The 56,926-nt window shown below is 62.6% G+C and carries 51 protein-coding genes and 2 tRNA genes (1 of these 53 cut by a window edge); 36 read left to right on the plus strand and 17 right to left on the minus strand.

Going from position 1 to position 56,926, the window contains the following annotated elements; all coding sequences use genetic code 11:
• Positions 1–369: 369 nt before the first annotated feature.
• The gene (locus tag J8I87_RS24210) at positions 370–1,188 is read right to left on the minus strand and encodes an AraC family transcriptional regulator (RefSeq protein WP_313065674.1); all 819 of its coding nucleotides are present in this window, start codon (positions 1,186–1,188) and stop codon (positions 370–372) included.
• A 336-nt stretch (positions 1,189–1,524) separates the two neighbouring features.
• Here J8I87_RS24210 and eat point away from each other — a divergent pair, with 336 nt between their 5' ends.
• The 3 genes from eat (at position 1,525) to eutC (ending at position 5,190) form a co-directional block, all read left to right on the plus strand.
• Entirely contained in the window at positions 1,525–2,928 is a 1,404-nt protein-coding gene (gene eat, locus J8I87_RS24215) for an ethanolamine permease (protein ID WP_209934516.1), read from the plus strand.
• A gap of 79 nt (positions 2,929–3,007) precedes the next feature.
• Positions 3,008–4,402: an ethanolamine ammonia-lyase subunit EutB gene (locus J8I87_RS24220; RefSeq protein WP_209934517.1), complete on the plus strand. Its 1,395-nt coding sequence runs from the start codon at positions 3,008–3,010 to the stop codon at positions 4,400–4,402.
• Positions 4,399–5,190 (plus strand): ethanolamine ammonia-lyase subunit EutC, encoded by a 792-nt coding sequence (gene eutC, locus J8I87_RS24225; protein WP_209934518.1) that lies wholly within the window; start codon positions 4,399–4,401, stop codon positions 5,188–5,190. Before J8I87_RS24220 ends, eutC begins: the two co-directional genes overlap by 4 nt.
• A gap of 57 nt (positions 5,191–5,247) precedes the next feature.
• On the opposite strand, the gene J8I87_RS24230 is transcribed toward eutC, so the two are convergent.
• A complete protein-coding gene (locus J8I87_RS24230) occupies positions 5,248–5,643 on the minus strand; it encodes a DUF779 domain-containing protein (protein ID WP_209934519.1) in 396 nt (131 codons plus the stop codon).
• A gap of 74 nt (positions 5,644–5,717) precedes the next feature.
• Complete coding sequence (gene adh, locus J8I87_RS24235; RefSeq protein WP_209934520.1) at positions 5,718–7,238, minus strand: aldehyde dehydrogenase; 1,521 nt, start codon at positions 7,236–7,238, stop codon at positions 5,718–5,720.
• Positions 7,239–7,583: 345 nt separating this feature from the next.
• Here adh and J8I87_RS24240 point away from each other — a divergent pair, with 345 nt between their 5' ends.
• From J8I87_RS24240 to J8I87_RS24285, 10 genes are all read left to right on the plus strand, one after another.
• The gene (locus J8I87_RS24240; RefSeq protein ID WP_209934522.1) at positions 7,584–8,591 is read left to right on the plus strand and encodes a helix-turn-helix domain-containing protein; all 1,008 of its coding nucleotides are present in this window, start codon (positions 7,584–7,586) and stop codon (positions 8,589–8,591) included.
• Between the two features lie 210 nt (positions 8,592–8,801).
• Positions 8,802–8,987 carry a hypothetical protein gene (locus tag J8I87_RS24245; protein ID WP_087732256.1) on the plus strand — a complete coding sequence of 62 codons (186 nt, stop codon included), beginning with the start codon at positions 8,802–8,804 and terminating at the stop codon, positions 8,985–8,987.
• Between the two features lie 14 nt (positions 8,988–9,001).
• Positions 9,002–10,393: an ATP-dependent RNA helicase DbpA gene (dbpA, locus tag J8I87_RS24250; protein WP_209934523.1), complete on the plus strand. Its 1,392-nt coding sequence runs from the start codon at positions 9,002–9,004 to the stop codon at positions 10,391–10,393.
• Positions 10,394–10,721: 328 nt separating this feature from the next.
• Complete coding sequence (locus J8I87_RS24255) at positions 10,722–11,876, plus strand: pyridoxal phosphate-dependent aminotransferase (RefSeq protein WP_209934524.1); 1,155 nt, start codon at positions 10,722–10,724, stop codon at positions 11,874–11,876.
• A gap of 10 nt (positions 11,877–11,886) precedes the next feature.
• A complete protein-coding gene (locus J8I87_RS24260; RefSeq protein WP_209934525.1) occupies positions 11,887–12,729 on the plus strand; it encodes a carbon-nitrogen hydrolase family protein in 843 nt (280 codons plus the stop codon).
• A gap of 21 nt (positions 12,730–12,750) precedes the next feature.
• Entirely contained in the window at positions 12,751–13,542 is a 792-nt protein-coding gene (locus tag J8I87_RS24265) for an ABC transporter substrate-binding protein (protein WP_209934527.1), read from the plus strand.
• A gap of 208 nt (positions 13,543–13,750) precedes the next feature.
• The gene (locus J8I87_RS24270; protein ID WP_245254126.1) at positions 13,751–14,443 is read left to right on the plus strand and encodes an anti-sigma factor family protein; all 693 of its coding nucleotides are present in this window, start codon (positions 13,751–13,753) and stop codon (positions 14,441–14,443) included.
• Between the two features lie 143 nt (positions 14,444–14,586).
• On the plus strand, positions 14,587–15,105 hold the full coding sequence (locus J8I87_RS24275; protein ID WP_209934530.1) for an RNA polymerase sigma factor: 519 nt from the start codon (positions 14,587–14,589) through the stop codon (positions 15,103–15,105).
• Entirely contained in the window at positions 15,102–15,947 is an 846-nt protein-coding gene (locus J8I87_RS24280; protein ID WP_209934531.1) for an anti-sigma factor family protein, read from the plus strand. Before J8I87_RS24275 ends, J8I87_RS24280 begins: the two co-directional genes overlap by 4 nt.
• A 194-nt stretch (positions 15,948–16,141) precedes the next feature.
• A complete protein-coding gene (locus tag J8I87_RS24285; RefSeq protein WP_209934532.1) occupies positions 16,142–16,411 on the plus strand; it encodes a DUF4148 domain-containing protein in 270 nt (89 codons plus the stop codon).
• Between the two features lie 68 nt (positions 16,412–16,479).
• Here the strand turns inward: J8I87_RS24285 and J8I87_RS24290 are convergent.
• Positions 16,480–16,555 (minus strand) — tRNA-Lys (locus tag J8I87_RS24290).
• A gap of 215 nt (positions 16,556–16,770) precedes the next feature.
• Between J8I87_RS24290 and J8I87_RS24295 the strand changes: the two genes are divergently transcribed.
• Together J8I87_RS24295 and J8I87_RS24300 are read left to right on the plus strand one after the other, a co-directional pair.
• Entirely contained in the window at positions 16,771–17,175 is a 405-nt protein-coding gene (locus tag J8I87_RS24295) for a PaaI family thioesterase (protein WP_209934534.1), read from the plus strand.
• Positions 17,176–17,228: 53 nt separating this feature from the next.
• Entirely contained in the window at positions 17,229–18,095 is an 867-nt protein-coding gene (locus J8I87_RS24300) for a patatin-like phospholipase family protein (RefSeq protein ID WP_209934535.1), read from the plus strand.
• A gap of 50 nt (positions 18,096–18,145) precedes the next feature.
• Here J8I87_RS24300 and J8I87_RS24305 read toward each other — a convergent pair whose 3' ends face one another.
• Positions 18,146–19,159, minus strand: coding sequence for a D-2-hydroxyacid dehydrogenase family protein (locus tag J8I87_RS24305; RefSeq protein WP_209934536.1), 1,014 nt, complete (start codon positions 19,157–19,159; stop codon positions 18,146–18,148).
• A 348-nt stretch (positions 19,160–19,507) separates the two neighbouring features.
• On the opposite strand from J8I87_RS24305, the gene J8I87_RS24310 reads away from it, so the two are divergent.
• The gene (locus J8I87_RS24310; RefSeq protein WP_209934537.1) at positions 19,508–21,364 is read left to right on the plus strand and encodes a phosphoenolpyruvate carboxykinase (GTP); all 1,857 of its coding nucleotides are present in this window, start codon (positions 19,508–19,510) and stop codon (positions 21,362–21,364) included.
• A 333-nt stretch (positions 21,365–21,697) separates the two neighbouring features.
• Complete coding sequence (locus tag J8I87_RS24315) at positions 21,698–22,789, plus strand: LysR family transcriptional regulator (RefSeq protein WP_209934538.1); 1,092 nt, start codon at positions 21,698–21,700, stop codon at positions 22,787–22,789.
• Positions 22,790–22,929: 140 nt separating this feature from the next.
• Here the strand turns inward: J8I87_RS24315 and J8I87_RS24320 are convergent, their stop codons facing one another.
• From J8I87_RS24320 to dprA, 3 genes are all read right to left on the minus strand, one after another.
• A complete protein-coding gene (locus tag J8I87_RS24320) occupies positions 22,930–25,584 on the minus strand; it encodes a DNA topoisomerase III (protein WP_209934539.1) in 2,655 nt (884 codons plus the stop codon).
• A gap of 305 nt (positions 25,585–25,889) precedes the next feature.
• Positions 25,890–26,267: a thioredoxin family protein gene (locus J8I87_RS24325; RefSeq protein WP_209934540.1), complete on the minus strand. Its 378-nt coding sequence runs from the start codon at positions 26,265–26,267 to the stop codon at positions 25,890–25,892.
• Positions 26,268–26,322: 55 nt separating this feature from the next.
• Entirely contained in the window at positions 26,323–27,492 is a 1,170-nt protein-coding gene (gene dprA, locus J8I87_RS24330) for a DNA-processing protein DprA (RefSeq protein WP_209934542.1), read from the minus strand.
• 245 nt (positions 27,493–27,737) lie between these two features.
• Here dprA and def point away from each other — a divergent pair, with 245 nt between their 5' ends.
• From def to J8I87_RS24400, 14 genes are all read left to right on the plus strand, one after another.
• Entirely contained in the window at positions 27,738–28,241 is a 504-nt protein-coding gene (gene def, locus J8I87_RS24335) for a peptide deformylase (protein WP_209934543.1), read from the plus strand.
• Positions 28,242–28,269: 28 nt separating this feature from the next.
• On the plus strand, positions 28,270–29,253 hold the full coding sequence (gene fmt, locus J8I87_RS24340) for a methionyl-tRNA formyltransferase (RefSeq protein WP_209934544.1): 984 nt from the start codon (positions 28,270–28,272) through the stop codon (positions 29,251–29,253).
• A 102-nt stretch (positions 29,254–29,355) separates the two neighbouring features.
• Positions 29,356–29,997 carry a LysE family translocator gene (locus tag J8I87_RS24345; protein ID WP_209934546.1) on the plus strand — a complete coding sequence of 214 codons (642 nt, stop codon included), beginning with the start codon at positions 29,356–29,358 and terminating at the stop codon, positions 29,995–29,997.
• A 104-nt stretch (positions 29,998–30,101) separates the two neighbouring features.
• Positions 30,102–30,959, plus strand: coding sequence for a zinc metalloprotease HtpX (htpX, locus tag J8I87_RS24350; protein ID WP_209934548.1), 858 nt, complete (start codon positions 30,102–30,104; stop codon positions 30,957–30,959).
• A 230-nt stretch (positions 30,960–31,189) separates the two neighbouring features.
• Positions 31,190–32,614, plus strand: a complete 1,425-nt coding sequence (gene rsmB, locus J8I87_RS24355) for a 16S rRNA (cytosine(967)-C(5))-methyltransferase RsmB (RefSeq protein WP_209934549.1) — start codon at positions 31,190–31,192, stop codon at positions 32,612–32,614.
• Positions 32,611–33,201: a DUF4390 domain-containing protein gene (locus J8I87_RS24360; protein ID WP_209934550.1), complete on the plus strand. Its 591-nt coding sequence runs from the start codon at positions 32,611–32,613 to the stop codon at positions 33,199–33,201. Before rsmB ends, J8I87_RS24360 begins: the two co-directional genes overlap by 4 nt.
• Positions 33,191–35,614, plus strand: coding sequence for a sensor histidine kinase (locus J8I87_RS24365; RefSeq protein ID WP_209934551.1), 2,424 nt, complete (start codon positions 33,191–33,193; stop codon positions 35,612–35,614). The genes J8I87_RS24360 and J8I87_RS24365 overlap by 11 nt, the downstream gene beginning before the upstream one ends.
• On the plus strand, positions 35,615–36,304 hold the full coding sequence (gene esaR / locus J8I87_RS24370; protein ID WP_209934554.1) for a response regulator transcription factor EsaR: 690 nt from the start codon (positions 35,615–35,617) through the stop codon (positions 36,302–36,304). It abuts the gene before it with no gap.
• An 82-nt stretch (positions 36,305–36,386) separates the two neighbouring features.
• A tRNA-Phe gene (locus J8I87_RS24375) sits at positions 36,387–36,462 on the plus strand.
• A 357-nt stretch (positions 36,463–36,819) separates the two neighbouring features.
• On the plus strand, positions 36,820–37,551 hold the full coding sequence (gene queC / locus J8I87_RS24380) for a 7-cyano-7-deazaguanine synthase QueC (RefSeq protein ID WP_209934555.1): 732 nt from the start codon (positions 36,820–36,822) through the stop codon (positions 37,549–37,551).
• 70 nt (positions 37,552–37,621) lie between these two features.
• Complete coding sequence (gene queE, locus J8I87_RS24385) at positions 37,622–38,254, plus strand: 7-carboxy-7-deazaguanine synthase (RefSeq protein ID WP_209934556.1); 633 nt, start codon at positions 37,622–37,624, stop codon at positions 38,252–38,254.
• A gap of 9 nt (positions 38,255–38,263) precedes the next feature.
• Positions 38,264–38,707 carry a 6-carboxytetrahydropterin synthase QueD gene (queD, locus tag J8I87_RS24390; RefSeq protein WP_209934611.1) on the plus strand — a complete coding sequence of 148 codons (444 nt, stop codon included), beginning with the start codon at positions 38,264–38,266 and terminating at the stop codon, positions 38,705–38,707.
• Positions 38,708–38,891: 184 nt separating this feature from the next.
• On the plus strand, positions 38,892–39,674 hold the full coding sequence (locus J8I87_RS24395; RefSeq protein ID WP_209934559.1) for an HpcH/HpaI aldolase family protein: 783 nt from the start codon (positions 38,892–38,894) through the stop codon (positions 39,672–39,674).
• Positions 39,671–40,381 (plus strand): tetratricopeptide repeat protein, encoded by a 711-nt coding sequence (locus tag J8I87_RS24400; protein ID WP_209934560.1) that lies wholly within the window; start codon positions 39,671–39,673, stop codon positions 40,379–40,381. Before J8I87_RS24395 ends, J8I87_RS24400 begins: the two co-directional genes overlap by 4 nt.
• Before the next feature lie 57 nt (positions 40,382–40,438).
• On the opposite strand, the gene rodA is transcribed toward J8I87_RS24400, so the two are convergent.
• The 5 genes from rodA to J8I87_RS24425 all read right to left on the minus strand — a co-directional run bounded on the left by rodA (position 40,439) and on the right by J8I87_RS24425 (position 46,982).
• On the minus strand, positions 40,439–41,587 hold the full coding sequence (gene rodA / locus J8I87_RS24405; RefSeq protein ID WP_209934561.1) for a rod shape-determining protein RodA: 1,149 nt from the start codon (positions 41,585–41,587) through the stop codon (positions 40,439–40,441).
• 10 nt (positions 41,588–41,597) lie between these two features.
• On the minus strand, positions 41,598–44,027 hold the full coding sequence (gene mrdA, locus J8I87_RS24410; RefSeq protein WP_209934562.1) for a penicillin-binding protein 2: 2,430 nt from the start codon (positions 44,025–44,027) through the stop codon (positions 41,598–41,600).
• A 174-nt stretch (positions 44,028–44,201) separates the two neighbouring features.
• Positions 44,202–44,714: a rod shape-determining protein MreD gene (mreD, locus tag J8I87_RS24415; RefSeq protein ID WP_054917918.1), complete on the minus strand. Its 513-nt coding sequence runs from the start codon at positions 44,712–44,714 to the stop codon at positions 44,202–44,204.
• Positions 44,711–45,820, minus strand: coding sequence for a rod shape-determining protein MreC (gene mreC / locus J8I87_RS24420; RefSeq protein ID WP_209934563.1), 1,110 nt, complete (start codon positions 45,818–45,820; stop codon positions 44,711–44,713). The genes mreD and mreC overlap by 4 nt, the downstream gene beginning before the upstream one ends.
• A gap of 118 nt (positions 45,821–45,938) precedes the next feature.
• A complete protein-coding gene (locus J8I87_RS24425) occupies positions 45,939–46,982 on the minus strand; it encodes a rod shape-determining protein (protein WP_004189550.1) in 1,044 nt (347 codons plus the stop codon).
• A 378-nt stretch (positions 46,983–47,360) separates the two neighbouring features.
• On the opposite strand from J8I87_RS24425, the gene gatC reads away from it, so the two are divergent.
• The 5 genes from gatC (at position 47,361) to J8I87_RS24450 (ending at position 52,615) form a co-directional block, all read left to right on the plus strand.
• Positions 47,361–47,660 carry an Asp-tRNA(Asn)/Glu-tRNA(Gln) amidotransferase subunit GatC gene (gene gatC, locus J8I87_RS24430; RefSeq protein ID WP_209934565.1) on the plus strand — a complete coding sequence of 100 codons (300 nt, stop codon included), beginning with the start codon at positions 47,361–47,363 and terminating at the stop codon, positions 47,658–47,660.
• 186 nt (positions 47,661–47,846) lie between these two features.
• Positions 47,847–49,340, plus strand: coding sequence for an Asp-tRNA(Asn)/Glu-tRNA(Gln) amidotransferase subunit GatA (gene gatA / locus J8I87_RS24435; RefSeq protein WP_209934567.1), 1,494 nt, complete (start codon positions 47,847–47,849; stop codon positions 49,338–49,340).
• A gap of 2 nt (positions 49,341–49,342) precedes the next feature.
• On the plus strand, positions 49,343–50,818 hold the full coding sequence (gene gatB, locus J8I87_RS24440) for an Asp-tRNA(Asn)/Glu-tRNA(Gln) amidotransferase subunit GatB (protein ID WP_209934569.1): 1,476 nt from the start codon (positions 49,343–49,345) through the stop codon (positions 50,816–50,818).
• A gap of 137 nt (positions 50,819–50,955) precedes the next feature.
• Positions 50,956–51,792: a PPK2 family polyphosphate kinase gene (locus tag J8I87_RS24445; protein WP_209934571.1), complete on the plus strand. Its 837-nt coding sequence runs from the start codon at positions 50,956–50,958 to the stop codon at positions 51,790–51,792.
• Positions 51,793–51,835: 43 nt separating this feature from the next.
• Positions 51,836–52,615 carry an exodeoxyribonuclease III gene (locus tag J8I87_RS24450; protein WP_209934572.1) on the plus strand — a complete coding sequence of 260 codons (780 nt, stop codon included), beginning with the start codon at positions 51,836–51,838 and terminating at the stop codon, positions 52,613–52,615.
• Positions 52,616–52,638: 23 nt separating this feature from the next.
• Here J8I87_RS24450 and J8I87_RS24455 read toward each other — a convergent pair whose 3' ends face one another.
• The 4 genes in view from J8I87_RS24455 to J8I87_RS24470 are tightly spaced (at most 13 nt apart) and all read right to left on the minus strand, a layout consistent with a single transcriptional unit that may run on beyond the window.
• A complete protein-coding gene (locus tag J8I87_RS24455; protein WP_209934612.1) occupies positions 52,639–53,847 on the minus strand; it encodes a M48 family metallopeptidase in 1,209 nt (402 codons plus the stop codon).
• Positions 53,847–55,241 (minus strand): AmpG family muropeptide MFS transporter, encoded by a 1,395-nt coding sequence (locus J8I87_RS24460; protein WP_209934573.1) that lies wholly within the window; start codon positions 55,239–55,241, stop codon positions 53,847–53,849. Before J8I87_RS24460 ends, J8I87_RS24455 begins: the two co-directional genes overlap by 1 nt.
• A 13-nt stretch (positions 55,242–55,254) precedes the next feature.
• Positions 55,255–55,863, minus strand: coding sequence for a methionine biosynthesis protein MetW (metW, locus tag J8I87_RS24465; RefSeq protein ID WP_209934574.1), 609 nt, complete (start codon positions 55,861–55,863; stop codon positions 55,255–55,257).
• On the minus strand, positions 55,860–56,926 hold the 3' portion of the coding sequence (locus J8I87_RS24470) for a homoserine O-acetyltransferase (RefSeq protein WP_209934575.1). 79 nt of this gene lie beyond the right edge of the window; only the last 1,067 of its 1,146 coding nucleotides appear in the window; the start codon falls outside the window, past its right edge — the gene reads right to left on this strand; the stop codon is at positions 55,860–55,862. Before J8I87_RS24470 ends, metW begins: the two co-directional genes overlap by 4 nt.

The raw sequence follows: 56,926 nt of genomic DNA on the forward strand, positions 1-56,926 counted from the left end.
AATGAACCGCCGTATGCGGAACCGCATGTACGGTGGTGTGAGAGGGCGACGGGGGTAACCCCGTCCCCTACTCGATTTCTCCGATCTCACCGGAGCCTGCGGCCGTAACGCCCACGCACAACCTGCGAAATATACGTCGCCAACCCTTGCCCAGCGACAGCCAGCCGCTTCATCCTTTCGACATCCCGCTGTCCCGTCATCGCATAGTCGTACAGATACAGCGTGCCGTCCCGAAAAAGCACGGCGATTGCCCGCTCGAAGGCCTCATAGGCCGTCACCGGCGACCGACCGCTCAAATCCCGGTACCGCTCCATCGGCTCACCCAGGCCCCGACAATAGAGGAAGACCAGGAACGAGCATGAACCATTCCTAAACTATCGGCAAACAGATATCGGTCAGCAGATTCGCAGGCGCAGTCTCTTTCGGATTATTTAAATATTCTTCGAACACGGGCGCATTCGCGGCCTCATGTTCCGAGTTGACCAGCCACTCGCCATAGAGCCACTGGTAAGCCGCCGCCATATCCGCGTAAGGCCCTTTATGCCGCAGCACAGCGTACCTTCCGCCCACGATCGACGTGACGCTGACAAGCGGATCGCCGGAAACATCGGCGGCGCGAGGCAGCCACACGCCCGCTTTGGAGCGCAACTCACCTTCGGCGACTGCCGTCGGATCGTCGTAGTAGATCCCGATCATGCGCATCTCGTTCGATAGCAGCCCACGCGAAGCAAGCCAGCCCATCAGCGAATCGAATGCCTTGCCGATCTGCATGTACGGGCCGACATGATCGACCGTCAGCACGTCGAAGCCCTCGATGTCGCGAATCACCACATCTCTCATCGTCATTTGTTGACCTCCTGAGTCCGCAAGAGACGGCCGGAACCGGATGTGCGTTCCGGCTTTCCCATACTGGGCGGGCGGCATGCCGAAGACGGCGCCGAACGTCCGCGTGAACGACTGCAAGCTGCTATACCTGGATCGCGCGGCGATCTCGGCAATCGGCATCGAGCCGTTTGCGAGATAGCCCGCCGCGCGATGCAGGCGCAACCGGCGCACGGTCGTCGCGACCGTCTCGCCATACATCGCCTGATAGATCCGATGCCAGTGAAACGGCGACAGACATGCGATCCCCGCGAGCCGTTCGATGTCCAACGGCTCGTCGAGGTGATCGTAAATATGATCGAGCACGCACGCGAGCCGCGCGGCGGTATTGCGCGCGATGGCCGATGTCGTTCATCACAATCGTAGAAGAAGAGCGATGAAAAGCACGATAGCACGAGGCGATTTACCAAATCCTGCGGACTTGCCGTGTGCATGTGTGTCGATCGACAGTTCGACGTATTCATTCAACGCTGACTTAACCCGGTCGAGCCAACTCGCACGCCGAGGCGCGCACATCTTTGCCAATTTTCGATAACACCTCGATTAATGGCTTCCTACCATCGCCAGATGCCGCCGGTAAAAGCTCGCGACGGCCGACCACGCGAGCCCAGCCCGCCGCCAACTTCGACAAGGGAGCCACCGATGAAAGAAGCGTCGACAACCCAGCACAAAGGCACCGTCACACATCACGAGCTGAAGCAGACGCTCGGCACCTGGCAGCTTTGGGGCATTGCCGTGGGTCTCGTGATTTCCGGCGAATATTTCGGCTGGAGCTATGGCTGGGCGAGCGCGGGCACGCTTGGCTTCGTGATCACCGCGCTCTTCATCGCGGCGATGTACACGACGTTCATTTTCAGTTTCACCGAACTCACGACATCGATCCCGCACGCCGGCGGCCCGTTCGCCTACGCGCGCCACGCTTTCGGCCCGACGGGCGGCTACATCGCGGGCGCGGCGACGCTCGTCGAGTTCGTGTTCGCGCCTCCCGCGATCGCGCTCGCCATTGGCGCATATCTGCACGTCCAGTTTCCGGACCTCAATCCGAAGCACGCGGCAATGGGCGCGTATCTGGTCTTCATGGCGTTGAACATCGTCGGCGTGCAGATCGCCGCGGCCTTCGAGCTGTGCGTGACGCTGCTGGCCATTTTCGAGCTGCTGGTGTTCATGGGCGTTGTGTCGCCGGGCTTCCATTGGTCTAACTTCACGAAGGGCGGCTGGGCCGGCTCCGATACGTTCAGCATGGGCGCGTTCCACGGCATGTTTGCCGCGATCCCGTTTGCGATCTGGTTCTTCCTTGCGATCGAAGGCGTGGCGATGGCCGCCGAAGAAGCGAAGAATCCCAGGCGCTCCATTCCCATCGCGTACGTGACGGGCATCCTGACGCTCGTCGTGCTCGCGGTTTGCGTGATGGTGTTCGCGGGCGCGGCGGGCGACTGGACCAAGCTCGCGAACATCAACGACCCGCTGCCGCAAGCGATGAAGTACATCGTCGGCGAGAACAGCGGCTGGATGCACATGCTCGTGTGGCTGGGGCTGTTTGGTCTCGTCGCGTCGTTCCACGGCATCATTCTCGGTTACTCGCGCCAGATCTTCGCGCTCGCACGCGCCGGCTATCTGCCCGAATGGCTGTCGAAAGTGCATCCGCGCTTCAAGACCCCGCATCGCGCGATTCTCGCGGGCGGCGTAGTCGGCATTGCCGCGATCTATAGCGACGAACTGATCCAGTTCGGCGGACAGACGCTCACTGCCAATATCGTGACGATGTCGGTATTTGGCGCTATCGTGATGTACATCATCAGCATGCTCGCGCTGTTCAAGCTGCGCCGCATCGAGCCGAACATGGAGCGTCCGTTCCGCGCGCCGCTGTTTCCGTATTTCCCGGCGTTCGCGCTCGGTGCCGCAGTGATTTCGCTGGCGACGATGATCTATTTCAACCTGCTCGTCGCGGGCATTTTCGCGGCCTTCATCGCGCTCGGTTACGGCTACTTCCTGAGCACGCGTCAACAACGCGAGGTCGCGCCGGCCGACGCGCTGCTCGAAGAATGACCTGGCAGGTGCAGTAGACACAGCATCACCGACGCACATGCAACAAGCCGCGCAGTCGCAGCGGCGAGGAGTACACGACATGAGCTACACGGAGACAATCGGCAGCCGTACGTATCGTTTCGCCGACCTGAAAACGCTGATGGCAAAGGCGAGCCCGCTGCGCTCCGGCGACCAGCTCGCCGGGATCGCGGCGGCGAGTGAGGAAGAGCGCGTCGCCGCGAAGATGGCGCTGGCGAACGTGCCGTTGCGCACGTTCCTCAACGAAGCATTGATTCCATACGAAAGCGACGAGGTCACGCGCCTCGTCATCGATACGCATTCGCCCGCAGCGTTCGCCGAAATCGCGCATCTGACGGTGGGCGAATTCCGCAACTGGCTGCTGTCGAGTACGACGGATACGAGCGCGCTCATGCGCATTACGCAAGGCCTTACGCCCGAGATGGTCGCGGCCGTGTCGAAGCTGATGCGCAATCAGGATCTGATCCTCGCGGCGCGCAAGCGGCCCGTCGTCACGCGCTTTCGCAATACGGTCGGCTTGCCGGGTCATATGTCCGTGCGCCTGCAGCCGAATCATCCGACGGACGACGTAAAAGGCATTGCCGCATCGATGATCGACGGATTGATGTACGGGTGCGGCGATGCAATGATCGGCATCAATCCCGCGTCGGACAGCCTATCGGCCATCACCGGTCTGCTCGTGATGATCGACGACTTTCGCACGCGCTATCAGGTGCCGACGCAGTCGTGCGTGCTCACGCATGTGACCAATACGATCGCCGCCATCGAGAAAGGCGCGCCCGTCGATCTCGTGTTCCAGTCGATTGCGGGCACCGAGAAGGCGAATGCGGGATTCGGCATTACGCTCGCATTGCTGCAGGAAGCGTATGACGCGGCGCTGTCGCTCAAGCGCGGCACGGTCGGCGACAACGTGATGTACTTCGAGACGGGGCAGGGCAGTGCGCTGTCGGCCAACGCGCATCATGGCGTCGATCAGCAGACGTGCGAGGTGCGCGCGTACGCCGTCGCGCGTCAGTTCAACCCGTTTCTGACGAATACGGTGGTCGGCTTCATCGGCCCCGAGTATCTGTACGACGGCAAGCAGATCACGCGCGCCGGTCTCGAAGATCATTTCTGCGGCAAGCTGCTCGGCGTGCCGATGGGCTGCGATATCTGCTACACGAATCACGCCGAAGCCGATCAGGACGATATGGACAATCTGCTGACGCTGCTCGGCGTCGCGGGCATCAACTTCATCATGGGCATTCCCGGCGCAGATGACGTGATGTTGAATTATCAGAGCACGTCGTTTCACGACGCGCTATACGTGCGCGACGTGCTGGGCCTGCGCCGCGCGCCTGAATTCGAGGAATGGCTGGAGTCGATGCAGATCACGGACACGCGCGGCGCGCTGCTCAATGCGCCCGTGCGTCAGCCGCTGCTCGAAGGCGCGAATGAATGGATGGGTATCGCATGAGCGATTCGATCGAAAAGAACGCGTGGCAGGCGCTGCGTGCGTTCACGAACGCGCGCATCGCACTGGGCCGCGCGGGCAACAGCCTGCCGACCGCGCCGTTGCTGGCGTTCAATCTCTCGCATGCGCAGGCGCGCGACGCCGTGCATCATCCGCTCGATGCCGATGTGTTGCACGAGCAATTGCGCGCGCAAGGCTTCACGTCGCTCGATGTGCATAGCGCCGCCCCGGATCGCGAGCACTATTTGCGGCGTCCTGATCTGGGGCGCCGCTTGTCCGACGAAAGCCGCGCGACGTTGAGCAACGCGGCGACGAACGATATACCCGAAGTAGTCTTTGTCATCGCCGATGGACTCTCGGCGTTCGCGGCATCGAAGCAATCGATTCCGTTGTTGCTGGCCATCACGAAGCGGCTCGCCGACTGGAAGATCGGCCCTGTGGTCGTTGCGCGCCAGTCGCGTGTCGCGTTGGGCGATGAGATCGGTGAGTTGCTGAAGACGAAGCTCGTCGTGATGTTGATCGGCGAAAGGCCGGGACTGAGTTCGCCGGATAGTCTGGGCATTTATCTCACGTACGCGCCGAAAGTGGGATGCAGCGACGCGCAACGCAACTGCATTTCGAACGTGCGCCCTGAAGGTCTCGGCTACGAAGCGGCTGCGCACAAGTTGCACTATCTGCTGACGCATGCGCGACGTCTCGGTCTGACGGGTGTCGGTCTGAAGGACGACAGTGACGCGCTGCTTCAGGCGGAATCGGCAACGATCATAGAAGACGCTTCGAAAAAATATTGAAGTGCCTGGATGTGATCCAACGTCCGGGCACTCACGGCAAACTACATCACGGCAACGCTAAACCGCATCAGCCCGGCTCACCGGATGCTTGTCGAGCCACGCATTCTCTTCGTCGTCGAACAGACGCGAGCGGGTCAGGAATCGCAGTCCTGTCGGCCGCTCCAAAGAAAACATGCCGCCGTTGCCCGGCACGACATCGATGATCAACTGCGTGTGCTGCCAGTAGTCGAATTGCGATTCGCTCATGTAGAACGGCACGCCGCCAATCATGCCGAGCCGGACATCCGAGCCGCCGACCATGAACTCATTCGACGGAAAACACATTGGCGCGCTGCCGTCGCAACATCCGCCCGATTGATGAAAAATGATCGGTCCATGCTCGGCGCTCAACTGCTGGATCAGTTTGATGGCCGCATCCGTCGCCACGACGCGCGCAACGCTTTCTTCGTTCATCGCGCTTCCTCTTTCACTTGACCGCTGAAAAAGCGGGCGAACCGCATCGCGCGATCCGCCCAACAGGACTACGCTCAGAAGAAACCCAACGGTTTGTCGCTATAGCTGACGAGCAGATTCTTGGTTTGCTGATAGTGGTCGAGCATCATCTTGTGATTTTCGCGCCCGATGCCCGATTGCTTGTAGCCGCCGAACGCCGCATGCGCGGGATACGCGTGATAGCAGTTCGTCCATACACGGCCCGCCTGAATCTCGCGGCCGAAGCGGTACGCGCGCGTGCCGTCGCGAGTCCAGATGCCTGCGCCGAGGCCATAGAGCGTGTCATTGGCGATTTCGAGCGCTTCCTCTTCGTTCTTGAACGTCGTGACGGAAACGACCGGCCCGAAAATCTCTTCCTGGAAGATCCGCATCTTGTTGTGGCCGCGGAACACGGTCGGCTTCACGTAATAGCCCTTCGAGAGTTCGCCGTCCAGCTTGTTCTGCTCGCCGCCGACGAGGCACTGCGCGCCTTCCTGCTTGCCGAGATCGATGTACGACAGAATCTTTTCCAATTGCTCTCGCGATGCCTGCGCACCGATCATCGTCCTCGTATCGAGCGGATGTCCCTGCTGGATCGCCGCGACGCGTTTGACCGCGCGCTCCATGAAGCGGTCGTAGATCGATTCCTCGACCAGTGCGCGCGACGGGCACGTGCACACTTCACCCTGATTCAGCGCGAACATCGCGAAGCCTTCGAGCGCTTTGTCGAAGAAGCTGTCGTCCTTGTCCAGCACATCGGCGAAGAAGATGTTCGGACTCTTGCCACCCAGTTCGAGCGTGACGGGGATGAGGTTCTGGCTCGCGTACTGCATGATCAGGCGGCCTGTCGTCGTTTCGCCCGTGAATGCAATCTTCGCGATGCGCTTGTTCGACGCGAGCGGCTTGCCCGCTTCGAGACCGAAGCCATTGACGACATTCAGCACGCCGGCCGGCAGCAGATCCTGAATCAGTTCCATCAACACGAGCAGCGATGCGGGCGTTTGTTCAGCCGGCTTCATCACGACGCAATTGCCTGCTGCAAGTGCGGGCGCGAGTTTCCACGCGGCCATCAGGATCGGGAAATTCCATGGAATGATCTGGCCGACTACACCTAGCGGCTCATGAAAGTGATAAGCGACGGTATCGTGATCGATCTCCGAGATGCCGCCTTCCTGTGCGCGGACGGCACCCGCGAAATAACGGAAGTGATCGATCGCGAGGGGAATGTCGGCCGCCATCGTTTCACGCAGCGGCTTGCCGTTGTCGATCGTCTCCGCGACTGCGAGGCGTTGCAGATTCGCTTCCATGCGATCGGCAATCCTGTTGAGAATGTTCGCGCGGTCCGTCGTCGACGTCTTGCCCCATGCGGCCTTCGCGCGATGCGCGGCGTCCAGTGCCAGCTCGATGTCGGCTTCACGCGAACGCGGAATCGACGTGAAGGGCTCGCCTGTAATCGGCGAGACGTTGTCGAAGTACTCGCCGCCAACGGGCTTCACCCATTCCCCACCGATGAAATTTGCGTACTGCTTCTTATACGGAAACTCGGTGGTCAGAAACTTCATCTCTGCGTGATTCATCTGTGTGCTCCTCACATGATCGGATCGCGATGTATTCGTCTGGATATGTCACCTGGCTATGCTGCTGCCGGGCGTGTTTATCGCCAGAAGCGTGCCAGCATGCGCGGGTGTGTGACTGATGCGGGCGCGCAAGGCACCGTCGCGATGCACGCTGCCTCAAACGCGTGATGTGCTCAGCGCGGCCGTTGCATCCGTGAGCACTTCGAAAAGTCGATGTTCATCAAATGAACAGAGGGGCGCGATGTGCAGTGGAGCACACGTCGACCTCATCGGCATGGGAATTGCGTTGGTGTATGCTCGTTTGCAATGTCACGTGCGAATGCACGCTCATCATCGACGCCCCGTATGACGACCGATCTTTTTTCTCTGTCCGCGCACGCGGCCGCATGCCGTGTCGAAACGAGCGTCGCGCACGACGCCGATGAACAGGCGCGCAATCTGCACGGCTGGACGCAGACTTACGATCAGCTCACGGCGGGCCGTTTCGTCGGGCGATTGACGGGCCTGCATCTGGACGACATGCACCTGTTCTGCGAGACCACGAGCGAAACCCTGCGTCAGACATGTGAAGTGCCCGCTGACGCCTATTGGTTCGGCATTCCCGCCGAGGAAGCCAACACGGGCCGCATCGACTCGCAGCCGATCGGCCGCGAGTCGCTTGCGTTTCAGCGTGGCGGCGTCGAATTCGAATTGCTGACGCCAGCCGGCTACGCGGTTTTCGGCGTGGTCGTGTGCGGCGAGATGCTGGATCGGCATTCGGCGTGCGTCGAATACGCGGATCTGGCCGAGCAGGCCGCGCGCACAGGCATCATTCCAATCGACGCTGCAAACAAGGCGCGATTCTGCGCGCTATTGCGCAGCGTCCTCGACGAGTCGGCAAGCGTTGCGCTCTCTGAACGCGCGCGGCGCAATCTGCAAACGTCGGTGCTATCGTCGCTGCTCGATCTTTGTGCAGCGAGTGCGCTCGAGCCTGCCGCCATTCCCGCGCGGCCGCGCCGACAGTGGATCGTTTCTGAAGCGCGGGACTATGTGCTCGCCAATCGCGAGCGGCCCGTCGGCGTGCCCGAGTTGTGTGAGCATCTGCATGTGAGCCGCCGCACGCTGCAGTACTGCTTTCAGGATGTGCTCGGGCTTGCGCCCGCGAACTATCTGCGAGCGCTCCGTCTGAACGGCGCGCGTCGCGATCTGTGCGGCGCAGCGCCCGGCGAGCGCACGGTGCAGGATGTCGCGGCCGCATGGGGCTTCTGGCATCTGAGCCAGTTCGCGACCGACTATCGCAAGCTTTTCGGCATGCGTCCCTCCGAAACGCTGAAAGCGGTTCACACATCCACAAGCATGCGGGTGGCGCACTAGCATGCTGGCTGCGGGCTGTCCCGCGCGCATCCGCTAAAATTGCGGCATGCGCGAACTTCGTTCGCCACCCGATCAACCATCCTCATCGATGAATCGCAAGCTGGCCCGTGTCCGCGGCAATGCGCGAACGCGCGCGTCAGGGCCTTGCGATGCAATCGCGCCTTCGCATGCGGACGAAGACGCTCAACGAAATCCAGCCGGAGAATCACCGTGTTTACTTGCATCAACCAGAGCTGCGGCGCGCAGTGGGAGCAGTCGGACGTCGTCATCAAGAACGAAGGACAGGGTTTGCTGTTTCGCTGCCCGATGTGCGGCGCGCGTAACTACGTCGAGCGCTTCGACGCCGACGACGGCACGATCGTTTATGAGCAGATCGAAGGCCGCCCCTATAACTAAGCCCGCACATCGATATGACCGATAGAGCTCGCCCCTTTAGCGAACTACCGCTTTCCGAAGCGGCGCTCGCGAACCTCTCGCAACTCGGCTACGCCGAGATGACGCCCATTCAGGCCGTGAGCCTGCCCATCGCGCTCGCCGGCCACGATCTGATCGCGCAGGCGAAGACGGGCAGCGGCAAGACCGCGGCGTTCTCGCTCGCGTTGCTTGCGCGGCTCGACGCACGCCGCTACGCGGTGCAGGCGATGGTGCTGTGCCCGACGCGCGAACTCGCCGATCAGGTCACACAGGAAATCCGCCGCCTCGCTCGCGCCGAAGAGAACATCAAGGTGCTGACGCTCTGCGGCGGCACGCCGATGCGTCCGCAGACGGCCAGTCTCGAGCATGGCGCGCATATCGTCGTCGGCACGCCGGGGCGCATCATGGATCATCTGGAGCGCGGCAGTCTCTCGCTCGACGCACTCAACACGCTCGTGCTCGACGAAGCGGACCGCATGCTCGACATGGGCTTTTTCGACGACATCGCGAAGGTCGCGCGTCAATGTCCGAAAGAGCGGCAGACGCTGCTATTTTCGGCGACGTACCCTGAAGGCATCGCGAAGCTGAGCCAGCAGTTCCTGCGCAACCCGAAGGAGGTGAAGCTCGAAGAGCGGCACGACGACAGCAAGATCCGGCAGCGCTTTTACGAGGTGACGGAAGACGAGCGGCTGCACGCCGTCGGTCTGCTGCTGAATCACTACCGGCCTGTCAGCACGATCGCGTTTTGCAACACGAAGAATCAGTGCCGCGACCTGCTCGACGTGCTACGCGCGCAAGGTTTTCATGCGCTGGCGCTGCATGGTGAGCTCGATCAGCGCGAACGCGATCAGGTGTTGATCCAGTTCGCGAATCGCAGTTGCTCGGTGCTCGTCGCAACCGACGTCGCCGCGCGCGGCCTCGATATCGCGCAGCTCGAAGCGGTGATCAATGTCGACGTCACGCCGGACCCCGAAGTGCACGTGCATCGGATCGGCCGCACGGGCCGCGCGGACCAGGACGGTTGGGCACTGAGCCTCGCAAGCATGAACGAGATGGGGCGCGTCGGCGGGATCGAAGAGGCGCAAGGACGCGATGTCGAGTGGCATCCGCTCGCGGAACTGAAGGCGGCCAGCGACGAACCGCTGCTGCCGCCGATGGAAACGCTGCAGATTCTCGGCGGCCGCAAGGAGAAGATCCGGCCCGGCGATGTGCTCGGCGCGCTGACGGGCGACGCAGGCTTCAACGGCTCGCAGGTCGGCAAGATCAACGTGACGGAGTTTTCGACTTACGTCGCCGTCGATCGCGGCATCGCCCGTGACGCGCTGCGCAAGCTGAGCGCGGGGAAGGTCAAGGGCAAGAAGGTGAAGGTGCGTCTGATGGACGAGTGAACGCGCGCGAGGGCAGCGTGCAGCGTTGCCCTTGCGGCGCAGCCCTCGCTACGCGTTCATCCGGATGCCCGGCATCAAAGGCATCAGTCCTTTTCATACCTGCGGGATTACCCTGCTATCGCTGGTGTTCCGCTTCGCCAGACTGCAGGTGCGTTCGACGCGGCTGTGCGCGTCGCGCCGCGAACGCCGGCAGCATGAGCCAAACGCATGCCGCGCATGACAAAGTTTCGATTGTTCTCGCGCCCGCATTGTTGCCTAATCGTTCAAACTGTGCGGGACCGACGCATCACGCAGGGTCCGCCGATTTGCAGCGAGAAGGAGAAATTTCATGCAGAGCGCTTTGCAAGCACGCTCTAAATTGCCGGACGTCGGCACGACGATTTTCACGGTCATCGGTCAACTGGCCGCCGAACACAACGCGTTGAACCTGTCGCAAGGCGCGCCGAATTTCGCGCCCGACGAGGCGCTCGTCGAAGGCGTGGCCAAGGCGATGCGTGCGGGTCACAACCAGTACGCGCCGATGGCGGGCATCGGCGCATTGCGCGCGGCGCTCGCCGCGAAGGTCGAGACGCTGTACGGCGTGCACTACGATCCTTCGACGGAAGTGACCGTGATCGCCAGCGCGAGCGAGGGGCTGTATTCGACGATCAGCGCACTCGTGCATCCCGGCGATGAAGTGATCTACTTCGAGCCGTCGTTCGACAGCTATGCACCCATCGTGCGCCTGCAAGGCGCGAAGCCGGTTGCGATCAAGCTCTCGGCGGCGGACTTCCGCGTGAACTGGGAAGAGGTGTCCGCGGCGATCACGCCGAAGACGCGCATGATCATCGTCAACACGCCGCACAATCCGACCGCGACGATTTTCAGCGACGCCGATATCGAGCGCCTGAAGGCCGTCACGCGCAACACGGATATCGTGATTCTGTCCGACGAAGTGTATGAGCATGTCGTGTTCGACGGCGCGCAGCATCACAGCATGGCGCGTCACCGCGAACTGGCGGAGCGCAGCGTGATCGTGTCGTCGTTCGGGAAGTCGTATCACGTGACGGGCTGGCGCGTCGGCTACTGCCTCGCGCCCGCGGCGCTGATGGACGAGATCCGCAAGGTCCATCAGTTCATGGTGTTCTCAGCCGATACGCCGATGCAATACGCGTTCGTCGAGGCGCTCTCCGATCCGCGGAGCTACCTGGGCCTGTCGGAGTTCTATCAGCACAAGCGCGATCTGCTCGCGCGCGAACTGCGCGAGTCGCGCTTCGAGCTGTTGCCGAGCGAAGGCAGCTTCTTCATGCTCGCGCGTTTTCGCGGTTTCTCCGACGAAAGCGACAGCGACTTCGTGTTGCGTCTGATCCGCGATGCGAAGGTCGCGACGATTCCGCTGTCGGCGTTCTATACCGACGGTACGGATAACGGGCTCATTCGTCTGAGCTTTTCGAAGGACGATGCGACGCTGATCGAAGGTGCGCGCCGTCTGCGCTCCATTTGAGGACCACGCGATGATGCAGGAATCGATCAAGGCCGCTGTTGTTCAGATGAGCAGCAGCGCGGACGTTCAGCAGAATCTCGGCGAAGCGCGCCGATGGGTGCATGAAGCGGCGCGCGAGGGCGCGACGCTCATTTGTCTGCCCGAATACTTCTGCTGGATCGGCGACGATGAAATGCGGCGCGTCGCGCTGGCCGAAGCGTTCGGCGACGGCCCGGTTCAACAGACATTGTCCGCGCTCGCGCGCGAGACGGGCGCGTGGCTGATAGGCGGCACCGTGCCTATCCGTCCGTCGCACGGCCCACAGGTCGGCACGCATGCGTACAACACGTCGCTGGTGTTCGATCCGTCCGGGCAATGCGCGGCGCGCTACGACAAGATCCATCTGTTCAGCTTCAACCAGGGCGCGGAGCAACATGCGGAAGGCGACACGATGGTCGGCGGCGACAGCATCGGCACGGCGCACGGGCCGTTCGGCGCGCTGCGCCTGTCGGTGTGCTACGACTTGCGCTTTCCCGAGCTGTATCGCGCGGGGCCCGATGCCGATGTGATCGCCGTGCCCGCCGCCTTCACGCATACGACGGGGCTCGCGCACTGGGAACTGCTGCTGCGTGCCCGCGCCGTCGAGAATCAGGCCTTCGTGCTCGCGTCCGGTCAATGCGGCACCCATTCGAACGGTTGGCGCACTTTTGGCCACAGTATGATCATCGGGCCGTGGGGAGAAGTGCTCGCGCGCCACGACGACGGACCCGGCATCGCGCTCGCGACGCTGACCCAGACCGCGCTCGACGAAGCGCGCAACCGCTTGCCGGTGCTCACGCATCGGCGCATCGCTACGCCATCTGACGTGCATTGAATATAACGAAGGAGATCAACAATGAAGCTTGTGAAGAATCTGCTGATGCTGGCGTGCGCGTTTGCATCGGTAACGACGGTCCCGGCGATGGCTGCCGACGCGACGACGCTGCGCTATGGGCTCGAAGCGCAGTATCCGCCGTTCGAATCGAAGGGCTCGAATGGCGAGTTGCAGGGCTTCGACATCGACATCGGCAATGCGGTGTGCAAGACGGCGAACCTCAAATGCAGCTGGGTCGAGACGTCATTCGACGGTTTGATCCCCGCGTTGCAGGGCCGCAAGTTCGACGCAATCAACTCGGCGATGAACGCAACGGAAAAGCGCCGCCAGGCGATCGACTTTACCAACGTGATCTACCGCGTGCCGACGCAACTCATCGCGCGCAAGGACAGCGGCCTGCAACCGACGCCCGAATCGCTGAAGGGCAAGCGCGTCGGCGTGTTGCAGGCGTCGATTCAGGAGACGTACGCGAAGGCCCATTGGGAAGGCGCTGGTGTGGCGGTCGTGCCGTATCAGGACCAGAATCAGGTCTATACGGATCTCGTCGCGGGTCGCCTCGATGCGACGCTCGTGCTCGCGCCTGCCGGTCAAACGGGTTTCCTGTCGCGTCCGGACGGCAAGGACTTCGCTTTCGTCGGCCAGCCCGTGCGTGATGACAAGATCCTCGGGAGCGGCATCGCGTTCGGCATCCGCAAGGGCGACACGGCGCTGCGCGACCAGTTGAACGCGGCGATCGCCAAGGTGCAGGCGGACGGCACCGTCAAGACGCTCGCGGAAAAGTACTTCGGCAATATCGACGTTTCGGCGAAGTAATCCGCTTCGGCTTCCATAGAAACGCGCCGCATGGCTTGTCATGCGGCGCGTTTCTTTTTGCTTAACATCTGACGAATAAATCGGTGAAAGGGGGTGGAATAAAGCCCCAATGGTCCTGTTAGCGCAAGCAAGAGCCCGACTTTTGCACGACTGAACCGTTATGTCCCGCAGCCATTCCCCGTCCGACACGCCGCTCACGGAAGCGGACATGCAGTCATTCGCCGACGGCAATCTGCCGCCGGAGCGGGCGGCGCGCGTGCGGAAATATCTTGGCTCGCGTCCGCGCGAGGCTGAAAGGATCGCTTTCTATCGGCAACTGAACATGCAGATGCGCAGCGTGTTTGAAGGCGCGTTTCCTCAGCGCATCGGCGCGCTGGGTGCGCAGTGCGCGCAAGCGACCGGGCTGAGTTCGGCGCTGCACCGCTTCTTTGTGCGGCGTATCAGCGTGGCGTTGCTTGGCATCGCGCTGGCCATGCTGGCGGCGAGCGGGTGGCTTCTTGCGTCGCGCGTATCGGCGGAAATGCTCGATGCCGCGGCCGTCATGGCGCTCGCGCGGGCTTCGGGTCAGCGGGCCGATCAGGTGCCGGCGACCGCGCCTGACGATCCGCATGCCGCCGATCTCGCGCCTCTAGGACTGAAGCTCGCCGCGGTAGCGAAGCATCATCCGAACGCGCTCGCGAGCATCGACGTGCTCAACTACCGCAACGCAGACGGCGATGCTGTCCTGCTGCTTTCGGCTTCGGCGCCGTTCGCGGCCGACAAGCCGCACTGGATCGCGCAGCGTGTCGGCGACGTGCGTCTGCTGACATGGACCCTGCATGGCAGGCGCTACGTGCTGGCGGGACACGCGGCCACACACGGGCTGATGCGGGCCGCCGATGCGCTGACGGAGCGTGATTGAGCGGGAGCGTGACTGAACGCGCGCTTTGCCGATTCGCACGCGCTTGTTGTGCTGGCGAAAAACAGGCGGAATAAAATGTTGCAGGTTGTGTTCTCTGCTTCAAGAGGCGATGCGCGCCGAGCAATACCTGACGGGTAGAGGAAATGGACATCCGTAACGAGTTGATGGAGCACGTGCCGCGATTGCGACGCTATGCAAGGGCGCTGATCAGTAATCGCGATCTCGCGGACGATCTCGTGCAGGACACGCTCGAACGCGCGCTGACGCGCACGAAAATGTTTCAGGCCGGGACGGACCTGCGCGCCTGGCTTTTTACGATCATGCATAACGTATTCGTCAATCAGGTGCGCAAGTCGTCGACGCGTGCGGTCCACGTTTCCGTCGACGACGAAAGCATCGTCGAAAGCGAATTTGCGGTATCGGGCGAGCAGACACGCTCGCTCGAAGTACGCGATCTCGACTACGCATTGCAGCGTTTGCCCGCCGATCAGCGCGAGGTCGTGTTGCTCGTTGGGCTCGAGGAAATGAGTTACGCGGAAGTTGCGATCGCACTCGACATTCCCGTCGGCACGGTGATGTCGCGGCTGTCGCGGGGACGCGAGCGTTTGCGCGCGTTGATGGCGGGTGCTCAGCCCGGCGCCAAACTGAAGGTGGTGCGATGAGCGATCAACAAACTCCAATCAGCGAAGAAGACATTCACGCGTATGTGGATGGCACGCTGTCCGACGAACGCCGTGAAGAGGTGGAGCGCGCGATCGAGATGAATCCCGCGTTGGCCACGCGCGTCAGCGACTACTTTTCGCTCAACAACATGTTTCATGAGCGCTATGACCACGTGTTGAACGAGCCCGTGCCCGCACGCTTGCGCGTGCCCGAAAAGCGTCGCTGGCTCGATGCGGCGAACTGGCCGCAATTCGCGGGCATGGCGGCTGCGCTGGTGCTGGGCGTGGGGATCGGCGTGGGCACGAATCTGGGCAAAGACATGCCGGCGCCGTGGGCGAATCCGTCGTCGAATGGATCGCCGAATGGATCGAGCACGCGGCCCGTCAGCGCGGACGCTTCGGAAGTGTTCGCGCAAAAGGCGGCGCTTGCGCATGTCGTGTATATGCCGGCCGTCGATCGTCCTGCGCAGATTGGCCAGGACCACGAAGAAGAGTTCGTGCAGTACCTCGCGAACAAACTCGGCACTGACGTGCATCCGCCGATGCTCACCAAAAGCGGATTCGAGCTCGCGGGCGGCCGCGTGTTGCCGGGTGACGATGGCCCTGTCGCGCAGTTCATGTACCACAACGCGAAGGGCGAGCGCGTGACGCTTTGCATTTCTCACCGCAAGGTGAATGCGAATACGACCGCGTTCAAGCTGTATCAGGAAGGGCCCGTCAATGTGTTCTATTGGGTCGATGGCGATTTCGGGTATGCGGTGTCGGGCGGTATCGATCGCAAGGTCATGCTGCAGATCGCTCACGATGTGTACGCGCAATTGACGGGAGCGACGCCGGGTTGATGTTTTGTTTTGTAGCGTTTTTGCTATGACGGCTGCGTCTGCGGATGTGGCCGTTTTTGTTTCGCCAAAGATAGTTAGTGATGCGAATTTATCAAACAGCGATGAAACGGTTTTTTTGATCGGCAGCCGGGAATAGATCGCGGCGTCGCGCGGTTTGTCAGTGTGCGTACCGCACGTTTTCAAAGGAGTTGGAAATGAAGATGCTCGCACTGTTGGCCGTATCCGTCGCAGCACTCGGTTCGACGAATGTCTTCGCGCAAGGCAAGACGCGCGCGCAGGTGTATCAGGAGTTGATCGAAGCGCAGCAGAATGGATTGAACTTCGTCACCGATGCCTCGTATCCCGACGTGAGTCCCGTTTATCAAGAAACAGTCGACTATCTGAAGAAGCAGGCGCTCGCTAAAGCCGATAGCGCGAACCGGATGGCGAAGGCGGCTTCGGATGCGGCAGCGCCTGGGAATTGAACGGTGTCGGTAGCGGGAAAAATGCAAAAGGCCGGTCAGCTTTCGCTAGACCGGCCTTTCAAATATCTTGGTGGGGCGTGAGTGACTCGAACACTCGACCTACGGATTAAGAGTCCGCTGCTCTACCAACTGAGCTAACGCCCCAACAGAAGCGAAATTATGCAGGAGTATTTCGAGTTTGGCAAGTGTATCTCGCAAATTTCTTAAAAAGAGTTCGCAGACGAGGCGACTGTCCGACGCGTGGATCGCAAAAAAAAAGCCGCCGAACGCACCATCGGAGCGTACGGGCGTTCGTCCCGGTATCATGTCGCGACACCATGCTGCGCGACGTTAACGTGCCGCAATAACGGGAAATAACGATGGACGAAAACGAAGTCCGGGCGTTGCTCGACCGTGTGCTCGCCCCTTGGGTGCGAGCGTTGTCGCTGACGCCGGTGAAAGTCGACGATGAAAGCGCGACGCTGCGTTTGCCGTTTTCCGGCGAGTTGCGGCACAGCGGCGGCGTAATCTGCGGCCAGGTTTTCATGGCCGCCGCCGATACCGCGATGATCATCGCCATTTCCGCCGCGCTCGGCGGATTCAAGCCGATGACCACCGTCTCGTTGAACATCAGTTTCATGCGCGCCGTCCGCAAGGGCGACGTCGTGATCACGGCCCGCGTATTGCGCATGGGCCGCAATCTCGTCTTCGGCGAAGTCGAACTCATCGATGAGGACGGCAAGATGGCCGTCCATGCCACCACCACTTACGCGCTGCTCAACTGACAATGTGCGCACGGACGGCGCGAGCGCGCCGCGGCAATCGAAGGAAATAGCGGATGTTCGATCAGGTCGTATTCGCCGGCGGCGGAAATCGCTGCTGGTGGCAGGCTGGTTTCTGGGACGTGGTCCAGCCGGAACTGGATATCCGGCCGCGCGTCATCACGGGCATTTCGGCCGGCGCGGCGACAGCGTGCATGCTCTACACCCGCGACGCCGACTGGGTGATGCGCTATTACAAGAACGCGCTGCGCAACAACACGAAGAACGCCTATTGGGGCAATCTGCTGCGCGGCGAATCGGTGTTTCCGCATTACCGGATTTACCGCCAGGCGCTACTCGACATTTACGGCGACGGTTTCTCGCGACTGTCGAAGGCGCCGGAAATCCGCATCGGCGTGTCGCACGTGCCGCGCTGGCTGGGCACTCGCAGCGCCGTCGCCGCCGGGCTGATCGCGTACAACATCGAGAAATACATCCGCAAGACGCTGCACCCGACGCTTGGCCGCGCGCTCGGCTTCCATCCGGAATTCGTGCGCGCGCAGGATTGCGCGAACGTCGATGAACTCGCGGACCTGATTCTCCAATCGTCGTGTACGCCGCCTTTTACGCCCGTCCTGCGACGCAACGGACGGCCTGTGCTGGATGGCGGCATGGTGGACAACGTGCCCGTCGGCGCGCTCGATCCGGCGCCTGGCAAAGTGCTCGTGATGGTGACGCGCATTTATCCGCGTCCGCAGATGTTCGTGGTGCCGCACGGCGCGCAACAGCGCATTTACGTGCAGCCATCGCGCAAGGTGCCGATTTCAAGCTGGGACTACACGAGTCCGTCACAGATGCAGCACGCGTACAACCTCGGCCGGGTCGATGGCGAGCAGTTTCTACAACGCGTCCCTGAAATGCTTGATGCAGCTGCGCACGATTGAAGCATGTGCATAACAGCAACAGGGCGGCCCCGCAGCGGGCCGCATGCACTTTACTTCCGGCGGCCACCTTGTAGCGCTTCCGGATTCGCAACACTCGACGTGTCGCCCTGATCGAATGCAAGAATGTTCTTGAACGCCGCGCTGAAGTACAGCTCGTAGCTTTCCTTTTCTACGTAACCGATGTGCGGCGAGCAGATCACGTTTTCCATCCGCAGCAGGCTGTAGCCCTGCAGGATCGGCTCGCTTTCGTAGACATCGATGGCAACCATACCAGGCCGGTTGTGCGACAGCGCGCCCATCAGCGCATTTTCTTCCAGCAACTCGGCGCGGCTCGTGTTGACGAACAGCGCAGTCGGCTTCATGCGCATCAAATCGTCCTGCTTGACGATGCCGCGGGTGTCATCATGCAGACGCAAATGCAACGACAGCACGTCGCTTTGCTCGAACAGCGCTTCACGGCTTTCGGCCACCGTATAGCCATCGGCGACGGCCGCTTCACGCGAGTGTTCGCGGCCCCAGATCAGCACGTTCATCCCAAACGCCTTGCCGTAGCCGGCCACGAGCCGGCCGATCTTGCCGTAACCCCATATGCCGAGCGTCTGGCCGCGCAATACCTGACCGAGCCCGAAGTTCGGCGGCAATGCCGACGTCTTCAGCCCCGATTGCTGCCAGGCGCCCTGCTTAAGGTTTGCTACGTATTGCGGAATGCGCCGCTGCGCGGCCATGATTAGGGCCCACGTCAGCTCGGCGGGCGCGTACGGTGAGCCGACGCCTTCGAGCACGGCGATTCCGCGCTCCGTACAGGCAGCCATGTCGATATGCTGACCGGCCTTGCCCGTTTGGCTGATCATGCGCAGATGCGGGAGCTTATCGAGCAGTTGCGAGCTGATGCGCGTGCGTTCGCGAATCAGGACCAGCGCGTCGACTTCGGAGAGACGACTGGCCAGTTGGCCGAGGCCGCGAACGGTGTTGTTGAAAACCTTGACCTCGTGGTCAGCGAGCAGTTGAAAACAGTCGAGCTTGCGGACGGCGTCTTGATAGTCGTCAAGGATGGCAATCTTCATGGCGTATAAGTTTTGCGGCGCACCACGTGGGTGCGGAACGGAGAGTCGTGTTTGGGTGTCCCACCATGTGACCTGGACCACATGATGCTTGTTTTGAATGCCGTACCGTATAAGGTGCCGCTATGACGGAGCCACGACGGCTGGGCAAGTTCCCTCGTTTTTAACAGTTTGTTGCATGTCCGCGCAAGCCGCTTTACAGACGGTTTCAACGAGTCGGCGACAGGCTGGAATGGCCCTTACGACCTGTACGATCGCGCGCCGCATTGCCTTGCGCCCGATCGCCGCCTCTCGCATGCAGCGTCGCTGGGCTAGCACCGTTTCTTCTTCTACCAAAACGGAGACAGCTCGATGAATCATCCCGCATTCGCAGGCCATTCGACGGTTCAAGCGCCTGCCTGGGTCAAACATCAAAAACTGATCGAGTGGGTGCAGCGCGTCGCAGCGCTGGCAAAGCCGGAGCGGATCGTCTGGTGTGACGGTTCGCAAGAGGAATACGACCGCCTGTGTGCGCAAATGGTCGCAGCCGGCACCCTCAAGAAGCTCAATCCGGCCAAACGGCCTAAGTCCTATCTCGCATGGTCCGATCCATCCGACGTCGCGCGCGTCGAGGATCGCACGTTCATCTGTTCGCGGCGCCGCGAGGACGCGGGCCCAACCAACAACTGGGTTGAACCGGCCGAAATGCGGGCGACGCTCGACAGTCTCTTCGACGGCGCGATGCGCGGCCGCACGATGTACGTCGTGCCGTTCTCGATGGGCCCGCTCGGTTCGCCGATCGCACATATCGGCGTCGAGCTGAGCGACAGCCCGTACGTCGTGGCGAATATGCGGATCATGACGCGCATGGGCCGCAAGGTGTACGACGTGCTCGGCGAGGACGGCGATTTCGTGCCGTGCGTGCATTCCGTCGGCGCGCCGCTCGCTGCCGGCCAGAAGGACGTGGCGTGGCCCTGCAGCGACACGAAATACATCGTTCATTTTCCGGAAGCGCGCGAAATCTGGAGCTATGGTTCGGGCTATGGCGGCAATGCGCTGCTAGGCAAGAAGTGCTTTGCGCTGCGTATCGCATCGACGATGGGCCGCGACGAAGGCTGGCTCGCCGAACATATGCTGGTGCTCGGTGTGACATCGCCGGAAGGCAAGAAGCACCACGTCGCGGCCGCGTTCCCGTCGGCATGCGGCAAGACCAACTTTGCGATGCTGATTCCGCCTGAAGGCATGAACGGCTGGAAGATTTCGACGATCGGCGACGACATCGCATGGATCAAGCCGGGCAAGGACGGACGTCTGTACGCGATCAACCCGGAGGCGGGCTATTTCGGCGTCGCGCCCGGCACCAGCGAGAAGACCAACTTCAACGCAATGGCGACGCTGAAGGAAAACGTGATCTTCACGAACGTCGCGTTGACGGACGATGGCGACGTCTGGTGGGAAGGCATGACGGACGCGCCGCCCGCGCATCTGATCGACTGGCAGGGCAAGGACTGGACACCCGCCATCGCGAAGGAAACGGGCCGCAAGGCGGCGCACCCGAACGCGCGCTTCACGGCGCCCGCCGCGCAATGTCCGTCGATCGATGCGGACTGGGAAAACCCGGCGGGCGTGCCGATCGACGCGTTCATTTTCGGCGGCCGCCGTTCGACCACCGTGCCGCTCGTGACGCAAGCGCGTAATTGGGTCGAAGGCGTCTACATGGCCGCGACGATGGGCTCGGAAACGACGGCGGCAGCGGCCGGGCAGCAAGGCGTCGTGCGGCGCGATCCGTTCGCGATGCTGCCGTTCTGTGGCTACAACATGAGCGACTACTTTGGCCACTGGCTGAAAACGGGGGCAAAACTGGAACAGATGAGCGTGCGCACGCCGGCAATTTTCTGCGTCAACTGGTTCCGCAAGGGCGACGACGGCAAGTTCGTATGGCCGGGCTTCGGCGAAAACATGCGCGTGCTGCGCTGGATGGTCGACAGGATCGAAGGCAAAGCTCAAGGCGAGGAGCATGCGTTCGGCATTTCGCCGCGCTACGAGGATATCGACTGGAGCGGACTCGACTTCTCCCGCGAGCAGTTCAACCAGGTGATTTCCGTCGACGATGCCGCGTGGCGCAAGGAATTGGCATTGCACGACGAATTGTTCAATACGTTGAAGCACGGCATGCCTGCCGCACTGCAAGATGCGCGAAGCGCGCTGGAGAGAAAGCTTGTCGCCTGATGACGTAAGCAAACGCTAACGCTGGTCGAGCCGCCTTTGGGCGGCTTTTTCATGCTTGCGGCGGAATATGGGGCCTGCGTTCGACCCCGATCCCCTCCGCCCATGTATCGCTTTCGCTGTTCGAACACATCACGCGTTCCGAATGCAATGCAGCAAATTGTTTCCACGGCGGAAACAATCGACCCATCCGCATTCCGTCCCCGAGGACATTGACTCAAATTTTTATAAAATTTCTTCAGTTGGAGGCAACTTCTGCAGGATTTCCCTGGTCGTAGGAAAATTCCAAGTGTGCTTCCTGTTCGCGAGGGAGCGGTAATACGGCAGGAGTTGTCCATGGATCATTTGCAGTCGATGCGAGTATTCGTCAAAGTGGCGGATCTCGGAAGTTTCGCCCGCGCGGCTAGCGCGATGGATATTTCGAACGCAGTCGCCACCCGCCACGTCGCCGATCTCGAAGGCCGCCTTGGTACCCGACTGCTCAATCGCACTACGCGTAGTCTTTCGTTGACCGAGTCCGGTCAGGTTTATCTGGAACGGGCCCGTCAAATTCTCGACGAGCTCGAGGACGTCGAGCAGATGGTCGTCGCGCGCAATCACGAGCCCGTTGGCACGCTGCGCATCGTCGCGCCCGTCGTATTCGGGCTGCATAACCTCGCGCCTGTGCTACAGACTTACGCCGAGCGCTACCCGAAGGTGATTCCGGACGTGACGCTCGTTGACCGGCAGGTCGATCTGGTCGAAGAAGGATTCGACGTGGGTGTCGTGATCGCGCGACATATGCGTAGCGCAAGCATCGTGACGCGCCGCCTGACGACGGGCTGCATGACCGTCTGCGCGACGCCCGCCTATCTGGAGAAGCACGGCACGCCGACGCGACCGGAGCAATTGCTCGAGCATCCGTGCCTGTCGCTGCCGTCCGAATACTGGGGTGACGAGCGCGTGTTCACGGGTCCGGACGGCGAAGTGCGCGTGCGTCCGACGAACGTGATCGTCGCCAACAACACGGAAATGCTGCGCCAGTTCGCGCTGCTCGGCATGGGCATCGCGATCCTGCCGAGCTATCTGATCGGGCGCGATACGACGCGTGGCAAGCTGGTGCGGCTATTGAGCGATTACCGTCTGCCGCAGGTGGAAATCAACATCGCGTACCCGAGCCGCCGTCACCTGCCGGCAAAGGTGCGCACGTTCATCGATCACCTCGTCGAGCACTTCAACCAGACGCCGAACAGCAAGCTTGGCGAACAGTGGGTGAAGGACGGCGTGGAGCGCACACCGTCGATGCTCGAATCGGCGGCGATGTCCATGCCGCCCGAAGCGTTCGACGGCGCGGAGCCGTTGTCGAGCCTGCTGGACAGCGAAATCACCGCGAAGCCGTCGACACGCACGCTGAACCGTTCGCGCAGCATCGTCACGCCGACGCACTGACGCAGCTTTGAAACAACTGGCGGTGCCGCAACAGGGCGGCGCGCCGGCGGTCAATAAAAAAGCGCAGTCACCGTAAAAGGTGACTGCGCTTTTTGTTGCGCGATTGTTCAGGGTTTGCAGCGACGCGTGACGAATGCGCGTTACGAACCCGTCTTGCGCGCTGCGGTTTTCGCCGCCGTCGTCTTGGCGGCTGCCTTTTTGGCCGGCGCTTTCTTGGCCGCAGCCGACTTAGCCGCGGCCTTCTTCGCGGGCGCCTCGTTCGCGGCCTCATCACTGCCCGCGGGCGCTGCCTTGGCTGCGGACTTCGCAGCTGCGGTCTTCGCGGCGCCTTCCTTCGCTTCCTTCTTCTCGAACTCGAAGCCGATCTTGCCGTCGCTCTGCTTGACGAGATATGCCTTGAAGTTGCGGCCCGTGCGCGACGACTTGAAGTTCGTCAGCAGGTCGGTGCGCCCGTCCTGCAGCAGCTTTGCCATCTGCTCGCGCGCGATTTCCTGTTGCAGGATGACCTTGCCCGAGCGGAAATCGCAGGTCTTCGGACTTGCGACAGAGTTTTCGCAGACATAGCTCATGCCGTGCTCAAAGACCTTGCCGCTGCATTTCGGACATGCGCCGACCGGCTCCTGCTCCGAGAAGTCCGGCGCCTCGCCGTCCTCGCCGCCCTGGTCCTGGCCGAAATCGAATTCCAGCTTGTAGTTCTTGGTTTCGTCGTCGTACGAGAGCTTGAGGATCGCCGAGAATGGACGGCCCATCTTGCTGCGGAAACCGGACAGCGGCCCGATCTCCTTCTTCTGCAGCAACTCTTCGACTTCCTCGATTTCGAACTGCCGGCCGCCAGGAATCTTCGAGATCGAGAACTCGCACTTCGTACACGCGAAGCGCCGATAGTTCTCTTTCACCTGACCGCCGCAATTGGGGCAAGGCGTTTGCAGCGTCGCGTAGTCGCCGGGGATGGTGTCCGAGTCGTATTCCTTTGCGCGCTTGACGATGGTCTGCGTCATGCGGGCGATTTCCTGCATGAACGCATCGCGCGGCAGCTTGCCACGCTCCATCTGCGAGAGCTTGTATTCCCACTCGCCCGTCAGTTCCGGCGCAGTCAGTTCTTTCACGTCGAGACCGCGCAGCAGCGTCATCAACTGGAATGCCTTGGCCGTCGGAATCAGCTCGCGGCCCTCGCGGACCAGATATTTTTCACCCAGCAGACCTTCGATGATGGCCGCGCGCGTGGCCGGCGTGCCGAGCCCCTTTGCGGCCATTGCTTCGCGCAGTTCGTCGTCTTCGACGAGCTTTCCCGCGCCTTCCATCGCCGACAGCAGCGTCGCTTCGTTGTATCGCGCGGGCGGTTTCGTAACCAGTTGCTGTGCGGCGATCTTGTCCGTCTTGACCTTTTCGTCCATTTGCACCGGGACGAGGTTCGCGTCTTCGCCGCCCGACTCGCGGCCATAGACCTGCAGCCAGCCCGGCTCGACGAGCACCTTGCCTTCCGTCTTGAAGTGATGCCCGACGACTTCTGTGATCCGAGTGGTCACGCGATATTCGGCGGCCGGGAAGAACACGGCGAGGAAGCGCTTCACGACGAGGTCGTAGAGCTTCTGCTCCGGCTCGGACAGCGACTTCGGCGCCTGCAGCGTCGGGATGATGGCGAAGTGGTCGCTGATCTTCGAGTTGTCGAAGATGCGCTTGTTCGGCTTCACCCAGCCCTTGTCGAGCACCTGCTTCGCGTGAGGCAGATAGTTGTTGCTCTCCTTGAGCATTTCCAACGTGTGCTTGACCGTCTCCAGATAGTCTTCCGGCAGCGCGCGTGCGTCGGTACGCGGATAGGTCAGCACCTTATGCTTTTCGTATAGCGCCTGAGCGAGCCCGAGCGTGTTCTTCGCAGAGAAGCCGAAACGGCCGTTGGCTTCTCGCTGCAGGCTGGTCAGGTCGAAAAGCGCGGGCGACAGTTGCGTCGACGGCTTCGATTCTTCCGTCACAGTGCCGAGTTGTCCACGGCAGGCAGCGACGATCGTTTCGGCAGCCGGCAGGCTCCAGAGGCGCGAATCGCGCTTTTCCGGATCGAACTCGTCTTTCTTGAACTTCGGGTCGAACCAGCGGCCTTCGTAGAAGCCCGCTGCACAGGCGAACTCCGCCTTCACTTCCCAGTAGTCGCGCGGCACGAAGCGGCGAATCTTCTCTTCGCGTTCGACGACGATCGACAGCGTCGGCGTCTGCACGCGGCCGACGGTGGTCAGGAAGAAGCCGCCGCCCTTGCTGTTGAACGCGGTCATTGCCCGCGTGCCGTTGATGCCGACGAGCCAGTCCGCCTCCGAACGGCAACGCGCCGCATCCGCGAGCGGCTGCATTTCGACGTCGCTGCGCAACTGTGCGAAGCCTTCGCGGATCGCGGCGGGCGTCATCGACTGGAGCCACAGACGTTGCACCGGCTGCTTCGCTTTTGCGTGCTGCGCGATCAGGCGGAAAATCAGCTCCCCCTCGCGCCCCGCGTCGCATGCGTTAATCAGGCGTTCGACGTCCTTGCGCTTGATGAGCTTGTTCAGCACTTTCAACCGGGATTCGCTTTTCGCGATCGGATGCAAGTCGAAATGTGGGGGAATAACGGGGAGATTGGCGAAACTCCATTTGCCCCGTTTGACTTCATATTCTTCGGGCGCAGCGATCTCCACGAGATGGCCGACGGCCGACGAAAGCACGTAATCGTCGCTTTCGTAGTACTCGTCATGCTTGGTAAAACCGCCCAAAGCCCGCGCGATGTCGTTCGCGACGGATGGCTTTTCGGCGATGATCAGTGCTTTGGACATGACTGAAAATAAATTGGTGGATTCGGGTTGGTACCCTCGGGTTTTCCCGCCCGGGTTTGGCACCCATTAACGACCGCTTTATAGCACACGCCGCCGTAACGGCAATCAGTGCGCCGCAAAAAAGCGGGTCATCATAATTGCGCCCAGATCGATTGGGCAAGCATGTGACGGCCGTTGCTCGACGCGCTCTCCGCCGTGTCGCGGGCGGATCTCCCACGTCGCGCGATGATTTCTGCAAGTGCCGTGCCGCTTTTAAACGGTCGCAGCAAAAAATAGGTCAGAGCGCCCGGGCGTTTCGGGAGGGTTCAGGCTTCGAGCAAGGCAGGCCGCATTTTGGGTGCGCCCTTTACGCCCGGCAGCGCCGTCAGATCGACAAGCATCCGCTCGACGATCGAAGCCTGCGGCAATACCGTTCCGAAGAACCGGGTTGTTTGGCCGTCTTCTATAAGAATCGTGGGGAAATTCTCAACGTCAAGATCGTCGAAGCGATCAGCATGCGTTTCGATATCGATCCAGGCGAAACAGACGTCGGGATGCTTGTCCGCCAAGGTGTCGAATGCCATGCGGTACTCGCGGCAGGTGCCGCACCAATCCGCGCACAAACACGCGACGAAAAGCGTCTCGCGGTCATTGACCCGCTCGGCGATCCGTTTCGAGTCGGTGTCCAGGTTCAACGCGGGCATGGCGGTTTTCCTTCGGCATTGCATGGGTTATTTGGCGCGAATGTAGCACGACGCGTTACCCGCTGTGCACAGCACGAACGTACCGGCCGCCGGGCAGCGCGCAGAGTTCGCCTGCCAGTTCGAGCCGCAGCAGCGTGCTTTGCAATAGCGTGTCGTCCATTTCGGTCCGCTCAGCGAGAATTTCAAGCGTGGCGGGTGAGTGGCCCAACGCATCGAGCAGGCGGCGCGCTTCGGACGAAATTTCGGCGCGGTTCTGCGGCTCTTCCGTTGCCGCCAGATGCCGCCGCGCGGCCTCGTTCAGCGCGTGCACCCGCGCGGCGGACGGCAGCGTGGCGAATCCAAGTTCGTCGAGAACGTCTTCCGGCGATTCGATGAGTTTCGCGCCCTGTTTGATCATCCGGTGACAGCCGCGCGCCAGCGGCGCGTGGATCGAACCGGGGATCGCGAACACGTCGCGGCCCATTTCGTTGGCGAGCCGCGCCGTGATCAGCGAGCCGGAGCGCATCGCGGCCTCGACGATCAGCACGCCGCCCGCGAGCCCGGCGATCAGACGGTTGCGCTGCGGGAAATGCGCGGACCTGGCGGGCGTGCCGAGCGGCCATTCCGACATGATTGCGCCGTGTTCGGCGATCTGGTGCGCGAGCGCGTGATGCGACGCCGGGTAGACGATATCGGCGCCCGTACCGATGACGGCGACCGTGCCTCCGCGCCCCTGCAGCGCGCCGCGATGCGCCGCGCCGTCGATGCCCGACGCGAGCCCGGACACCACCGTCAATCCCGCGTCGGAGAGGACGCGCGCAAAACGCGTCGCATCGTCGATACCTTGTGGCGTCGCGCTGCGGCTACCGACCACGGCGACGCTGCGCGTGTGCAGCAGTTCGATCCGTCCCTTCACGTATAGCAGCGGCGGCGGATCGGGCATCGTCAGCAGCGATGGCGGATAGCTGGGGTCGTCGAGCGTGACGAGCGCATTGCCGGGCACGTCGCGCCACGCCCGCACTGCGTCGAGTTGTGCTGGAAAGTCGGCTGGCGCCGGCGAGAGCAGGGCGCGGGCGCAAGCATCGTCGGTCGCCTGAGCCAGCGCGTCGAACGGCTGCGCGAGAACGGCGTCCGGCAAGCCGAAGGCGGCGAGCAATTGGCGCAGCGCCGCCGGCTTGAGCCCGGGCGCCATGGCAAGCCGCAACCACGCGGCAAGCTCGTCGTCAGTGAGGGGAAGCGTTTGCATTGCAGGCATCCTCGCGCATGGCAACAGACCTGGCGGTCGCCATGCTAAAATTTTCATCATCCGAAATAACCCGAAACCCGTGCTGTGCCGCGTTCGCGCGAGCCAGCGCATACGCATTGAGGCATTGAATCACCACGGTTCGGCCACCATCTATCCTGTGCGCGTCGCGACTGGCGAACAACCTGGCCGAATGGCCAATTGCGTGACTTTTTCAATTGCGCCGGCGCACAATCAATTTCACGACTATGGCTTTACTCAACATCCTCCATTACCCCGACAAGCGTTTGCACAAGGTCGCGAAGGCGGTCGAAAAAGTCGATGACCGTATCCGCAAGCTCGTCGCCGACATGGGCGAGACGATGTATGCCGCGCCCGGCGTGGGCCTCGCGGCGACGCAGGTCGACGTGCACGAGCGCGTCATCGTGATCGACGTGTCCGACACGCACGACGAACTGCGGGCGTTCATCAACCCGGAAATCATCTGGTCGAGCAACGAGAAGAAGATCAACGAAGAGGGCTGCCTGTCGGTGCCGGGGATCTACGACAACGTCGAGCGCGCCGAGAAGGTGCGCGTGCGCGCGCTGAACGAGAAAGGTGAAACGTTCGAGATCGACTGCGACGGGCTGCTTGCGGTCTGCATCCAGCACGAAATGGATCACCTGATGGGCCGTGTGTTCGTCGAATATCTGTCGCCGCTCAAGCAGACGCGCATCAAGAGCAAGATGAAGAAGCTCGCGCACGCAATGTGACGCCCTTTCGGACCGTTTCAGCTACCTCATGAGCCATTCGTTGCGCGTCATCTTCGCCGGCACGCCGGAATTCGCCGCCGCGGCGCTCGCGGCGATTCACGAGGCCGGTTTCCCCGTGCCGCTCGTCCTCACCCAGCCGGACCGGCCCGCGGGGCGGGGCATGAAATTGCAGGCGAGTCCTGTAAAGCGCTACGCGCAGGAGCGCGGCATCGAGGTCGCGCAGCCCCCGTCATTGCGCCGTAACGGTAAATTCCCGGCGCAAGCCACGGCCGCCATCGACCAGTTGCGCGCCACGCCGCACGACGTCATGGTGGTGGCTGCTTACGGCCTGCTGCTGCCGCAAGAAGTGCTGGACATTGCGCCGCACGGCTGCATCAACATCCACGCTTCGCTGCTGCCGCGCTGGCGCGGCGCCGCGCCGATTCACCGTGCGATCGAGGCGGGCGATGCCGACACGGGCATCACGCTGATGCAGATGGACGCGGGCCTCGACACGGGCGCGATGATCTCCGAAGTCCGCATGCCAATCCGCGAGACCGACACCACGGCCACGCTCCACGACCGTCTTGCCGAAGCGGGCGCCAAGCTGATCGTCGATGCGCTGGTCGAACTTGAGCGCGATGGCAAGCTCCATGCAACGCCGCAGCCCGCCGATGGCGTCACGTACGCCGAAAAGATCGGCAAGCACGAGGCGGCGCTCGATTGGCGGCGTCCGGCGGCGGAACTGGCGCGCCAGGTGCGGGCGTTCGATCCGTTCCCCGGCGGCGCGGCGACGCTCGACGGCGCGACGCTGAAGATCTGGTCGGCATCCGCAGCAGAGAGCCCGCGCAAGGCGGAACCCGGCACGATCGTCGATGTATCGCCCGAAGGCGTTGTCGTGGCGTGCGGCGACGGCGCATTGCGCATCACGCAACTCCAGAAGCCCGGCGGCAAGCGCCTGCCCGTGCGCGACTTTCTGACAGGCGCGACGCTTGCGGCAGGTCAGGTTTTCGACTGCACGCAAGCAGAATGACGACAGCTTTCCCGGCGCGCCATCTGCCATTCGGCCGAGTCGCGCCGCGTTCAGGTGGCGCGTTAGAATTTTCGGTGCAACTGCTTGCCTGAAGAGGATTCCATGTTCGGCATTACCCATTTCGAGTTTTTCGTCGCCGCTGTTTTTCTGCTCAACGTCACGCCTGGGCCCGACACCGCTTACATCGTCGGACGCAGCGTCGCGCAAGGGCGCGGTGCGGGTTTGATGTCGGCGCTGGGTATCTCGGCCGGGTGCTGCGTTCACTCTATTGCCTGCGCATTCGGGCTGACTGCGCTGCTGGCTGCTTCTGCCACTGCATTCACCGTGATCAAGTTCGTTGGCGCGATTTACCTGGTTTATCTGGGCGTGCGCCTCATGCTCACGAAGCCGCAAGCCGATCAGCGCGCCGGCGAAGCGCGCGCGGCCGGCGCGCCGAAATCGCTGCGCCAGCTTTTCCTGCAGGGGTTCTGGACCAACGTGCTGAATCCGAAAGTCGTGTTGTTCTTCGTCTCGTTCTTCCCGCAATTCGTGTCCACGGGCAGCGACAGCAAGACCGTGGCGTTCCTCACGCTGGGTGTCGTATTCGTCGGAATGAGCATGGCGTGGAACAGCTTCGTTGCGTGGATTGCGGGCAGCGTCACACGCAAATTCTCCGGCAAGCCGGGCGTCAAGAAGTGGCTGGACCGCAGCGTCGGCAGTGCATTTGTCGGGCTTGGCATCAAGCTCGCCTCGGCAACGCGGTGATTGAATTTTTCCCGCTCGTCCATATCTAACAGTTCGCTTACAATCATTCGCCGCAAATTGGCGGCGCCAATATGGAACCGCGTGACGGGCAAGGAGTTCTGGATATGTTCAACTGGGTGAAAACCGCGATGTTGATGGCCGCGATCACGGCGCTCTTCGTCGTGATCGGCGGCATGATCGGCGGCCAGCGCGGCATGATGTTCGCGTTGCTGATCGCGCTCGGCATGAATTTCTTCTCTTACTGGTTCTCGGACAAGATGGTCCTGCGCATGTACAACGCGCAGGAAGTGGACGAAACGAGCGCGCCTCAGTTTTACCGGATGGTTCGCGAGCTTGCTACGCGTGCCAATCTGCCGATGCCGCGCGTCTATTTGATCGACGAGGACCAGCCCAATGCATTCGCGACCGGCCGCAACCCCGAGCACGCGGCCGTCGCCGCGACGACGGGCATCCTGCGCGTATTGTCCGAGCGCGAAATGCGCGGCGTGATGGCGCACGAACTCGCACACGTAAAGCATCGCGACATCCTGATCTCGACGATCTCGGCGACGATGGCGGGCGCGATCTCGGCGCTGGCGAACTTCGCGATGTTCTTCGGCGGCCGGGATGAGAACGGCCGTCCCGCCAATCCGATCGCGAGCATCGCCGTTGCGCTGCTTGCGCCGATTGCGGGCGCGCTGATCCAGATGGCGATTTCCCGCGCGCGGGAATTCGAAGCGGACCGCGGCGGCGCGCAGATTTCGGGCGACCCGCAGGCGTTGGCGTCCGCGCTGGACAAGATCCATCGCTACGCGAACGGCATCCCGTTCCCGACCGCTGAGGCGCACCCGGCCACCGCGCAGATGATGATCATGAATCCGCTGTCGGGCGGTGGTATCCAGAACCTGTTCTCGACGCATCCGGCCACCGAGGAGCGCATCGCGCGTCTGATGGAGATGGCGCGTACGGGGCGCTTCGACTGAGCGCAGCGCGTTCCTTGCAACCGGCTTTGTACGACTGCAGTTCGAAATGGGGCGAGCACGACTCGCCCCTTTTCCTTCTGCGCTCGAACCGCGTGATTTCACCGTGCAGCGTGTCTTTCCAACGGATGCGTCGCGGGCGCAAGCAGCCGTGATCCGGATTGCCGTCTTCATCACGCTACAATGTGGCGTTTGCGCGACACTTCCCGCGCGCGCCCGCATTCCGCCTGTTCATGACCCGAAAGCCTTCTCAGCGTCCTGCTTTGCCGCCGCGTTCGCGCGACACGCGTCTATCGACGCTTCATCTCGCGCCCGAATCGCTCGGCTTTGCACTCGACTGCGCGGCGCAAGCCGTCGGCGCGGTCCGCCAAGGCGCGGCACTGCCCGCGGCCTTGCATTCGATTTTCGTGTCGCTGCCGGAAGGTGTCGCGGCGGCATCCCGTGGCGCCGTCCAGGACATTTCATACCGGACGATGCGGCGGCTTGGCACGGCCGAGTGGCTGGTCTCCAGACTCGTGCGCAAGGCGCCCCCGCCGCACGTCGCGCACGTATTGACGTGCGCGTTGGCGTTGCTGGTGGATGAGCACAGCAACGCTGCGTACGCCCCTTTCACGGTGGTCGATCAGGCTGTGAACACGGTCGGCGCGCGGCGCGAGTTTTCGTTTGCGAAAGGTTTGGTCAATGCAGTGCTGCGCAATTTCCTGCGCGAGCGCGAAGCGTTGCTGGCCGAAGCAGAGAAAGACGCCGTCGCTCGCTGGAATTACCCCGTCTGGTGGATCGACGCGGTTCGAGCGGCGTGGCCCGAAGCATGGCAGGAGATGCTTGCGGCGGGCAACACGCAGGGTCCATTGACGCTGCGCGTGAACACGCGCCGCGCGACCGTCGATGCGTATCTGCAAACGTTGCGCGAGCATCAGATTGCAGCGGCGCAGGCCGGCGATCATGCCGTGCGGCTTCAGACGGCGATGCCCGTCGATCGCATCCCGGGTTTCAACGAGGGCGTCGTGTCGGTGCAGGACGCCGGCGCACAGCTCGCCGCGCAGTGGCTTGGCGTGCGCGATGGCATGCGTGTGCTCGATGCGTGCGCGGCGCCAGGTGGCAAGACCGGGCATCTGCTCGAGCTTGCAAACATCGATCTGATTGCACTGGAAAGCGATGCGACGCGCGCGCGGCGTATCGGCGAAAACCTGCACCGACTTGGGCTGAATGCGCACGTGCGCGTAGGCGACGCGGGCAATCCTGCGCAATGGCACGATGCAGCCGATAGGCCCTTTGATCGCATTCTCGCCGATGTGCCCTGCTCTGCTTCGGGCATCGTGCGCCGTCATCCGGACATTCGCTGGCTGCGCCGGGCGTCGGACATTCCTGCGCTCGTCGAAGAGCAGCGCCGCATTCTCGAAGCGCTATGGCCGCTCGTCAAGCCGGGCGGCGAGTTGTTGTACGTTACGTGCTCGATCTTTCCCGAAGAAGGCGAGTTGCAGGCTCAGTGGTTTGGAAACCGACACACGGATGCGGTACGATTGGACGCGCCGGGGCAACTGCTGCCAGCGGTCGCCCGCGAGCCCGCCGATGTATCAGCGGGTTCCCGCGCCGGACAAAGCACTGGTTCGAGTTCAGACCACGACGGATTCTTCTACGCGCGCTTTCAGAAACGGTGATCATCAAACGCTTTCTTCCGCTACGGCTCGTGGCCGCGCTCTGGATCGCGCTGGTCCTTTGCCTGACGGCAGCCGAGCCGGCGCGCGCCGAATCGATCGCCGTGCAACGCGCGTCCCTGCAATCCGACGGCAGCGGGTGGAGCCTCGATGCGCGTTTCGATTTCGAGCTGAACAGCAATCTCGAAGACGCCGTCAACAAAGGCATACCGCTTTACTTCACAACGGACTTCGAACTGAGCCGGCCACGCTGGTACTGGTTCGATGAACAGCCGGTGAGCGTATCGCAAAGCATTCGTCTCTCGTTCCAGCCGCTTACGCGCGAGTACCGCGTCTCGTCGGGCGGCCTGCAGCTCGGCTTCGCTTCGCTCAACGAGGCGCTGGCCGTCATCAAGCATGTCACGTCATGGCATGTGATCGATCGCAACCAGGTTCGCGCGGGAGAAACATATACGGCATCCGTGCGCATGCAGCTCGACATCGCACTGATGCCCAAGCCGTTCCAGATCGACGCGGTCAACAACCGCGACTGGAATCTTGCTTCCGACTGGAAGCGCTTTACCTTCACGGTGACCGAACGTGCTAAATAGAGTGCGCCGCGCCACCAGTGTCAGCAGCGTCGTCGTCCGGTTGCTCGTGTCGACGGTGGCCGTCACGGCCGTCCTGTTGCTCGTGCTGCTCGCAGCGGCGAGCGCGAACACCGAATTCTTCGATCGCTACTACGGCTGGCTCTACGCGGCCAATGTCGCTGTCGCGCTGATTTTCATGCTGATCGTCGCGGTGCTCGTGGTGATCATCGTCACACGGTTGCGCAAAGGCAAGTTCGGCACGAGGCTGCTGGCGAAGCTCGCGTTTTTCTTCGCGCTCGTCGGCGTCGTGCCGGGCGGCATCATCTACATCGTGTCGTATCAGTTCGTGTCGCGCAGCATCGAGTCGTGGTTCGACGTGAATGTCGAAACGGCGCTCACATCCGGGCTGAACCTCGGCCGCGGCATGCTCGACGCGTCGCTGTCCGATCTGCAAACCAAAGGCCGCCTGATGGCCGAGCAGCTCGCAAGCGCGGATTCCGCCGGCACGACGCTCACGCTGCTGCGTTTGCGCGATCAGTTCGGCGTGCAGGACGCGACGATCGTCGAGCCGTCGCGCAGCATTTCGGGGGCAGCGCCTGAGATGCACGTCGTCGCGCAGGCGACCAGCAACTATGCGTCGCTGATGCCGGGCGATCTGCCCACGCCGCTGATGATCGAGCAGGCGCGCGGGCGCGGCTTCGCATCGATAGAAGGCGAAGTGGATGGCGATCCCAAGGCGCGCGGCGCGAAGGGGGCATTGCGTCTGCGTATCGTGCAGCGCATTCCCGACACCAACGCGTCGCTGTTGCAGCCCACTGAGCGCTTCTTGCAACTCACGCAGCCGGTGTCGCAATCATTGGCGCGCAACGCGGATGCGGTGCAGCGCGCGTACCGCGAGTACCAGGAGAAAGCGATTGGGCGCACGGGCCTGCGCAAGATGTATATCGGCACGCTGACGCTCGCACTTTTCCTCGCGACCTTCATCGCGATGATGCTTGCGCTCGCGTTGGGCAATCAGCTTGCGCGTCCGCTGTTCCTGCTCGCGCAGGGCACGAAGGAAGTGACGGAAGGCGACTACACGCCGAAGCGCGAAATCAAGTCGCGCGACGAACTGGGCTTTCTCACGCAGTCGTTCAATGCGATGACGCGCCAGTTGTCGGAGGCGCGCGCAGCCGTCGAGGCGAATCGCGTCGCGCTCGAACATTCGAAGGCGTACCTCGAAAGCATTCTTGCGAACCTGACGGCGGGCGTGTTCGTGTTCGACCGGCAGTTCCGCCTGACGACGGTCAATCGCGGCGCAGAGCGCATCTTCCGTCAGCCGTTCGCGTCGCTGCTCGGTTCGTCGCTGGATCGCATCGGCGTGTTGAGCGAATTCGGCGCGATGGTGCGCAAGGCATTCGCGGATCTCGAAGCAGCGGGCGGCGACGACCAGGGCGACACGGCACACTGGCAACAGCAGATGGCATTGCAGATTCCCGGCGAATCGGACCCGCTGACGCTGCTCGCGCGGGGCGCGCGTCTCGTGTCCGCGGCGGCCAGCGACACCGACGACGAAGAGACGTCCGGCTATGTCGTCGTGTTCGACGATATTTCCGACGTGATCTCCGCGCAGCGTTCGATCGCATGGGGCGAAGTCGCACGGCGCCTCGCGCACGAGATCAAGAATCCGCTGACGCCGATTCAACTCTCGGCCGAGCGTCTGCAGATGAAACTCGCCGACAAGCTCGCCCCGTCGGATGCCGACGTATTGAAACGCGGCGCCACTACAATCGTGAACCAGGTCGCGGCGATGAAGCAGATGGTCGACGATTTCCGCGACTACGCGCGCACGCCGCCTGCCGTGCTCGCGAATCTGCAACTGAACGAACTGGTGAGCGAAGTGCTCACGCTGTATGGAATCGAAGAAGGCAAGAGCCCGATTGTCGTCGAAATGGCGGACTTGCCCGTTATACGCGGTGACGCGACGCAATTGCGTCAGGTGATCCATAACCTGCTGCAGAACGCGCAGGATGCTGTCGCCGACGTCGAGCACCCTCGTGTGTTGCTCGAGACGAGGACAGTAGAATATGGCGATCCCGACGCAGACGGCAAAGTGAGCGTCGCCGTGCGATTGACCGTGTCGGACAACGGTTCGGGCTTCCCCGCGCGCATTCTCACGCGCGCGTTCGAACCCTACGTGACGACCAAGGCAAAAGGTACGGGTCTTGGGCTCGCCATGGTCAAGAAGATCGTCGATGAACACGGCGCACGAATCGACATTCGAAACCGTCTGAAGACGGGTGATGTGATCGAGGGCGCACAAATTTCCATCCTCTTCCTTCAACTCGCGGACAACCATGCCGCGTCGCCTGGAAGCGGGCCGCAGGCGACGCATGGCAGTGGCGGCGCGTCGCAGGGAAAGACAAAAGCAACAGTGCAGACAAGGGCAGCTTAAATGGCAACCATCCTGGTGGTAGATGATGAAATGGGCATCCGGGAATTGCTCTCGGAGATCCTGAGCGACGAAGGGCATGTCGTCGAGGTCGCGGAAAACGCGCAGGAGGCGCGCGACTACCGGCTTCGTCAGGCACCCGATCTGGTGCTGCTCGACATCTGGATGCCCGATACCGATGGCGTCACGCTGCTCAAGGAGTGGGCGGCGCAAGGCACGTTGACGATGCCCGTCATCATGATGTCGGGCCACGCGACCATCGACACCGCTGTCGAAGCGACCAAGATCGGCGCGCTCAACTTCCTCGAAAAGCCGATCGCGCTGCAGAAGCTGCTGAAGGCCGTCGAGCAGGGACTTGCGCGCGGCAGCGCGGCGCCTGCGACGGGCGGCGTCGCGCCCAAGCCGGTGGCGGCTGGGAATGCGTCGGCGGTGGCATCGGCGGCGGCGCTGCCGATGATGTCCGCGGACAGTCTGGGCGGCGGCATGCTGTCCGCGCAGACGGCGTCGATTTCATTCGACATACCGCTGCGCGACGCGCGCGATGCGTTCGAGCGCGCCTACTTCGAATATCACCTGGCGCGCGAAAACGGCAGCATGACGCGCGTCGCCGAAAAGACGGGGCTCGAGCGGACGCACCTGTATCGCAAGCTGAAGCAGCTTGGTGTCGATCTCGGCAAGAACAAAGGCGAATGAGCGTTGTAATCAGTCGCTGAAGTTTTTTTCGGGAAGGGCTTGAGAAACAGGAAATCGCTTGCTATACTCTCGCTTCTTCGTTGGCCCGGTAGCTCAGTTGGTAGAGCAGCGGATTGAAAATCCGCGTGTCGGTGGTTCGATTCCGCCCCAGGCCACCAGGATTCAGCCCCAGGAAATCGCAAGATTCCTGGGGCTTTTCCTATGTGCGAACGATATACCGGTTCGTCAGCGCGCCGGAGGCGGGCGCGGCGGCCGGAAGCGGGGCTCGGCTCCGCATGATAAAATCACGCTCTATCAAGGACTTGCTACGTGTTCTTCGCAAGTCCTTTTTCGTTTCCGGTCCGAGGCATCGCGTAGCGTGAAACTCTCTGGCTGACGATCAGCGGTATAAGCTCCGGCTGCTTGGCGCGTGAAGGCCGCGGCCTATACTGCTTGAGCCGGCATCGGAGCCGGCCCGCGCGGTAAGGCGCCAGGCGCCGCTCGCGCGCGGCAATCAACATACACGGAGTTTCACGGTGACCCGCAAAGACGCCAAGAGTAGCGCCCTGGTGCTGTTTTCCGGCGGCCAAGATTCGGCCACCTGTCTCGCCTGGGCGCTGGACCGATATGAAACCGTCGAAACGCTAGGCTTCGACTACGGCCAACGGCATCGCGTCGAGCTCGAATGCCGCGAGGGTTTCCGCAGCGCGGTGGCGCGCACGTTCCCCGAGTGGGGCGAGCGGCTCGGTGACGATCATATGATCGATCTGTCTGTGCTGGGCTCGATCAGCGAAACGGCGATGACGCGCGACATCGAGATTCACGCGACGTCGAACGGCTTGCCGAATACGTTCGTGCCTGGCCGCAATCTGATGTTCATGACGATAGCGGCGGCGATTGCCTATCGGCGCGGGTTGCGCGCGCTGGTCGGCGGGATGTGCGAGACAGATTTCTCGGGCTACCCGGATTGCCGCGACGACACGATGAAGGCGCTGCAAGTCACGCTGAATCTGGGCATGGACAGCCGCTTCGTGCTTGAGACGCCACTGATGTGGATCGACAAGGCCGATACGTGGCGTCTCGCGCATGAGCTGGGCGGCGATGAACTGGTCGAACTGATCCGCATCGAAACGCACACCTGCTACCTCGGCGAGCGCGCGGAATTGCACGCGTGGGGCTTCGGTTGCGGGGAGTGCCCGGCGTGCCGTTTGCGCAAGCGAGGGTACGAAGCCTACCTGAGCGGCGAACAGGTCACGGAACCGGCCTAAGCTACAGATACACGCACGGCAAAACACAGTCACATCAACAGGCTTCACGGAGCATCGGGCAGAAAGCAGAATGACGTACGCGGTCAAGGAAATCTTCTACACGTTGCAGGGCGAGGGCGCGAATGCCGGGCGTCCGGCCGTGTTTTGCCGGTTCGCCGGATGCAACCTGTGGTCGGGCCGCGAAGAAGATCGCGCCGACGCAGTGTGCAAGTTCTGCGACACCGATTTCGTCGGCACCGACGGCGAAAACGGCGGCAAATTCCGTACGCCCGAAGAGCTGGCAACAAAGATCGCATCGTTGTGGCCGGAAGGCGAAGGGCAGCGCTTCGTGGTGTGCACGGGCGGTGAGCCGATGTTGCAGATCGACCCGCCGTTCGTCGATGCGTTGCACGCCCAAGGCTTCGAAATCGCGATCGAAACCAACGGTTCGCTTCCCGTGCTCGACACGATCGACTGGATCTGCGTGAGTCCGAAGGCCGACGCGCCGCTCGTGCAGACGAAGGGTAACGAGCTGAAAGTGGTCGTGCCGCAGGACAACCAGCGCCTTGCCGACTACGCTAAGCTCGACTTCGAATATTTCCTCGTCCAGCCGATGGATGGCCCGTCGCGCGACATCAACACGAAGCTCGCGATTGACTGGTGCAAGCGCCATCCGCAGTGGCGCCTGTCGATGCAGACTCACAAGTACCTGAACATTCCCTGATTTGCCGTGCTGACTATTACCCGAAAACTCGAATTCGACGCGGGCCACCGCATTCCCGATCACCGCAGCCAGTGCCGCAATCTGCATGGCCATCGCTACGTGCTCGAAATCACGCTGCAAGGCGATCTCGTCGAAACGGAAGGCGCGCCCGATCGCGGCATGGTGATGGACTTCGCCGATGTGAAGGCGCTCGCGAACGAGCATCTCGTCGACAAGTGGGATCACGCGTTCCTCGTCTACGAAGGCGATACACAGGTGCGCGGTTTTCTGGATTCGATGGCGGGACACAAGACGGTCGTGCTCGATCGTATTCCGACCGTCGAAAATCTCGCGGCCGTCGCCTTCGACATTCTTGCCAACGTCTATGACGCGCACTACGGCGTCAATCTGCGTCTGCATAAGGTGCGTCTGTATGAGACGCCGAATTGCTGGGCCGACGTGGTCCGCGACTAAACGGGTTATTGTCAAGGTATGATCGTTTCGATAACCACACGGAGCGAGACATGCCGGTCACCGCGCTACGCAGCGGGCACGACGCCCGCCACTACCATCACGCTGTTCACGTTGGCCGTTCAGGCCGCGTAATCTCTTGCTCCTGTTCGCCCAGCGCCGCGTCCGGCGGCCCCGGAGGCGCGCGATGAGCACGTTCACGAATCCGCTGAAGCTCCGCCTGAAGGAGCCCGATCCGTTGTTCGGCCTGTGGCTGTCGCTTGGCAGCGATAGCGCTGCCGAGGCGCTCGCGCATGCCGGTTTCGACTGGCTGCTGATTGACATGGAACATGCGCCCAATGACAGCGTCGACGTCACGGGTCAACTGCGTGGGATCGCCGCCGCCCATCTGCCGACCGAGCCTGTCGTACGGCTGCCCGCCGTCGAGCCATGGCTCGTCAAGCGCGTGCTCGACGCAGGTGCGCGCACGTTGATGTTTCCGAACGTCGAGACGGCTGACGAAGCGGCGTACGCAGTGCGTCTGACGCAGTATGCGACGGCCGACGCGCCCGATGGCCTGCGCGGCGTCGCCGGCGCGGTGCGCGCCGCGGCATATGGTATGCGGCGCGATTATCTGCAGAACGCGAACGCGCAAATCGCGACGATCGTGCAAATCGAGTCGCAGCGCGCGCTCGAGCATCTGGAGCAGATCGCGGCGACGCCCGGCGTCGATTGCCTGTTCGTCGGACCTGCTGATCTGGCGGCAAGTCTCGGTCATCTCGGCGATTCGAAACATCCCGATGTCCAGGACGCAATGAAGCACGTCCTGAACGTCGCGCATCGTGCGCGTGTCGCGACGGGCATCTTCGCGATGGACGTGGCGAGCGCGAGGCAATACCGGTCGGAAGGCTTTCGCTTCATTGCGCTGGCCGCCGACGTGATGTGGCTGTTGCGCACCACGCGACAGGCGCTGCAGGAGGTCAGGTCATGAAGGTGCTGTCGTCAACCGCGGTGCGCGTCGCAATTCGCGCAGTCGTATTGGCCGCATTCGCGGCGGGCGCCGCGGCGCATGCGCAGAACAAGACACCGCCCGCGTCCGATATGGAAACGCAGACGGCAGTCGCCGATTACAACGCGGGCAACTACACGTCCGCGCTCGCCGAGTTTCGCAAGGCCGCGCAACGCGGCAGCCGTCTCGCCGAGTTCAACTACGCGATGATGCTGCTCAACGGCGAGGGCGGCCCCGTCAACGTCGAAGAGGGCAAGAAGTGGTTGCGCAAGGCCGCCGACGCCAACATGTCACACGCGCAATATGTGTACGGCAAGATGTACGACGATGGCGAGTTCGTCGCGCGTGATCCGGCGCAGGCGCATCAATGGTTTCTGAAGGCCGCGCAGCAAGGGCATATTCAGGCCGAACTGGCGCTGGCAAATCAGTTTCTCGACGGGCGCGGGACGGCCCGCGACAATCAGCAAGCGTTCTTCTGGTACAAGAAGGCGGCCGAGGGCGGCGACATGACCGCGCAATACGTGACGGGCTCGTTCTATGAACGTGGCGGCGATGGGGTGCCGCAGAATCTGAACGTTGCGCGAGCGTATTACGCTGCCGCCGCCGCGCAGGGCGATCCGGCGGCGCGGCTCAAGTATCAGCAACTCAGCACGCAGTTGCGCGAATCGCACGAAGCGAAGCCTCAATGAAAAAACGGCGCCTGAAAATTTCAGGCGCCGTCTTGTATTGCATATCGGGGCTGTGACTCAGCTTTGCATCAGACGCTTCTGCCGCGCGACGCTCATGATGAGACCGATCGCGAAACCGAGCGTCGTCAGCGCCGTGCCGCCGTAGCTCATGAACGGTAACGGCACGCCCACGACGGGAAGAATTCCGCTCACCATGCCGATGTTCACGAATGCGTAAGTAAAGAACGCCATCGTTAGCGAACCGGCCAGTAACCGGCCGAATAGCGTCGAGCCATTCGCCGCGATGTAGAGGCCACGCGCAATCAACGCCATGTAGAGCGTCAGCAGCACGAGGCCGCCCGCCAGGCCGAATTCCTCGGAGAACACCGCGAAGATGAAGTCGGTGTGCTTCTCCGGAATGAATTCAAGGTGAGCTTGCGTGCCCTTCAACCAGCCTTTGCCGAGCGGGCCGCCCGAGCCGATCGCGATCACCGCCTGAATCGTGTGGAAGCCTTTGCCCAATGGGTCGGAGGTCGGGTCGAGCAGCGTGCAGATGCGGTGCTTCTGATAGTCGTGCATCAGCGGCCATTGCACTTCGGGCTGGCAGATCTTGCCCTGGAATGTGGCGATTGCGCCGACGGCGATCACGCCCGCGATCAGCACGGGCACGATCAGCCTGAAGCTCAAACCCGCGAAGTAGATGACGAAAAACCCCGCCGCGAACACGAGCACAGCGGTGCCGAGGTCGGGCTGTTTCGCGATCAGACCGACGGGCACGGCCAGAATCAGCAGACCGACGATGTAATCCCACCAGCGGATGTTTCCTTCGCGGCGCTGGTAGTACCAGGCGAGCATCAGCGGCGTCGCGATCTTCAGGATTTCCGACGGCTGGATCACCACGCCGACATTGATCCAGCGCTTGGCGCCCTTGCGCGTAAGACCGAACATCGCGACGGCCACCAGTAACGCGACCCCCAATGTGTAAAGCGGGACGGCGAAGCGCATGAGCGTGGTCGGCGGGATGTTGGCCAGCACCCACATCAGCGCGAACGTCAGGATGATGTTGCGCAACTGGTCTTCGACGCGGCCAGGCACGTCGAGGCTCGCGCTATAGAGCGTCACGATGCCGACGCACAGCAGCAGAAACACGATCAGGGCGAGCGGGCGGTCGAAGCCCGCGAACATTTTCTTGATGCGTTCGAGCCAGGCGCGCTTGTCGATTTGCATGCCTTTCTCCTTATTCGTCGATGCCGCCGGAAACGGGCCCGCGCGGCGCGGCCTGTGATCCGTCGTTGCGCGACGGCGTTGCGGCAACCGGCCGCGATTCGCTGGCCGGGTGAGGTTTGCGTGGGGACTTGCGGGCGTCGGACGCCTTGAGGGGCGCGGCGGCCGTGGCCGCTGCCGCATCAGATGCCGACGGCGCGGCCGTCGCCGACGCAACGCGCGGCGCTTTGGCCGGCTTTGCCGCCGATGCGAGGCGCGGCGCAGCCGGCGATGCAGCCGACGCCGCAACAGGCGCCGAGGCCGCAGCCGCGCCGGACGCAGCGGCGCCGGACGCAGCGACGCCAGCCGTCGCGCCGGACGCATCCGCGGCAGGCGCCGGATGCGGCGTCGAAACGCCTGCGGGCAGCGGCAGCGGCGTGAAGCCAGCAGCAACGGCGACGGGCTGCATTTGCCCACCCGGCGCGACGGGTGCGGTGCCGATGACGGGCGCAGACGATTCCTCTGTCGCGGAAGCAGCCGCCGTGACGGCTGCCGCTTCGACACCCGGCTTCATACGGTCGATCAGGTAATAGTCGAGCACGCGTTTGGCAATCGGCGCGGCCGCCTGCGCGCCCCAGCCACCGTTTTCGACGATCAGCGCAAGCGCGATCTTCGGATTGTCGGCAGGCGCGAACGCGATGAAAAGCGCATGGTCGCGAAGGTTTTCCGCGAGCGCGTGGCCATGATACTTCTGGCCTTGCAGCGAAAACACCTGCGCTGTCCCCGTCTTGCCCGCCGACAGATACGCGGCGTTGCGGAAGATCTGATACGCGGTGCCGGACGGGTTCATCGTCACGTTTTCCATGCCGCGCTTGACGACGTCGATATCGGCCTGCTTCACGTCGACGCGGCCGTCATCCTTCGGCACCGTGGCGCGCAGCGCGCGGGTGATCGGATTCTCGATTTCCTTGACGAGGTGCGGCCTCATCAGCACGCCGTTGTTCGCGAGCGTGGCCGTCGCGTGCGCAAGCTGGAGAATGGTGTACGAGTTGTAGCCCTGGCCAATGCCGAGGCTGATCGTCTCGCCTTCGTACCATTTCTGCTGTTCGGGCTTGCGGTACGCCTTGCGCTTCCATTCCGTCGAAGGCAGGATGCCGCGCGCTTCACCGGCGATGTCGATACCCGTCAACTGGCCGAAACCCCACGGCTTCATGAAGTTTGCGATCGCGTTGACGCCGAGATCGTGCGCGAGCATGTAGAAGTAGGTGTCGTTCGACACCATGATCGCGCGGTTCATGTCGATCCAACCCTGACCCTGCGGCACGTCGTTACGGAACGTGTGTCCGCCGAAGGTGTACGAGCCCGGGTCCTGGAAGCCCCATTGCGGCGTGCGCTTATGCAGTGTCAGCGCGGCGAGCGCCATGAACGGCTTGTACGTCGAGCCAGGCGGATACGTGCCGTGCAGCGGACGGTTGAGCAGCGGGTGATCCGGCGAGTTGTTCAGTTCGTCCCAGGTCTGCTGGTCGATGCCGTCGACGAACGCGTTCGGATCGAAGCTCGGCGCGGACACGAACGCGAGCACGTCGCCCGTCGAAGGCTCGATCGCGACGAGTGCGCCACGGCGGCCCGCGAACGACTCTTCTGCGATCTGCTGCAAGCCGATATCGAGCGACAGCACGAGGTTGTTGCCCGGCGTCGCCTGCGTGCGCGATAGCGTGCGGACCGGCCGCCCGCCCGCCGTCACTTCGACTTCCTCGAAGCCCGTCAGCCCATGTAGCTCCGTCTCGTAGCTCTGCTCGACGCCGATCTTGCCGATGTAGTCGGTGCCCTTGTAGTTGTTCGCGTCGAGCCGCGCATCGTAGTGTTCGGGATCGCTGTCGTTCTGATCGCTCGCGTCGTCGATCTTGTCCTGGTCGCGCTGCGAAATGCGGCCGATGTAGCCGATCACGTGCGCGGCCGTCGGCCCGAGCGGATATTGGCGGAACAGGCGCGCGCGCACTTCGACGCCCGGAAAGCGGAAGCGCTGTGCGGTGAAGCGCGCGACTTCGTCGTCGGTGAGGCGCGTGCGGATCGGCAGGCTCTCGAAGTTCTTCGAGTCCTCTTGCAGCTTGCGGAAACGCCGGCGATCGCGCGCGTCGACGGTGATGACCGTCGCGAGATTGTCGATCACATTGTCGAGCGTGTCGTTCAGCTTCGACGGCGTGATTTCGAGCGTGTACGCCGAGTAGTTCTTCGCGAGGACGACGCCGTTGCGATCGGTGATGATGCCGCGGTTCGGCACGATCGGCGCGACGGAAATGCGGTTCTCGTCGGCTTGCAGCGAATATTTGCTGTAGTGCCAGACCTGGAGGAACAGGAAGCGGAACGCGATCAGGCCGAAGCAGACGAACACGAACAGCCCCGCCGCCGCGACGCGCAGGCGGAATTTCGTGAGCTGCTGCTGGGTGTCCTTGAATTCGGTCATGCGGTTGGGCAGAGACTGCCGGTTATGCGGTTTGAATCAATCTTGCGGCGAGGCCCCGCGGCGCTGCCGGGCCAGGCGCCGCGCAAGGCAGCCGGCTTGAGCGGCGCGCCGTCGCAGACTCGTGATGGCGGCAAGGAAAGTGCGCATTCATCAGCGAGCGGGCGGCGCGGCCGGTCAGATGGGCCGCGTATCGTCCGGATCGGCCGGACGGCGTTGCGGCATCAACAGCAGAATGCTCGCGACGGGCCACAACGCCGCTTCGACAAAGCCGTCGATGAGGTAACCCCAGCCCGGAAACGAAGCACCCGTCAGCAGGCGGATCACGAAGGGCACGAGTTGCGCGACGACGAGGAGCGGCATCACCGCGAAAACCTGCACGCCGATCGACATCCACAGCACGCGGCGGTGGATCGTGATCGCGCCGTATGAGAGCAGCGTATAGGCGAGCGCGTGTTCGCCGAGCAGGCTGGCATTGTGCACATCCATCAACAGGCCGAGCATGAACGCGATGCCCATGCCGACCTTGCGAGGCTGGTGCACGTTCCAGAACAGCAGCACCAGCGCGACGAAATCGGGCACGCCGATCAGGCGTCCCCACGGCATCATGTTCAGCAGGAACGCGGCGGCGAGGCTGAACGCGATGAAATAGGGATTGACGGGCTGCAGGATGTACTGCGGGCGATTCATTGCTTGGCCCCCTGAGCGGCTTGCGGCTTCGCGCTCTTGTCGGTGGCCGGCTTCTTCTCGGTCGATGACTTGCCAGCCGGCCTGGTCGACGATGCCGGTTTAGCCGGTGCAGCCGCTGCGGCAGGCGCTGAACCGGCGGCCGCCGGCGCGGGCTGCGCGGACTTCGCGTCTTTCTCGCCCGGCTTGCCCTTGTCCTGCGTCTTCGCGTTCTTCTTTTTCGCGTCCTTGGCGGCCGTGGCGGGATCGGGCTCGTCGGCGGGGCGCGGCGGCACGTTGCTTTGGTAGTGCAGGACAAGGAGATCGCGCGCGCCGCGCACAGGCGCGATCGGCTGACAGACTACGCGTGCGAACGCCGTATCCGCCTGCTTGTCGACACGCACGACCTTCGCGACGGGCAGGCCCGGCGGATAGACGCCATCCAGACCGCTCGTCACGAGTTCGTCGCCTGCGAGCACGTCGGCGCTGATCGGCACGAAACGCAGGTCGAGCGCGTCGCCCTTCGGCGTGCCGTAGATCACGCTGCGCAGACCCGTGCGCACGATCTGCACGGGAACGGCCTGATCCTTGTCGGTGAGCAGCGTCACCTCCGACTGCATCGGGAACACGCGCGTCACCTGGCCGATCACGCCGTCTTCGTTGACGACAGGCGAGCCGTCCTTGATACCCTGCTGCGACCCGCGGCCGATCACGACCTTCTGCGTGAACGGATCGCGCGTGTCGTACTGGATTTCAGCCGGAATCGATTGCGTGGTCATGCGTTGCGAAAGTTGCAGCAGATTGCGCAGATGCGTGTTTTCTGCGCCGAGCTGCGCGGCCTCGTTGGCTTGCTGCGACAACTGCAGATTGCGTGCGCGCAGCTTGTCGTTCTCGCCGCGCAAGGTCGCGCTGGTGACGGCCAGATCCGCCGCGCCCATGAAAATGTCACGGGGCACGAGCGCCGCGCGCTGCAACGGATACAAACCTGTGCCGAGCACGCCGCGAACGATTTCGAGCGTTCGGAAACGGGCGTCGGAAATGAGCAGGGCGAGCGCCACCACCACGAAGAAAATCAGTCGTGCGAGTGCCGAGGGGCCTTGCTTGAATAGGGGCGGCGGACTGTATTCCATGGTCGCCGGGAGCGTGAGCGAATGGATGAAACGTCGGCGCGCTAGCTGCGCGCCCAGCGCACAAAGGCTGGCAAAGCCAGCCTTTCAGTGCGTGCTGCTGACATGGAGACTGGCAACCTTACTCGTACGAGAAGATGCTGCCGAGCTTGTCCATGCGTTCGAGCGCCATGCCCGAGCCGCGCACGACGCACGTCAGCGGATCTTCGGCGACCAGCACGGGCAGGCCGGTTTCTTCTGCCAGCAGACGGTCGAGGTCGCGCAGCAGCGCACCACCACCGGTGAGCATCATGCCGCGCTCTGCGATGTCGGCGCCCAGTTCCGGCGGCGTCTGTTCGAGCGCGATCTTCACCGACGACACGATCTGGTTCAGCGGATCGGTCAATGCTTCGAGAATTTCGTTACTCGAAATAGTGAAGCTGCGCGGAATGCCTTCCGACAGGTTGCGGCCCTTCACTTCCATTTCCTTGACTTCGGAGCCCGGGAACGCTGAGCCGATTTCCTTCTTGATTGCTTCGGCCGTCTGTTCGCCGATCAGCATGCCGTAGTTGCGGCGGATGTAGTTGACGATCGCTTCATCGAACTTGTCGCCGCCGACGCGCACCGAGCCCTTGTACACGATGCCGCCCAGCGAGATCACGCCGACTTCCGTCGTGCCGCCGCCGATATCGACGACCATTGAGCCCGTTGCCTCCGACACCGGCAGGCCCGCGCCGATTGCAGCCGCCATCGGCTCTTCAATCAGGTAGACCTGCGATGCGCCCGCGCCGTGTGCCGCCTCTTTGATCGCGCGGCGCTCGACCTGCGTCGAGCCGCACGGCACGCAGATGATGATGCGCGGCGACGGCGAGAACATGCGCGATTCATGCGCGGTCTTGATGAACTGCTTGATCATCTGTTCCGTCACGGTGAAGTCGGCGATCACGCCGTCCTTCATCGGGCGGATCGCCTCGATGTTGCCCGGCACCTTGCCGAGCATCTGCTTTGCTTCCTTGCCGACTGCCTGAATGGTCTTCTTGCCATTCGGGCCGCCTTCCTGGCGGATCGAAACGACGGACGGTTCGTCGAGAACGATACCTTTGCCACGCATGTAGATGAGCGTGTTGGCCGTGCCGAGGTCAATGGCCAGATCGTTGGAAAAATAGCTGCGCAAAAAACCGAACATGCAAAATCCTGTCTCGCTGGGGGCCGGGCCTCGCATCGTAAGCGTAGGGCGGCAGCGGAAAAAAATTAGCAGCCTCATGTCCGGCCAGCGCGGCCGTAAAAAGCATGAAACTGCAGGGGAACGTACCGGAGGCTATAGCAAGGCCGCCGAGCTTGTCGCTCAGCGATCTCTGAAAATGTCAGAAAGGCCTTGGTAAGTCGGTCCGGGTTTGGATCGAACGCGTAATGATACCTTATAATTTTGCTTGATTTAAAGGAAACGAATGGCACTTTTTGCCGTCGCCGGCCCCAATTTCGAGGGCCTGCTCCAATGACCTAACCCGCTGTCGCAGCATCGTTTTTCCTCGTTGCGGCAGACCGCCACTTTTCCGGTGAATGCATGGCCCTGACTCTGACCGATGTGAAACGCATCGCCCATCTCGCACGGCTCGAATTGCCCGATGCCGACGCCGAGCACACGCTCGCCCAGCTCAATGATTTCTTCGGCCTCGTCGAGCAGATGCAGGCAGTCGACACGACGGGCATCGCGCCGCTTGCGCACCCGATCGAGCAGATCGAAGACGTGGCGCTGCGTCTGCGCAACGACGCCGTCACCGAAAACGTGAATCGCGACGAATACCAGCGTCCGGCGCCCGCAGTGCAGGATGGCCTGTATCTGGTGCCGAAGGTCATCGAGTAAGCGTCCGGGTCGTCGTCATTAAGCACAGGGTTGTGTGTCACACGTGCGACCGTCGTGCGACTGTCGGCACGCAACGCGGCCCGCTCTTTTCGGACCGGCCAGGTTCGGCACGGCCTGCCGGTGGACGGGCGGCCGGACGCCATCACGGCGGCGCATCGCGCCGCCGCGCTTTCCAGGAAAAACGCAATGCATGAGAAAAGCTTGACCGAACTGCGCGCCGCGCTCGACGCGAAGCAATGCTCCGCAGTCGAACTGGCGCAGACGTATCTGAAACGGATCGAAGACCACAAGGCGCTGAACGCGTTCGTTCACGTCGACGAACAGCGAACGCTGGCGCAGGCGCAGGCCGCCGACGCGCTGATCGCCGCCGGCAACACAGGCCCGCTGACGGGCCTGCCGATCGCGCACAAGGACGTGTTCGTCACGCGCAACTGGCGCTCCACGGCCGGCTCGAAGATGCTCGAAAACTATGTGAGCCCGTTCGATGCAACCGTCGTCGACCGTCTCGCGCGCGCGGGCATGGTGTGCGTCGGCAAGACCAACATGGATGAGTTCGCGATGGGCTCGTCGAACGAGAACTCGCACTTTGGTCCGGTGCAGAACCCGTGGGACCGCAAGGCGGTGCCGGGCGGTTCGTCGGGCGGTTCGGCGGCCGCTGTCGCCGCGCGCCTGGCGCCCGCCGCGACGGGCACCGACACGGGCGGCTCGATCCGTCAGCCCGCGTCGTTCTCCGGCATCACGGGCATCAAGCCGACGTACGGCCGTGTATCGCGTTACGGGATGATTGCGTTTGCATCTTCGCTCGATCAGGGAGGGCCGATGGCGCAGACGGCCGCTGACTGCGCGCTGCTGCTCAACGCAATGGCGGGCTTCGACGAGCGCGACTCGACGAGCCTCACGCACGATCACGAAGATTACTCGCGCTATCTCGGCCAGACGTGGTCGGGCGCGGGCAATGCCGCTGACAAGCCGCTCGCCGGCCTGCGCATCGGCTTGCCGAAGGAATATTTCGGCGCGGGCCTCGCCGATGACGTGCGCGCATCGATCGACGCCGCGCTCAAGCAATACGAAGCGCTCGGCGCGACGCTCGTCGAAGTGTCGCTGCCGAAGACGGAGCTCTCGATTCCCGTCTACTACGTGATCGCGCCGGCGGAAGCGTCGTCGAACCTGTCGCGCTTCGACGGCGTGCGCTACGGTCATCGCGCGGCGGACTACCGCGATCTGCTCGACATGTACAAGAAGTCGCGCGCCGAAGGCTTCGGCCCCGAAGTGAAGCGCCGCATTCTGGTTGGCACATACGTACTGTCGCATGGCTACTACGACGCGTACTACCTGCAGGCGCAAAAGATCCGCCGCATCATCGCGCAGGATTTCCAGCAAGCGTTCGGCACGTGCGACGTGATCATGGGTCCCGTCGCGCCGTCCGTCGCGTGGGATATCGGCGCAAAGGGTGACGACCCCGTGCAGATGTACCTCGCGGATATCTACACGCTGTCGGTTAGCCTTGCCGGTTTGCCCGGCATGAGCGTGCCGTGCGGCTTCGGCGCGGGCGCGAATGCGCAGCGCCCCGTTGGCTTGCAGATCATCGGCAACTATTTCAACGAAGCACGCATGCTCCAGGTAGCGGACGCGTTCCAGCGCGTCACCGACTGGCATCGCAAAGCTCCGGCAGGAGTTTAAGTATGGCAACACAATGGGAAGTCGTTATCGGTCTCGAGACCCACGCGCAACTGTCGACGGTCTCGAAGATTTTTTCAGGCGCGGCTACGCAGTTCGGCGCCGAGCCGAACACGCAGGCATGCCCCGTCGATCTGGCGTTGCCGGGTGTGCTGCCCGTGATGAACAAGGGTGCCGTCGAGCGCGCAATCCAGTTCGGTCTCGCGATCAACGCGACGATCGCGCCGCGCAGCATCTTTGCGCGCAAAAACTACTTCTACCCTGATCTGCCGAAGGGCTATCAGATCAGCCAGTACGAGATCCCCGTCGTGCAGGGCGGCCAGATCACCATTCAGGTGCCCGCCAACGAAAAGGCTGGGACACAGGCGTACGAGAAGACCATCAACCTGACGCGTGCGCACCTCGAAGAAGACGCGGGCAAATCGCTGCACGAAGACTTCGCGGGCATGACGGGCATCGACCTGAACCGCGCGGGCACGCCGCTGCTCGAAATCGTCACCGAGCCGGAAATGCGCAGCGCCGCCGAAGCGGTTGCGTACGCGAAGGCACTGCATGGACTCGTCGTGTGGCTCGGCATCTGCGACGGCAACATGCAGGAAGGCTCGTTCCGCTGTGACGCGAACGTGTCGGTGCGGCCGGTGGGCCAGAAGGAGTTCGGCACGCGTGCCGAGATCAAGAACCTGAACTCGTTCCGCTTCCTCGAAGAAGCGATCCAGTACGAAGTGCGCCGTCAGATCGAACTAATCGAAGACGGCGGCACCGTGGTGCAGGAAACGCGTCTGTACGATCCCGACAAGCGTGAAACGCGTTCGATGCGCAGCAAGGAAGATGCGCACGATTACCGCTATTTCCCCGATCCGGACTTGATGCCGCTCGTGATCGACGCGTCGTGGGTCGAGCGCGTGAAGGGCGAATTGCCGGAACTGCCCGAAGCGATGCAGAAGCGCTTCGTCGAGCAGTATGGACTCACGCCGTACGATGCGGGTGTCGTCACGTCGAGCAAGGCGATGGCTGCGTACTACGAGGCGGTGGTCGCGAAGGTCGGTGCGGCGCAAGCAAAGGCTGCGGCCAACTGGCTGATGGGCGAAGTGTCGTCGCAACTGAACCGCGAAGACCTCGACATCGGGCAAAGCCCCGTTTCCGCCGCACAACTCGCGCTGCTGCTGCAACGGATCGCCGACGGCACGATCTCGAACAAGATCGCGAAGGAAATCTTCCTCGCGATCTGGGAAGAGAAAGCCACCGACGAAGCCGCCGCCGACCGCATCATCGAAGCGAAGGGCCTCAAGCAGATTTCGGACATGGGCGCGCTCGAAGCGATCATCGACGAAGTGCTCGCCGCGAACCAGAAGTCGGTTGACGAGTTCCGCGCCGGCAAGGAGAAGGCGTTCAATGCGCTGATCGGCCAGGCGATGAAGGCGACCAAGGGCAAGGCGAATCCGCAGCAGGTCAACGAGCTGTTGAAGAAGAAACTGTCCTGAGCGTCCTGATGGTATCGGGCGGGCGCGCGGCATGCTGCACGCTTTGTCCATGACGGGCTGTTGCCGCATCGAAAGTAGCGCAACGGCCCGTTTGCTTTTCCACTCGACCTGAAGCATCGCTGTAGAGGAGAAAAATAATGGCAAAGAAGAACGGTCTCGACGACTATCGCGTGCCCTATTTCGACGAAGACAGCAAGGCGAAATTCTCTCTGGCTAATATCGATCCATCCTCGAAGCCATTTTCGACGGGCGCGAAGGACGCGGACCGTCTGCGTCTCGCCGAAATCGGCACGATGCTCGACGCGCAACAGGAGCGCCTGCATGCGCAGCGCGTTCAGCGCGTGCTGCTCGTGCTGCAAGGCATGGACACGAGCGGCAAGGATGGCACGATCCGCGCGGTGTTTCACGAAGTCGATCCGCTCGGCTTGCGCATCGTGCCGTTCAAGGCGCCGACGCCCGTCGAGCTCGCGCACGACTTCCTTTGGCGCGTGCATTCGCAGGCGCCCGCAGCGGGCGAGTTGACGATCTTCAATCGCAGTCACTACGAAGACGTGCTCGTGCCCTATGTGCTCGGTTGGCTGGGCAAGGATGAACGCGCTCGCCGCTATCGGCACATCCGCGAGTTCGAACGCGTGCTGGCGGAAAACGGCACGACGATCATCAAGTGCATGCTGCACATCTCGAAGGACGAGCAGCGCGAACGTCTGCAGGCGCGCATCGACGATCCGACCAAGCACTGGAAATTCGATGTCTCCGATCTCGACGCCCGCAAGCTGTGGGACAAGTATCACGACGCGTACGAAGATGCGCTCGCGGCGACCTCGACGCTCTACGCGCCGTGGTATGTGATACCCGCCAATTCGAAGACGCATCGCAATGTGATGGTCGGCGAGCTGCTGCTGCGCACGTTCGAGTCGCTGAAGCTCGAATTTCCTCCGCCCAAGGAGTCGTTGAAGGGCGTGATAGTCGAATGATCTTCATCTTGTCGAATAGACGAAAACATAACGAAGGAAAAACATGTTGCGTGTGATCACCGCCAATCTGAACGGCATCCGTTCGGCGGCCAAGAAGGGCTTTTTCGACTGGTTCGGCGAGCAGAAGGCCGACGTCGTGTGCGTGCAGGAAATCAAATGCTCGCAGGACGACATGACGCCTGAATTCCTCGCGCCGCACGGTTTCACCGGCTATTTCCAGCATGCCGTGAAGAAGGGCTACAGCGGCGCGGGCCTGTATACACGCCACGAACCGGATGAAGTCGTGATCGGCTTCGGCAGTGAAGAGTTCGACCCCGAAGGACGCTACGTGGAAGCGCGCTTCGGGAAACTATCGGTGATTTCGGTGTATGTGCCGTCGGGGTCGAGCGGCGACGAGCGTCAACAGGCAAAGTACCGCTTCATGGACGTGTTCATGCCGCATCTCGACGAGCTGTCGAAGGAACGCGAAGTGATCCTGTGCGGCGACGTGAACATCGTGCACAAGGAAATCGACATCAAGAACTGGAAAGGCAACCAGAAGAACTCGGGCTGCCTTCCGGAAGAGCGCGCGTGGCTCACGAAGCTGTTCGACGAAGTCGGTTACGTCGACGTATTCCGCACGCTCGACCAGCGGCCTGAGCAATATACGTGGTGGAGCAATCGCGGCCAGGCGTATGCGAAGAACGTCGGGTGGCGTATCGATTATCAGATCGCGACGCCGGGCATTGCCGCCACGGCAAAGAGGACGTCGATTTTCCGCGACATCAAGTTCAGCGACCATGCTCCGCTGACCATCGACTACAACCACAAGCTCGCGAAATAACGCCTGTTGTGCGATGGCTGGCGTCAGTCGCTCGCTGTCGTACGGCGCGGGCGGCCGATGCCCGCATAGTCGGGCAGCGCATCGACTGTCTTGCCGATTGCCTTCGCGTACAACGGCAGCATGTCGGGCAGGCGTTTCATGATGTCCGCGCGGCGCGCCGCGTTGTACGGATGCACGTAGATGAAGCCCTGATCGCGGTTGTTGCGCGTCGCGGTGGCGAGCTTGTCCCATAGCGTGATCGCCGCGCGCGGATCGAAGCCGGCGCGCGATGCAATTTCACTCCCCATCACATCGGCTTCCGTTTCGTCGGCGCGTTCGTACTTCATTTCCAGCAGTTGCGTGCCGATGCCGAGCGGCGCTTCGCCGAGATCGGCGAGGCCGAAGAGTTGCGGAATCGTTCCCGAGCCGAGTTGCGCGGCCTGTTGTTCGCCGAGACGCTCCCGTGCATGCTCGCGCAGCGCATGCGCGATCTCGTGACCAAGCAGCATGCCGAGTTCGTTGTCGTTTGGACGCACCTTGTCAAGCATGCCGCCATAGACGACGATCTTGCCGCCCGGCAGGCAGTAAGCGCGGATATCCGCCGAGCGCAGCACCGCGATATCCCACTTCCAGTTCTTCGCGCGGTCGTTCCACTTCAGCGAGTACGGAATCAGCTTGTCGACGATCGATTGCACGCGCTTCACGCGCGCGTCCGTTGCCGGATACAGCCGGTTCATATGCTCGGCGCCGCGTGCGATCTGGTCGAATTCCTCTGCGGATTGTGCTTCCAGCATCGACGACGGAATCATGTTGCGGAACACCGCGTAGCCGCCGTAGCGCAACTGCTGACTGGGCGCGAACGTCGCGGGCGCAGGTGCAGGCCCAGGCGTGGGGGCTGGCGTGCGCGCCGTCACGGGTGCGGGCGGCGGCGCCGAGCCTGCGTTCGACGGCGCGGAAGCGCCCGATGCCGCTAATTCGGCCTTGGGCGCGGAAGGCGCGGTTGGCGCAGTGGGTGCAGCGGGTGCAGCGGGTGCAGTGGGCGCGGCTGCTGTCACGGCGGGCGGCGCGCTGACGTTCGACGATGCGTCGACCGCGTGCGCCGGCCATGACGAAGCGGCTGCGACACACGCACACACTGCCACGACGGCCAGACGCAGCGTGCCCGCCCGCATGCGCATGCGATATGCAGGCGCTTCACCGAAAACGGCGCGCGAAGCCGATCGACGGACGGCGCGCCGCGACGCAAACACCATCACGACTGCTTTCTCCAAGGAGCGATCCGGAACAACAGTAGCATGCCGGGCAGCGCGAGCGCCGTGCAGACGATGAAGTACTCGAACCACCCGATCCGCGCGACGACGAAGCCGCTTGCCGCCGACGCGAGCGTGCGCGGCACGGAAGCCAGCGACGTGAAGAGCGCGAACTGCGTCGCTGTGTAGCGCGGGTCTGTAGTGCTCGCGATGTATGCAGTGAACGCAGCAAGCGTGAGGCCCGTCGTGAACGTTTCGAAACCATAGACGATAGCGAGCGCCACCGACATCGGATCGAGCTGCACCGTCCAGCCGATGCCGAGCAGCGACAGCAGCTTCGTCGTGCCCGCGCTCAGCGCGACGGCGATGTCGTACACCACGGTCAGCCCAGGCGAGGTCGGCCCGACATGCGCGAGCCACGCGAAGCCGAGCGTCGATACCATCTGCAGGATGCCGAAGATCCACAGTCCGCGCCCGATGCCGATTCGCATCAGCGCAATGCCGCCGATGATGCCGCCCGCGAGGCTCGCGCCGAATGCCGTCGTCTTTGCGATCACGCCGATCTGCGTGCGCGAAAAGCCGATATCGAGAAAGAATGACGTCGACAGCGTGGTCGCCATCGTATCGCCGAGCTTGTACAGGAAGATGAAGCCGAGCACGAACAGCGCACCGCGCCAGCCGTCGCGCAGAATGAATTCGCGAAACGGCTCGACGATCGCTTCGCGCAGATTCTTCGGCGGCGCGCCGTGCACTTCGGGTTCACTCACGACGAGCGTCATCAACATGCCGGGCAACATGAATGCCGACGTCGCGATGAACACGGTCGCCCACGGCAGATGGTCGGAGAGAATCAGCGCGAGCGAACCGGGCACGAGTGCCGCGATCTTGTACGCGTTGACGTGCACCGCGTTGCCGAGGCCCTGCTCGGTATCGTGCAGCAGCTCGCGCCGATAGGCGTCGATCACGATATCCTGGCTCGCGCCGAAGAATGCGACGAGCGCGGTCAACGCGGCGACGGTCCAGATCGCGTCGCGCGGCGACACGATGCCGAGCGACGCAATCGCGGCGGCGACGAGAATCTGCGTGGCGAGCATCCAGCCGCGCCGGCGTCCCGGCCGCCAGCCGGGCAGGCGCGGCACGTAGCGGTCCATCAGCGGCGCCCAGATGAATTTCCACGTATAGGGAAACTGGATCAGCGCGAACAGGCCGATTTCCTTCAGGTTCACGCCTTCGGAGCGCAACCAGGCCTGGACGAGATAGACGAGCGTGAACAGCGGCAGCCCCGATGTGAAGCCGAGGAAGACGCAGATCAGCATGCGCGCGTTGAGAAACGCGCGCCAGCCAGGATGTTCTTCGTGAGCGGTTAGTGCGGGCGCCTCGTGTGGCGGGTTCGACATGAGATGAGTGACGTTAGCTTTTCTTGACGCGATAGACCGCAAGACTACCACGCCAGTTCACCCCCCACCGCACCTGCTGGCCGCCGTGCAGCACGACACGGTCGAGAATTTCGATGCCGACTTCCGGCGCGAGCGCCTCGAAATCCTTGATGGTCAATACGCGCACGTTCGGCGTGTTGTGCCACTGATAAGGCAGCGACTTCGACACGGGCATGCGTCCCTGCAACACCGACAGGCGGTGTGCCCAGTACCCGAAGTTTGGGAACGAAACGATGCACTCCTTGCCGACGCGCACCGTCTCGCGCAGGATCGCGGCCGTCTGATGAATCGTCTGCAGCGTCTGGGACAGAATCGCGAAGTCGAAGCTCTCGTCCTCGAAGAGACGCAAACCGTCTTCGAGATTCTGCTGGATCACGTTGATGCCGTTCTTCGTCGATGCAAGCACGCCGGCGTCGTTGAGCTCGATGCCGTAGCCGCTCACTTCGAGTTCCTCCATCAACAGCGACAGCAGCGAGCCGTCGCCGCAGCCCAGATCGAGCACCGTCGCGCGCGGCTCGACCCAACGGGCGATCGCGCGGAAATCGGGGCGCGTCGCAAGATAATCGAGAGCGCTCTGGTTCATGCGTTGACCTCTGCAGCAATGCGTTCGTAGTAGGCGCGCATCAGGTTGTGATAGCGCGCGTCGTCGAGCAGGAAGGCGTCGTGGCCGTGCGGCGCATCGATTTCGCCGTATGTCACCTGGCGCTTGTGATCGAGCAGCGCCTTCACCAGTTCGCGCGAACGCGCGGGCGCGAAACGCCAGTCAGTGGTGAAACTCGCAATCAGGTACTTCGCCTTCGTGTGCGCGAGCGCGGCCGTGAGATCGCCGTCATACGCCTTGGCGGGATCGAAGTAGTCGAGTGCGCGCGTAATCAGCAGGTATGTGTTCGCATCGAAGTAGTCGGCGAACTTGTCGCCCTGGTAGCGCAGATACGACTCCACTTCGAACTCGACATCGAAGTTGAAGTTGTAGACGTCCTCCGCGCCTTCCGCGCGGCGCAGCGCGCGGCCGAACTTCGCGGCCATGTCGTCGTCGGACAGATACGTGATGTGGCCGATCATTCGCGCGACGCGCAGGCCGCGCTTCGGCTTCACGCCATGTGCGTAATAGTCGCCGCCGTGGAAGTCGGGGTCCGACAGGATCGACGAACGCGCCACTTCGTTGAACGCGATGTTCTGTGCCGACAGCTTCGGCGTCGAAGCGACGACGATGCAATGCGCGAGCCGGTCCGGATACATCATGCTCCACGCGAGCGCTTGCATGCCGCCGAGACTGCCGCCCATCACCGCCGCGAATTTCCCGATGCCGAATGCGTCGGCGACGCGCGCCTGCGCGTTCACCCAGTCTTCGACGGTCACGACAGGGAAGCGCGCGCCATACGGACGGCCCGTCGAAGGATCGATGCTCATCGGGCCCGTCGAGCCAAAGCACGAGCCGAGATTGTTCACGCCGATCACGAAGAAGCGGTTCGTGTCGAGCGGCTTGCCGGGGCCGACCATGTTGTCCCACCAGCCGACGTTCTTCGGGTCGTCCGCGTAGACGCCCGCCACGTGGTGCGACGCATTGAGCGCGTGGCACACGAGCACGGCGTTGCTGCGCGCGGCGTTGAGCGTGCCGTACGTCTCGACCATCAGGTCGTAGTTCG

Origin of the sequence: Paraburkholderia sp. LEh10, assembly GCF_017814945.1 — a bacterium.
Classification (GTDB): domain Bacteria; phylum Pseudomonadota; class Gammaproteobacteria; order Burkholderiales; family Burkholderiaceae; genus Paraburkholderia.

What these genes read in the sequence shown, in the direction of transcription:
- J8I87_RS24320 (WP_209934539.1), bottom strand. Translation starts at nt 25,584, where the DNA reads ATGTCCAAAGCACTGATCATCGCCGAAAAGCCATCCGTCGCGAACGAC.
- J8I87_RS24310 (WP_209934537.1), top strand. Translation starts at nt 19,508, where the DNA reads ATGAATCATCCCGCATTCGCAGGCCATTCGACGGTTCAAGCGCCTGCC.
- J8I87_RS24425 (WP_004189550.1), bottom strand. Translation starts at nt 46,982, where the DNA reads ATGTTCGGTTTTTTGCGCAGCTATTTTTCCAACGATCTGGCCATTGAC.
- eutC (WP_209934518.1), top strand. Translation starts at nt 4,399, where the DNA reads ATGAGCGATTCGATCGAAAAGAACGCGTGGCAGGCGCTGCGTGCGTTC.
- adh (WP_209934520.1), bottom strand. Translation starts at nt 7,238, where the DNA reads ATGAATCACGCAGAGATGAAGTTTCTGACCACCGAGTTTCCGTATAAG.
- rsmB (WP_209934549.1), top strand. Translation starts at nt 31,190, where the DNA reads ATGACCCGAAAGCCTTCTCAGCGTCCTGCTTTGCCGCCGCGTTCGCGC.
- J8I87_RS24445 (WP_209934571.1), top strand. Translation starts at nt 50,956, where the DNA reads ATGGCAAAGAAGAACGGTCTCGACGACTATCGCGTGCCCTATTTCGAC.
- dprA (WP_209934542.1), bottom strand. Translation starts at nt 27,492, where the DNA reads ATGCAAACGCTTCCCCTCACTGACGACGAGCTTGCCGCGTGGTTGCGG.
- J8I87_RS24455 (WP_209934612.1), bottom strand. Translation starts at nt 53,847, where the DNA reads ATGGTGTTTGCGTCGCGGCGCGCCGTCCGTCGATCGGCTTCGCGCGCC.
- J8I87_RS24240 (WP_209934522.1), top strand. Translation starts at nt 7,584, where the DNA reads ATGACGACCGATCTTTTTTCTCTGTCCGCGCACGCGGCCGCATGCCGT.
- queE (WP_209934556.1), top strand. Translation starts at nt 37,622, where the DNA reads ATGACGTACGCGGTCAAGGAAATCTTCTACACGTTGCAGGGCGAGGGC.
- J8I87_RS24220 (WP_209934517.1), top strand. Translation starts at nt 3,008, where the DNA reads ATGAGCTACACGGAGACAATCGGCAGCCGTACGTATCGTTTCGCCGAC.
- J8I87_RS24395 (WP_209934559.1), top strand. Translation starts at nt 38,892, where the DNA reads ATGAGCACGTTCACGAATCCGCTGAAGCTCCGCCTGAAGGAGCCCGAT.
- J8I87_RS24285 (WP_209934532.1), top strand. Translation starts at nt 16,142, where the DNA reads ATGAAGATGCTCGCACTGTTGGCCGTATCCGTCGCAGCACTCGGTTCG.
- gatC (WP_209934565.1), top strand. Translation starts at nt 47,361, where the DNA reads ATGGCCCTGACTCTGACCGATGTGAAACGCATCGCCCATCTCGCACGG.
- J8I87_RS24275 (WP_209934530.1), top strand. Translation starts at nt 14,587, where the DNA reads ATGGACATCCGTAACGAGTTGATGGAGCACGTGCCGCGATTGCGACGC.
- fmt (WP_209934544.1), top strand. Translation starts at nt 28,270, where the DNA reads ATGAGCCATTCGTTGCGCGTCATCTTCGCCGGCACGCCGGAATTCGCC.
- J8I87_RS24305 (WP_209934536.1), bottom strand. Translation starts at nt 19,159, where the DNA reads ATGAAGATTGCCATCCTTGACGACTATCAAGACGCCGTCCGCAAGCTC.
- def (WP_209934543.1), top strand. Translation starts at nt 27,738, where the DNA reads ATGGCTTTACTCAACATCCTCCATTACCCCGACAAGCGTTTGCACAAG.
- mreC (WP_209934563.1), bottom strand. Translation starts at nt 45,820, where the DNA reads ATGGAATACAGTCCGCCGCCCCTATTCAAGCAAGGCCCCTCGGCACTC.
- J8I87_RS24255 (WP_209934524.1), top strand. Translation starts at nt 10,722, where the DNA reads ATGCAGAGCGCTTTGCAAGCACGCTCTAAATTGCCGGACGTCGGCACG.
- gatB (WP_209934569.1), top strand. Translation starts at nt 49,343, where the DNA reads ATGGCAACACAATGGGAAGTCGTTATCGGTCTCGAGACCCACGCGCAA.
- J8I87_RS24345 (WP_209934546.1), top strand. Translation starts at nt 29,356, where the DNA reads ATGTTCGGCATTACCCATTTCGAGTTTTTCGTCGCCGCTGTTTTTCTG.
- J8I87_RS24260 (WP_209934525.1), top strand. Translation starts at nt 11,887, where the DNA reads ATGATGCAGGAATCGATCAAGGCCGCTGTTGTTCAGATGAGCAGCAGC.
- J8I87_RS24265 (WP_209934527.1), top strand. Translation starts at nt 12,751, where the DNA reads ATGAAGCTTGTGAAGAATCTGCTGATGCTGGCGTGCGCGTTTGCATCG.
- J8I87_RS24450 (WP_209934572.1), top strand. Translation starts at nt 51,836, where the DNA reads ATGTTGCGTGTGATCACCGCCAATCTGAACGGCATCCGTTCGGCGGCC.
- J8I87_RS24230 (WP_209934519.1), bottom strand. Translation starts at nt 5,643, where the DNA reads ATGAACGAAGAAAGCGTTGCGCGCGTCGTGGCGACGGATGCGGCCATC.
- J8I87_RS24315 (WP_209934538.1), top strand. Translation starts at nt 21,698, where the DNA reads ATGGATCATTTGCAGTCGATGCGAGTATTCGTCAAAGTGGCGGATCTC.
- J8I87_RS24325 (WP_209934540.1), bottom strand. Translation starts at nt 26,267, where the DNA reads ATGCCCGCGTTGAACCTGGACACCGACTCGAAACGGATCGCCGAGCGG.
- mreD (WP_054917918.1), bottom strand. Translation starts at nt 44,714, where the DNA reads ATGAATCGCCCGCAGTACATCCTGCAGCCCGTCAATCCCTATTTCATC.
- mrdA (WP_209934562.1), bottom strand. Translation starts at nt 44,027, where the DNA reads ATGACCGAATTCAAGGACACCCAGCAGCAGCTCACGAAATTCCGCCTG.
- dbpA (WP_209934523.1), top strand. Translation starts at nt 9,002, where the DNA reads ATGACCGATAGAGCTCGCCCCTTTAGCGAACTACCGCTTTCCGAAGCG.
- esaR (WP_209934554.1), top strand. Translation starts at nt 35,615, where the DNA reads ATGGCAACCATCCTGGTGGTAGATGATGAAATGGGCATCCGGGAATTG.
- J8I87_RS24460 (WP_209934573.1), bottom strand. Translation starts at nt 55,241, where the DNA reads ATGTCGAACCCGCCACACGAGGCGCCCGCACTAACCGCTCACGAAGAA.
- htpX (WP_209934548.1), top strand. Translation starts at nt 30,102, where the DNA reads ATGTTCAACTGGGTGAAAACCGCGATGTTGATGGCCGCGATCACGGCG.
- J8I87_RS24400 (WP_209934560.1), top strand. Translation starts at nt 39,671, where the DNA reads ATGAAGGTGCTGTCGTCAACCGCGGTGCGCGTCGCAATTCGCGCAGTC.
- metW (WP_209934574.1), bottom strand. Translation starts at nt 55,863, where the DNA reads ATGAACCAGAGCGCTCTCGATTATCTTGCGACGCGCCCCGATTTCCGC.
- J8I87_RS24270 (WP_245254126.1), top strand. Translation starts at nt 13,751, where the DNA reads ATGCAGTCATTCGCCGACGGCAATCTGCCGCCGGAGCGGGCGGCGCGC.
- J8I87_RS24295 (WP_209934534.1), top strand. Translation starts at nt 16,771, where the DNA reads ATGGACGAAAACGAAGTCCGGGCGTTGCTCGACCGTGTGCTCGCCCCT.
- J8I87_RS24280 (WP_209934531.1), top strand. Translation starts at nt 15,102, where the DNA reads ATGAGCGATCAACAAACTCCAATCAGCGAAGAAGACATTCACGCGTAT.
- eat (WP_209934516.1), top strand. Translation starts at nt 1,525, where the DNA reads ATGAAAGAAGCGTCGACAACCCAGCACAAAGGCACCGTCACACATCAC.
- gatA (WP_209934567.1), top strand. Translation starts at nt 47,847, where the DNA reads ATGCATGAGAAAAGCTTGACCGAACTGCGCGCCGCGCTCGACGCGAAG.
- rodA (WP_209934561.1), bottom strand. Translation starts at nt 41,587, where the DNA reads ATGCAAATCGACAAGCGCGCCTGGCTCGAACGCATCAAGAAAATGTTC.
- J8I87_RS24300 (WP_209934535.1), top strand. Translation starts at nt 17,229, where the DNA reads ATGTTCGATCAGGTCGTATTCGCCGGCGGCGGAAATCGCTGCTGGTGG.